Here is a 56,709-nt window from a genome sequence, read left to right as displayed (position 1 = left end):
CCAGTACGTGAAGAGCAACGCCATCCAGTCGGCCACCAAAAACCTGCAGAACAACGACTGGACCCGACGCAAGTTGCTCGAACAGCACGCCCTCGGTGGGCGCTACATCACCCTGGTGGGCTCGCCTGAGCAGGTGGCAGATGAGCTGGAGTCCTGGATCAGTGAAACCGGGCTGGATGGTTTCAACCTCACACGCATTGTCACGCCGGAGAGCTACGTGGATTTCATCGACCTGGTGGTACCGGAGCTGCAGCGGCGTGGTTCCTACAAGACTGCGTATGAGGACGGGACACTCAGGGAAAAAGTATTCCAGGGCACTGCCCGCTTACCCGAACAACACACCGGCTCCGCCTACCGCCACTGAACCAAAAATGTGGGAGGGGGCTTGCCCCCGATAGCTGTGGGTCAGACACAGCTGCATTCCCTGACACTGCCTCATCGGGGGCAAGCCCCCTCCCACATTGGATCTTTATTGTTTCTTATGACTGGAAAATACTTATGAAAAAAATACTGCTCACCCACCCAGTCAAAGCACTGGCCCTGGCCTTCGGCCTGTTCAGTTCGGCCGTAATGGCCAACGACGCGCCGTTGAAAGTCGGCACCACCGCCGCCTTCGCCATTCCCCTGGAAGCCGCTGTAGCCGAAGCTGGCAAACAGGGCCTTAAAGTCGAACTGGTGGAATTCACCGACTGGATCGCACCGAACGTCAGCCTTGCCGCCGGCGATATCGACGTGAACTACTTCCAACACATTCCCTTCCTGGAAAACGCCAAGGCCGCCGCCGGGTTTGACCTGGTGCCTTACGCACCGGGCATCATCAACAACGTCGGCCTGTATTCGAAGAAGTACAAAAGCTTCAACGACCTGCCCAAAGGCGCCAGCGTGGCCATCGCCAACGACCCGATCAACAGCGGACGCGGCCTGCAACTGCTGGCCAAGGCCGGGCTGATCACGCTCAAGCCGGGCGTGGGCTACAAGGCCACCGAAGACGACATCGTCAGCAACCCGAAAAAGATCAAGATCCTGCAGGTGGAAGCCGTGCAACTGGTGCGCGCCTATGACGACGCCGACCTGGTGCAGGGCTACCCGGCGTATATTCGCCTGTCCAAGACCTTCGATGCAGAATCGGCGCTACTGTTCGATGGCCTCGACCACCCGGAATACGTGATTCAGTTCGTGGTCCAGCCCAAGAGCAAAACCGACCCGAGGGTGATCAAGTTCGTCGATATCTACCAACACTCGCCGGTGGTGCGCGCCGCCCTGGATAAATCCCTCGGCAAGCTCTACCAAGTCGGCTGGGACGATAAAAAATGACCGCCGCCAACGCCCAACTGCGCGACCTGGGCACATTGCCCAGGGACGCCGAGCAGACCGAACTGCATCCAGACTTGAACAGCGCCCATGTGCGTTTCATCAACCTGGGCAAAACCTATGACGGCACGGTGCACGCCCTGCAAGGCATCGACCTGGCGATCAAGCGTGGCGAAGTGTTCGGTATCATTGGGCGCAGCGGCGCCGGCAAGTCGTCACTGATCCGCACCATCAATCGCCTGGAACAACCCAGCAGCGGGCGCGTGCTGATCGATCAGGTGGACATCGGCGGCTTCGACGAAGACCGCCTGGTTGCACTGCGCCGGCGCATCGGCATGATTTTCCAGCACTTCAACCTGATGTCGGCCAAGACCGTGTGGCAGAACGTGGAACTGCCGCTCAAGGTCGCCGGGGTGCCCAAGCCGCAGCGTGAGCAAAAGGTGCGTGAACTGCTGGAACTGGTGGGTTTGCAGGACAAGCACACGGCCTATCCGGCGCAGCTCTCGGGCGGGCAGAAACAGCGTGTAGGCATCGCCCGTTCGCTGGTGCACGACCCCGAGATTCTGCTGTGCGACGAGGCCACTTCGGCGCTGGACCCGGAGACCACCCAATCGATCCTCGGACTGTTGCGCGAGATCAACCAGCGCCTGGGCTTGACCATCGTGCTGATCACCCATGAGATGGCGGTGATCCGCGAAATCTGCGACCGCGTGGTCGTGCTGGAACACGGACGTATCGTCGAGCAGGGCCCGGTGTGGCAAGTGTTTGGCAACCCACAGCATGACGTCAGCAAAACCCTGCTCGCACCGTTGCAACATGGGTTGCCACCCGAGCTGCAAAGCCGCCTGCAAGCCACACCCGCCTCGGCCGAGGCCGCGGTGGTGCTGCGCTTGCAGTTCACCGGCAGCGACACAGACGAACCGGACCTGGCCGCACTGTTCAGCGCCCTCGGCGGCCGCGTGCGCTTGCTGCAAGGCGGCGTGGAACGCATCCAGGGGCATGCCTTGGGGCAATTTTTGCTGGCGGTGAATGGTTCGCCGCACAACGCCGAACAACTGCGCACCCGCGCCGGGCGCTGGGCGCAACAGGTGGAGGTACTCGGCTATGTGGTTTGATCGTTTGCTGCAGGGCGCCATCGACACCTTGTTGATGGTGGGCGTGTCTTCGTTGATCGCCTTGCTGGTGGGGATTCCGCTGGCGGTGTTTCTGGTGACCAGCGACAAAGGCGGCATCTACCAGGCGCCCGCGCTTAACCGGGTGCTGGGCGCCTTCGTCAATCTGTTCCGCTCCATTCCGTTCCTGATCCTGATGGTGGCACTGATCCCGTTCACCCGCCTGATCGTAGGCACCACCTACGGCGTATGGGCGGCTGTCGTACCACTGACCATCGCCGCCACGCCGTTCTTTGCGCGCATCGCCGAAGTCAGCCTGCGCGAGGTTGACCATGGGTTGATCGAAGCCGCACAGGCCATGGGGTGCCGCCGCTGGCACATCATCTGGCACGTGCTGTTGCCCGAAGCGCTGCCGGGGATCGTCGGCGGGTTCACCATTACCCTGGTGACCATGATCAACTCATCGGCCATGGCCGGGGCGATTGGCGCCGGTGGCTTGGGCGACATTGCCTATCGCTACGGCTACCAGCGCTTCGATACGCAGATCATGCTCACCGTGATCGTGCTGTTGGTGGTGCTGGTGGCGGTGATTCAGTTGGGTGGCGATCGGTTGGCGCGCGTACTGAACAAGCGCTGAGTTCAGGGACACTCGTCCAGTTGCGCGACATTGGCGTGGGGCACGAAGGTGATGGTCTTCTCCTTGGCCTGTGACGGTCGCACGATATAGCTGCCGTCCGAATCCGCCAGTATTCGCAGTTTCACGCTGCGTTGCGGGCTTTGGGCGTCGGCAAGCGCCACAGGTACCTTGGCCTCGGCTGACCAGACCATCACAGTGCAGGCGCGCCCTCCCGATGCCGAAGCCTGCAAAGGCATACCACCCAACTTCGCCCCTGTGGCGGGAATCAGGCCCAGAACGATAAGCAGCGTAAAGACCGCCAGTGACGCGCTCGCCACCGGGTTCTTGTGGTCGTTCATGCTCACGACAAGACAGGCGCCACTGCCCTGAATCAAGAACAGCACCAGCAACTCGGCAGCCATGAAGGGCGCAAATAGCACCACGCTGTCGGAGTACTCGCTGAATGCGCGGGAAACCGGCACGGTCACGATCAGGATAACCAGCATCTGGATGACACCGGCGCCGGCACTGGCCATCCAGAACTCGCCGGATATATCACGCAATGCAACGTGGGCAGGACGCGCGCGAACGATGATCCAGACGTAAGCCAGCACCACCAGCACAATCGCCACGATCCAACTGGCGGTCAGCAAAGGCCCACTTTCCACATTGGCGGACAAGTACACGGCGCAGTACCAAAAGATCCCCAGTATTCCCACACTGGCAATCCAGTGCAGCAACAGGCGGCGATGTCGGGCCGTCACTTGCGGCGACTCCGCGCTCAGATTGAGTTGGTCGCTAAGCCTTATGCCTGCGCTGTTGAGGCGCTTGAACAGGATAAACGTAGGGATCAGGATCGACGCACCCATCATGCCGATCACAAAAACCAGCATGGCGAACATCGCCGGCAATGCGGTAAATGCCGCCCCCGACAGAATGCTCAACGGTACCTTTTCAACCTGGATGTATTGATACAAGTACAGGCCCGCCACCGACAGGATGCCCACCGTCAGCGGCCATGCGCGCTCATTGAGCCATAACAGCCCATTGCTGAATTGGGTGGCGTATCGGTCTACTTTGTTCGGGGTGCTTTTTTCCGGTTCCATGGATTTACCAGCCTCTTGAAGTAAGGGCCGGAATGTTACCCAGAATCCACCAGCGGGGTATGTCAGAAACCTCGCCACGAAACAGCGAAGCGTCCTACGCCTGATAAACGTCTTTCACCTGGCTAGGACGCAGCCTGAGGTATAGTCCAACCACCTTAGCCGCTGCAGTGCGCCACGCCATGAAACTCGCCCCTGACGACCTCCAGAAAATCACCACAACCACCCTCGGCCATTACAACAAGGTGGCCGAAGACTTCCGTGAAGGCACCCGCGATCACGATGTGAGCCAGAACATCGACGCGCTGCTACGGCATATTCAGGGCACGCCGCCGTTTACCGTGCTGGATTTCGGTTGCGGGCCGGGCCGCGATTTGCAGACCTTTACGCGCATGGGCCATATCGCCGTGGGGCTCGATGGTTCCGAGCGGTTCGCGCAAATGGCGCGCGACGACAGTGGCTGCGAGGTGCTGCAGCAGGATTTTCTCCAGCTGGACTTGCCTGCAGAGCGCTTCGACGGGGTGTTTGCCAATGCGGTGCTGTTTCATATTCCCAAGCAGGAATTGCCCCGGGTCCTCAAGCAACTGCATGGCACGTTGAAGCCTGGTGGCGTGTTGTTCAGCTCCAACCCTCGCGGTAATAACCAGGAAGGCTGGAACGGGCCGCGATATGGGTCTTATCACGACCTGGAGGCGTGGCGAAGCTTGCTGACTAAGGCCGGCTTTGTAGAGCTGGAGCATTATTACCGGCCGGCGGGTTTGCCTCGGGAGCAGCAGCCTTGGTTGGCCAGTGTGTGGCGGCGGGTTTGAGGGGTGTATTGGCTGGGCTGATGCTATCGGGGGCAAGCCCCCTCCCACAGGGGATGCATTCCAAATGAGGGAGGGAGATGGACTCAATTTCCCTGCTGACCCACCTGATACACCACCGGCTTTTCCCCCTCCACCAGCGCGGTCACACTGCGCCCGGCATAGCCTTGCTGTTCTCCCGCCGAGAAATTCGCCACCAGCCGAGTGCCATCGGCAAACGTGGTTTGCTGCACCTGTCTATCTGCGGTCAGCCAGCGAAAATCCGTCATCGCCTGGGTCGCCAGGCGCTGATGCAACGGGCGGAAAAACCGGTCCTGACGCTGCATGACCGGCAGCCGCTCCCTGAGCGTCGCCGCACTGAGGTGATACAGCGGCGGTACGTTGTAAAGCAGTTGGGCCAGCTCGTTTTCAACCCGCACATTGCTCAGCTTCAGGCTGTCGAACAACCAGTGATGGGTGGTGATCACGGAGCCATGAAACACCGCCTGATACAGCGGCAAGCGCATCGTCGGGTCGAAATACACCGTGCGCAACGACGCTTTCAGGGGCACCGGCTTGAAGAACACGGTCGGTTGCTCCGGCGGGTACCAGTTGCCCGCGTAGTAAGGTGATTGAGCGTCCCGAGTCATCTCGCGATCGCCCCAACCCATCACCGGGGTTTGCATGCCATGGGCAAACAGGATGCCCTGGGCGGTGATGGCGTTGCCGTCTTCAGAGCCCGTCGCCAACTTGGGCACGGTGTTGATCCAGCGTGAGGCGTCGATATTGGCGTCGGCGTTTTGCGCCTGGGTCATGCTGGCGCCGCTGCGATAATTGTCGAACAGCATGCCGGCTGCGTAGACATCCAGGAACCAGGCATTGAAGCCCGCTTTGGCTTGCACGGCCTGCACCCGCGCCTCCAGCAATGGCCGCACACAGCGCGGGTCAGTGTAATAGCCAGATTGTTGGAAGCCGACCTTGAGCGTGCCGTCCTTCAACACCACCGCGCATTCCCGGTACGCCTTGCCGCCCAGATGGGCGGTGGTCCAGTCAGGGTTTTCAGTCGCCGACAGCGCCGTTTCATAAGAGTCGTAGGGCGCCATCAAGTAACCGGCATCCACCCCGGCGCGAATGGCTTCGGGGTGCCACAGACCGCCTTCCCAGCCTTCGCTCAGCGTCACCAGCAGACGCTCCAGACCGGCGTCGCGCAAAGCCTGGACAGTCGACCCCCCCCAGGCTTCGGGGCGATCACTCAAGGCCCCGGCAAAATCCGCTGCCAGCTCGCTGCGCAACTCACCGTAGCGCGCGGCGAGGCGCGTCATGTCGGGCTCTTCCACTTGCCACGCCTGGCGGGCCTTGGTGTTGATGGCCGCGTTGAGGCCGCGCAACAGCACGGTCTGCTCATAGGGATTCAATGGGTTGGTCTTCGCGAGTACGGTCGCGGTCTCTTTGTCCATCAGCCCCTTGAGCGCGTGCGTGCGCAGCCGTTTGATCAACCTTGGCCAGTCACGCACATCCTCCAGCGCCAGCAAGCCGTTGCCCCACAGATAAGCGTGACTGGCGCCGAGCAATTTCTCCGCCTCGGGGGTTTGCCGCAGCTTGTCCGCCAGTGGCTCGTAACGGCCCTGCTCGACCAGCCACTGACGATAGCGCTTGGCGCCGGCCAACGGGTCGGCCTCGCCCAGGTACAGGCGCAGCGTCATCGGCGCGTGCGGCTCAAGCGAGGTGAATTCATGGGACGCTGACAGCGCCAGGCCCTGGCCATCCGCGCGCCATGCGAGTCGGTTGTTATAGGGGTTGGTCAGCAGCCAGTTGAGCGTAAAGCGGCCGTGATCCACTCCCCACAGCGGCAGGCTGAGGTCCTGGGTGGTATTGAACGCGCCTTGTTCCAGCAGGAAATCCTTCCACACGGCGTTACCGGCAGGCACGTAATGCCCCTCGGCCAACGGCCAGATCAGCCCCTGGCCCATGGCGTTGGCCGGCTGGCGCAGCAGGGCCAGTTCACCCGCCTCGCGGGCCTGGATTGTCAGGGACAGTTCGCGCTGTTCCAGCCGGGCCGTGAGGCGATAGGCGCCGTTGTCCCATTGCCAGGCGGCCTGCTCAGCGCCGGCTTGCAGCGCGTTGACCGCATGCGCGGTGACACCGCTGGAGGCTTGTACCGGGGCCTCGCCCGCCGGAGTGACTCGCAAGGCCAGCGTGGCGGGCTCAAGCTCGACGCGCCACAGCTTATTTTCCAGAACCGTGCCGGCGAAGGTCAGCGGCGACAGCAGGAGACAACACATCAGCAAGGTATGACGCACAGGGTTCATGGCGGGCGACCGTCGACAGTGGAAGCCGCAGAGTAAAACACCCGGCGGTTGGCCGGAGCGCCAAGCGTCAATTCAGGAAGTTTCCCACTGTGCAAAAGTCCTGTGGACTTTCAATTGAGGGCGGGGGCTTGCGCTAATGCCGATCCGTTAAGGCGACACCGTACCCGTGGCGAGGGAGCTTGCTCCCGCTGGACTGCGCAGCAGTCCCATTGTTTGGGTCCGCTTCGCGGCCCAGCGGGAGCAAGCTCCCTCGCCACAGGTTACTGCTCGCCCCCCTCCCACATGTTTAACCGCGTTCTTCCTGTTTTGGCTCGCGGATCTTATACCAGGCCACATACAGCGCCGGCAGGAACAGCAAAGTGAGCAGCGTCGCAATGATGATCCCGCCGATCATCGCGTACGCCATCGGTCCCCAGAACACTTCCCGCGCAATCGGGATCATGCCCAGGCTCGCCGCCGCCGCTGTGAGCAGAATCGGCCGGCGTCGGTGCTCGGTCGCTTCCACCACCGCATCCCATGGCGAATAGCCCGCCACTTCATACTCGTGAATTTGCGTGACCAGAATCACCGAGTTGCGGATGATGATGCCGATCAGCGCCAGGATGCCCAGGATCGCCACAAAGCCCATGGGCGTGCCCGTAGGAATCAGCGCCAGCACCACGCCAATCAGCCCCAGCGGCGCGACACTCGCCACCAGGAACATCTTCTGCACGCTGTGCAGCTGGATCATCAGGAACGTCGCCATCAAAAACAGCATCAGCGGCACCACGCTGGCAATCGGGCCCTGGGCCTTGCCGCTTTCTTCCACGGTACCGCCGGTGGCGACCTTGTAACCCACCGGCAGGCCGTCGCTGAACTTCTGGATAGTCGGCGCCAGCTGCTTGACCAGGTCGGTGGGCTGCATCTCATCGCGTACCGCGGCCTTGATGGTGATGGTCGGCTTGCGGTCGCGACGCCATACCAGCGGCTGCTCCAGCTCGTAGCGCACGGTCGCGAACGCCAGCAACGGGATCGAGGTGCCGTTGGGCGTGACGATCTGCAGGTTCTGCAAGGTTTCCGGCGTACCGCGCTCGGCGTCTTCGGCGCGGCCGACCACGTTGATCAGGTAGATATCGTCGTGCACCTGGGTCACCGAGGCGCCGCTGACCACGCTGTTCATCAACTGCGCCACGTCTTCGGACGACAGCCCCAGTTGCCGCGCCTTGTCCTGAGCGATATCCACGCGCAGCACTTTGCCCGGCTCGTTCCAGTCGTAGATGATTTCCCCCAGGTGGGTGTTCTGGTCGAGCAAGGTCGCCAGTTCGATGGCGTGCTTGCGCACCTGGTCGGTGTCTTTGCCCGACACGCGATACTGGATCGGCCGCCCGACCGGCGGGCCCATTTCCAGCGGCTGCACGAAGCTGCCGATGCCGACAAAATCATCGCGCAGGCGTTTCTGCAGGCGCGTGATCAACTCGCCGCGCTCCTCCAGGCCCTTGCTCACGATCACCAGCTGCGCGTAGTACGGGTTCTCCAGCTGCTGGTCCAGCGGCAGGTAGAAACGGATCGCGCCCTGGCCGATGTAGGTGCTCCAGCGCGCGATGTCCGGGTCGTCCTTGATGATGGCTTCAAGGCGGTCGACGGCTTTGCGCGTTTCATTGATCGAGGCGTTCTGCGGCAGGTTCAGGTCCACCAGGATTTCCGGGCGATCCGAGGACGGGAAGAACTGGTTCTGCACGAACTGCATGGAAAATACCGAGGCCACGAACAACCCCACGGTAATGCCGATGGCCCACCAGCGGTTGCGCATGGCCCAGAGCATGCCGCCATTGAAGGCACGGCCGATGCGCCCAGGCTCGGCGCTGTGCGGTTTAACATTGGCGCTGAGGATATGCATGCCGATAACCGGTGCAAACAGCACCGCTACCACCCACGACACCAGCATCGCCACGGCGATCACCGCGAACAAGGTGAAGGTGTACTCGCCCGCCGAGCTTGCGTTGAGGCCAATCGGCACGAAACCGGCCACGGTCACCAGCGTACCGGTGAGCATCGGGAATGCCGTGGAGGTGTAGGCGTAAGTCGCCGCCTGCTCCTTGGTTTCGCCTTTTTCCAGGCGTGTGATCATCATCTCCACGGTGATCATCGCATCGTCCACCAGCAGGCCGAGGGCGATGATCAAGGCGCCCAACGACACCCGCTGCATGGTGATGCCGCTGTATTCCATAAACACAAACACCAGTGCCAGCACCAGCGGAATCGAGCACGCCACCACCAGCCCGGCACGCATGCCCAGGCTGATAAAGCTCACCACCAGCACGATGATCACGGCTTCGAACAACGCACTGGTAAAGCCGCCGACGGCCTCCTCCACCACTTCGGCCTGGTCCGAGACCTTGTGCACGCCCACGCCCACCGGCAAGTCGGCGGTCAGCTCATCCATGCGCCCGTGCAGCGCCTTGCCGAACGACTGGATATTGCCGCCCTTCTGCATCGCAATGGCCAGGCCGATCGCCGGCTTGCCATTGAAACGGAACATCGGCCGCGCCGGGTCGACGTAGCCACGGCTGATGTCGGCAATGTCGGCCAGGCGATAGAAGCGGTCGTTGAGGCGCAGGTTGACGTTGGCCAGATCCTTCTCGGAGGCGAACTGCCCCGAGGTGCGCACGGAAATCCGCTCCGGCCCGGCCTCGATCACACCGGCGGGCGTCACCGCGTTCTGCGATTGCAGGCTTTGCACCACCTGGCGCTGGTCGATACCCAGGGCCGCCAGTTTGCGCGTGGAAAAATTCAGGTAAATCACTTCGTCCTGCTGGCCGATCATCTCGACCTTGCCCAGCCCCGGCACCGAACGGATTTCGGCGCGCACCTGCTCTACGTAGTCGCGCAACTGGCGCATCGACAGGCCGTCGCCGGTAAAGGCGTACACCGAGCCGAACACATCACCGAACTCATCGTTGAACGACGGCCCCTGCAGGCCCTGGGGGAAGGTGCCGCGAATATCGTCGATCTTCTTGCGAACCTGGTACCAGATCTCGGGGATGGCCTTGGCGCTGGTGGTGTCCTTGAGGAACACGAACACCGTGGACTCGCCCGGTCGGGTGTAGCTTTTGACGTAATCGAGGGAGTCGAGCTCTTCGAGTTTTTTCTCGATGCGGTCGGTGACCTGCTTGAGGGTTTCTTCCTGGGTCGCGCCCGGCCAGCGGGTCTGGATCACCATGGTCTTGATGGTGAACGAAGGGTCTTCCTCGCGGCCCAGGTTCATGTACGAGAACACGCCCATCAGCAGCGCGACGAACATCAGGTACCAGACGAAGGACTGATGCTTGAGGGCCCAGTCGGATAAGTTGAAGCTGCCTTTCATCGCGGGCTGTCCTCGTCGATTTTGACTTTTTGCCCGGCTTTCAGGCTGTTCACACCGGCGGTGACGATGCGCTCACCGGGCTTGATACCCGCGCTCAGCAGTGCGCTTTTGGTGTCACGGCTGACGACTGTGACGTCACGCGGCTGCACCGTCTGGCTCTGGGTGTCGAGCAGCCAGATGCGGGTCTTGCCGTCGACTTCCTGCAACGCGCTCAGGGGCAACTCGATACGCGGCGCAATGGCGCTGCTCAAGGTCACGCTGATGGCCGTGCCCAGGCGAAACGCGGCGGGCGTCTCGGTCAGGGTCAAGCGCGCGCGACGGGTGCGCGTGGCGCTTTGGGCCTGGGGCTCGATCTCGCGCACGATGGCGGTGGTCTGCACGCTGGGGTCCAGTTGCCCGGCCACCAGGAACACCACGTCCGCAGGCAGGCGCTCGGCCAGGCCGGCAGGCAGGTCGATCACCGCTTCCTTGATGTCCGGGCGGGCCAGGGTCACCACTTGCTGGCCGGCGCTGACCACCTGGCCGGCCTCGGCATTCCAGGCGGTAACGATGCCGGCGTGGTCGGTGCGCAGTTCGGCGTAGTTGAGCTGGTCCCGGGCCTGATTGACCGAGGCGCGGGCCTGATCGAGGCTCGCCTGGGTAGTTTTCAGGTCGGTCTGGGCCACGTCGAGCTGAGCCTGGGCGCCGACGCCACGGTTGAACAGCTCTTGCTGGCGGCGTGCATTGGCCTGGGCATTGATGAACTGCGCCTGCACGCGGGCCAGGTCGCTCTGGGCTGCGCGCAACTGGTTCTGCTGGTCGGTGGGGTCGAGGACGGCAAGCAAGGCGCCCTTCTCCACCTCGGCGCCCACGTCCACAGCGCGGCGAGCGATACGGCCAGGTACGCGGAAACCCAGGTTACTTTCGTAGCGCGCCTGAATGGTGCCGGCAAAGCGACCGAGGTTTTCCTGGTCTTCGGCCTTCACTTCCATAGACAGCACCGGGCGCACCGGTTCGGGTGGCGCTTCTTCCTTGGAGCAGGCCACCAGCAACAGGCCGGCGGCGAGGATAACCGTCAGTTGCTTCATGGCTGCGCTCCTTGCTGGGCAATCTCGACAAGCATGCCGGGGTGCAGCAACTGCCCGCCGGCCACCACGACTTTTTCGCCGCCTTTGAGGCCATCGCCGATAATCACCTTGCCGGTGAGGTAGCGTGCCACCGTCACCTTGTGCAGCTGCGCCTTGCCCTCGCCGTCCACCAGCCACACGGCCGGTTCGCTGAGGTCTTTGGTCAGGGCCGACCACGGCAACTCGATGCTGGCCTTGGCCGGGCCATTGGCGGTGGCGCTCACCACCGAGCCCAGCTCCATGCCTTTGGGCAGGCTTTGCAGGGCGATCTTCACTTGCACGGTGCCGGTATTGGCGGCCACGGCAGGGGTGACTTCACGCACCTTGCCCTGGGCCTTGATGCTTGGGTTGTCCAGCAGGCTGACGGTGATCGGCGCATCCGGCGGCGGTTCCACCAGCAGCGACTCGTAAACGTTGAACACCGCGTCGCGTTCGCCATCGCGGGCCAGACTGAAGATCGGCACGGTGGCCTGTACGACCTGGCCGACTTCCGCCTGGCGCGCCGTGATAATGCCCGGCGCATCGGCGATCAAGGCGGTGTAGCCAAGTTGTTCACGGGCATTGGCCAACTGGGCCTGGGCGGCGGCCAGCGCACTCTGGCTGCTGCGCAAGGCGGCCTGGGCGGCGTCGTATTCGCTGCGGCTGGTGTAGCCCTTGGGCAAAAGTTTTTCCTGGCGCACGAAGGCGGCAGCCGTTTGTTTGACCCGCGCCTGCTCGGCCACGACCTGGGCCTGGGCGGAGTCAACGTTGGTCTGCAGGTCCTTGGGGTCGAGCTTGGCCAGCACTTGCTTGGCCGTCACTCGATCACCGACGTCGACCATGCGCTGGATGATCTTGCCACCCACACGAAAGGACAAATCGGTTTGCACCCGCGCCTGGATATCCCCGGTGAGCGTGACCGCGGCAGCGAAATCCGCCGGCTGCACGGTTTGCACGAAGACTCGGGAATGGGCCTTGGGTTCGGCCTTTTCCTGACCACAGCCGCCAAGCAGTGTCAGTAGGCCAAGTCCGAACAAAACTGTGGAAATGCGACCGCCCATGCAGGCTCCTTTTGCGTGATGCTGACGTGCCAGTGTGTATGCGACTGTGAGCTTAGTTGAGGGTTCCTTATCTGCCTGCAGGATCCCATACTTCAAGGGTTCCCATACCGACTCAATTGCCATGCTCAAGACCCTCGCGGTGGCCAATTACCGCTCGATCAATAAATTGGTGGTGCCCCTGGACCGACTGAACCTGGTCACCGGCCCCAATGGCAGCGGCAAATCCAACCTGTATCGCGCCCTGCGCCTGTTGGCCGAGACTGCCCAGGGCGGGGTGATCAATGCGCTGGCCCGCGAAGGCGGGCTGGACTCGACTTTCTGGGCCGGGCCGCAAATCATCAGTCGGCGCATGCACAGCGGTGAAGTGCCAATCGAATCCAGCGTGCGCCAGGGTGTCAAGCGCCTGCGCCTGGGGTTCGCCGCCGAAGACTTCAGCTACGCGATCTCCCTGGGTTTGCCGGAACCCAGCGAATCGTTTTTCAGCCTCGACCCAGAGGTGAAGAAGGAATGCATCTGGGCCGGGCACGTCTACCGCCCCGCCAGCCTGCTGGTGCAGCGTTCCGGGCCGATGGTGCGCGCTCGCGAAGGCCGGTCGTGGGATGTGCTGGCCCAGCACACGCCGAATTATCACAGTCTGTTCGACCAGGTCGGCAATTTGCGTGGCTCGCCGGAAGTCCTGCTGCTACGCGAGAGCATTCGTGGCTGGCGCTTTTATGATCACTTTCGCAGCGACGTGGACGCGCCCGTGCGCCAGCCCCAGTTGGGCACGCGCACGCCGGTGCTGCATCACGACGGGCGTGATCTGGCGGCGGCGCTGCAGACCATTCGCGAGATCGGCGACCCAGATGCCTTGCACCGCGCCGTCAGCGATGCGTTCCCTGGCGCGCGCTTGAATATCCAGCCGTTGCAAGGCGCACGCTTTGCCATCGAGTTCTATCAGGAAGGCTTGCTGCGGCCTTTGTCGGCGGCAGAGTTGTCGGACGGCACCTTGCGCTACCTGCTGCTGATCGCCGCGCTGCTGACGCCACGACCGCCGACCATGATGGTGCTGAACGAACCTGAAACCAGCCTGCATCCGGACCTGTTGCCCGCCTTGGCGCGCTTGATTGTCCAAACGTCGAAGCACTGCCAGGTGTGGGTGGTGTCCCATGCCAGCCGCTTGATTGCGGCTTTGCAGCAGGATGAGGGGTGTCATTCGATTGTGCTGGAAAAGGTGCTGGGGGAAACGCGGATTGTGGGCCAGGGCATGCTGGATGCGCCGGCGTGGCATTGGCCGGAATAGGGGGTGACTGTACTGGCCTCATCGGGGGCAAGCCCCCTCCCACACTGGATTGGGTTCACAAGTCGTCCTGATATGTGAATGCATTCAAATGTGGGAGGGGGCTTGCCCCCGATAGCTTTATCAGCCCTGCCACTTGCCCCCTTCGACAATCACACTCTCAGGCTTGGTGTCATCGCTCAGTTCTTTGCGCACATACTGGTCGTACAGCTTGAGCAGAAACTTCTCCTCGCCCAACTTGGCCAATTCCGCATTCACCCAGTCGCGCAATTCGATGTTGCCCTTCTTCACCGCCGGGGCAATCGGTGCTTCATCGCCGAGTTTCTGCTCCAGCACGCGGTAGCCGGGGTTCTGCTTGGCCCAGCTGAACAGCACCAGGTTGTCCTGGGCGTAGGCATCGCCACGGCCGGCCGACAGCGCTTGCAGCGACTCGGAGTTTTTCTCGAACTTAAGCAGCTTCCAATCCGGGTGGTTCTTGGTCAGCCAGATGTCGGCGGTGGTGCCGGTGGTGACGATGGTGGTGCGGGTTGCCAGGTCATCCAGACTCTTGACCGGGCTGTTGTTCGGCACCAGCGCCTGTACCGCCACTTTCAGGTTGGGGTTGGTGAAGTCCACCGCTTCCTTGCGCTCAGGTGTCACGGTCATGTTCGCCAGGATCAGGTCGACTTTGTCGCTTTGCAGGAACGGAATGCGGCTGGCCGGCTCCACGGCAACGAACTCGACTTTGTTTTCATCGCCCAACAGGTCCTTGGCGAATTGGCGGCCGATGTCGGTATCGAAGCCGACGTAGCGGCCCGCCTCGTTGACGAAGCCGAACGGCGGCTTGTCGGTGAACACGCCGACGATCAGCTTGTCGCGTGCCTTGATCTTGTCGAGCGCGCTCACCGCGGCGGCGGCAGGTTTGGTGGGCTCTTCGGCCTTCTTGTCGCAGCCGGCCAGTAACGCGACGGCCAGCAGGGGCAGCAGTAACTTTTTCATATCAGCTCCAGTTCCTTGATCTTTTTGGGCAGTGTTGAAACAAAGGAGAACTTCTCCAGGAACTGCTGCGCGCGTGCGGTTTGCGGGTTCGTAAAGAATGCCTCGGGGGTGTTGTGTTCGAGGATGCGGCCGGCCTCCATAAACACCACGCGGTCGGCGACGGCGCGGGCGAAGGCCATTTCGTGGGTGACGATCAGCAGGGTCATGCCATCGCGGGCCAGGTCCTGGATGACTTCCAGCACTTCCTTGACCATCTCCGGGTCGAGGGCGGCGGTGACTTCATCGAACAGCATGACCTGCGGGTTCATGCACAACGAGCGGACGATGGCGATGCGCTGCTGCTGACCGCCGGAAAGCTGGCGGGGAAAGGCGTCGCGCTTGTCGGCCAGGCCGACGCGTTCGAGCAGTTTTTGCGCCTGCTCGCGGGCTTCACGCGGGTCTCGCTTCTGCACTTTCAACGGGCCGAGCAGAATGTTGTCGAGCACGCTCATGTGCGGGAACAGGTGGTAGCTCTGGAACACCATGCCGATGTCCTGGCGCACCTGGCGCCAGTCGGTGTGCTTGTCCAGCAGCTCTTTGCCGGCGAAGCGCAAGTGCCCGCTCTGAGCCACTTCCAAACCATTGAGGCAGCGCAGCAAAGTACTTTTGCCGCAACCGCTGGGGCCGAGTATCACCACCACTTCGCCGCTCTGCACACTCAGGTCGATGCCCTTGAGCACCTGGTGTTCGCCGAAGAATTTGTTGAAACCCTGAAACTCGATCAATGCGCTCATACTTGGGCCCAGCGCCGTTCCAGCACCTTGGAGGCGGCCGACAACGGGTAGCAGATAAAGAAGAAAAACAGGAACAGCGCGCCGTAGATCAATACGGACTCATAGGTGCGCTCGATGATTTGCTGGCCGACCTTGATCACATCCACCACGCCGATCAGCACGGCCAGCGAGCTGGTCTTGATCAGGCGCGTGTACACATTGATGGTCGGCGGCGTCATGCGCTTGAGCGCTTGTGGCAACAGCACATAGCCATACAACTGCGGAGCGGACAGCCCGATCGACAAGCCGGCTTCGCGCTGGCCACGCGGCAGCGAATGCAGCGCGCCACGCACCACTTCGCCGACTTCACTGGCTCCCCACAACGACAACACCAGCACCGCACACCAGAAACTGGGAAGGCTCAGGCCGAAGAAAATCGGCAGGCCGAAAAACAACAGGTACAGCCAGACCAACACCGGGATCGCGCGAAACAGCTCCAGATAGACCCGCAGTAACACGTTGACCAGCCGGTTGTTCAAGGTGCGCAATACGCCATACAACACGCCGCCGACGGTGCTGAAGGCGATGCTCAAGAAGGAGATCGACAGGGTTTGCGCAGCGCCCTTGCCCAGTTGCGGCAACGACACCCACAACAGCTCAAGACCCGAACTGGCCATGCTGGAGCCTCCTTTCCACGCGGCTGAGCAACAGCGACAACGGCAGGAACAGCAGCACGCAAATCAGCGTCAATACGGCGAGCATTTCGTAGGTCTTGTAGTAGAGCGCGATGTAGCTCTTGGTGGTGTAGAGAATCTCCGGCACCGCCACCGCGGAGACCACTGTGGTCTCCTTGAGCAGAAAGATGAAATTGGCGAACAGCGCCGGCAGGCTGAGGATGCCGGCCTGGGGCAGGATCACGTGGCGCAGCAGTTGCCAGTCGGACAGGCCGATGGATTTGCCCGACTCGATCTGCGCCAGCGGCACCGCCTCCACGCCCGCGCGCAGCACTTCGGTGAGGTAGGCGCCGCCGAGAAAGGTCATGGTGATAATCGCCGCCCAGAACCCGGAAATATTCAAGCCCAGGGCCGGCAGCGCGAAATACACGAAAAACAGTTGGATCAAAAGCGGCGTGTTGCGCGCCAGCTCCACATACAGCGCCACCAGACGCGACAGGTAGGGCGTGCGAAACACCAGCAGGGCCGCGTTGATCAGCGCCACCAGCAAGGAGGTAGCAATGGCGATCAGGCCCACTTGCAGCGTCACCCCGACCGCTTTGAAAAACGCCGGCAGGGTGCTAAGGATAAATGCGAAATCGAAGGTCATGTGCAGTCCAAATCGCCGCATGGATAATGCCGCGAGCGCAGTCCGTTCCGGCGTGGATAACGTCGGGTAGCGCGAACTTTAAAGGTATAAAAAGCAAAGTTTAAATACCGAAATAGCATATTGATATCACCCAAAAAGCTAACCTCTTCGGGCGAATGCTTAACCGAGCGCAAGGCAGGAACGCGTCGATAAAAAAGCCTCGCCGGCGGGCGAGGCTTCCAACACTATTTAGCCCCTCTTCAGCTTGTCGGCCTGGCCGCCACCAGCCATTGCCTTGGTAGCGCTGTTTTGTTGCTCTTCGGTCTCAAAATTGACGTAGTTGTCGGGGAATTTGAAATGGGAGTCCACGAGCTTCCAGTACTCTTCGTTTTGCGGCTTTGCTTTGTCCCATATCCGATCAGCCAGAGAGTGGGCGTCGTTGCGCACCAGATCCGGCCGCCCCTTCGCTTGCTGTATCACTTTGTCGACGTGCCCGCGTAATGCATTGGGGCCGGTGGTTTCAATCGTGCTCTTGTTCGGACGACTGAAGTAACGGTCACCGCTGTACTCATTGCCCTTCATGGAACGATACTTTTCTCCGATGTCCTCAATCAGGCTAGACAGCATTGCACTCTGGGCATGGCTGGAAAACAAGGCGTTGGCGAAATAGGGCGTGGCGCTGCCCTTTGCGTCATTCTTGCCTTCAGCCATCCCGACCAGCATCAAGTCGGGATGGGCATGCAACGCACCATCGAGTGGTTGCACGCTCTCCAGATCAATATCGGTATAGGTGCCCGCGTATCGATTGACAATTTCATAACGCGCCACGTCCGAGGCTGCGGCATAGCCGCCATTACGTCCGATAATCTCGTGTTGATAGACGTCTTGGTTCTGTAACCGGATATCCGAGGGATTGCTCAGGTCACGAATCTGCACGTTTTTTTGATCGGCATATCGCTCTTTCAAACTCCTCAGCGTACTTATGTCACGGGGAGGGTTACTCGCGTAACGGTCCCATGATTTTGTCGTCTGGTCCAAAATCACGGCTTCTGCTTGATAGAACTTGTCGTCGTTGCGCTGCACGTAACGCTCAAATCCGTCGAGTACCTGCCGAGCGTTAGCAGGCGTCACGTTTCCACCCTTGGGCAGAAGTAGCGCTTTCAACTGTGTGTTACCCGAAGCAGACAGTTCTTTGTTCAACTCGCTGATGACCTGTGACTGTTCTGCCGCTTTATGTTGCCTGGGATGTTCCGTCGTCACTTTGAGCTGGCTGAATAAACCGCGAATGGGGCGTTCTGATTGATAGCCTGGATAAATAGCTTCTGCTTTTGCCTGCGCGGACTTATTCATGGCGTAAGCATCAAACTGAGTGGAATCCACCCAAAGCATGACTTCATGGTTGGGATTCTTGGTTGCCCACTGACGCAAGTATTCATCCTGCTTGGCGCTTGGTTCCGAGCCCACCCATACCATATGGATATTGTTCGGGACGGGCTTGAATTCGCTTAGGGGATAGGTGGATTCAAAGCTCTTAGGGCTCTGGGGCTGGGCCGCTACCGGGCTCAGGCTTGGGGAGGTGGTGAGCGGTTGATGCGAAGAGACATGCTGAGTCATAACTATTGGCTCCAAAAAGCTGACAAAACTTGCCGGTGCCTCCATGCGTTAGTTCCTTCATCAACCCCAAGCGTGCGGGTAAAAAAACAAAAATACAAAAATACAAATGTAAGATTATTTAAGAAATATAAGCCGGCAAATAAAGAAGAAACTCAATGGAACTTATCCACAAACGAAACCAATAAACACCATTTAATGTAATGGGTATAAAGTTGCACTCCATCACTTAACACTTCACTTCGACGCACTGTATCTGCCACACAAAAAAACGCCGGCGCTGTATTAGCCACCGGCGTTGAAACCTTGAAGGGGGTTTTGACTTACATCAGAACGCTGGCACGACCGCGCCGTTGTACTTTTTCTCGATAAAGGCTTTGACTTCCGGACTGGTCAACGCTTTGGACAGTTTCTGAATAGCGTCGCTGTCCTTGTTGTCCGGGCGAGCAACCAGGAAGTTCACGTAAGGCGACTTGGCGTCCTCGATGATCAACGCATCCTTGGCCGGGTTCAGGCCCGCTTCCAGCGCGTAGTTGGTGTTGATCAGATCCAGGTCAACCTGGTCCAGCACGCGCGGCAGCAGGGCCGATTCCAGCTCCTTGAATTTCAGGTGCTTGGGGTTGCTGGCGATGTCTTTTGGCGTGGCCAGGGCATTGGTCGGGTCTTTCAGGGTGATCACACCGGCTTTCTGCAGCAGCAGCAGGGCACGGCCGCTGTTGGAGCCTTCGTTCGGGATAGCCACGGTGGCGCCATCCTTGAGCTCGGAGATATTTTTGATCTTTTTCGAGTAGCCACCGAAGGGTTCTACGTGCACACCGACAACCGTGACCAGGTTAGTGCCTTTGCCCTTGTTGAAGTTTTCCAGGTACGGCAGGGTCTGGAAGTAGTTGGCGTCCAGGCGCTTCTCGGCGACCTGCACGTTTGGTTGTACATAGTCGGTGAAGACTTTGATTTCCAGGTCCACGCCTTCCTTGGCCAGGGTTGGCTTGACCAGCTCAAGGATTTCGGCGTGCGGGATCGGGGTGGCGGCCACCACCAGTTTCTCGTTGGCCTGGGCGAAGCTGGCAGTCAGGGCAGCCGCCAGTGCGGTAAACAACAGAACCTTTTTCATGCAATGTCCTTCTAACGACCGTTTTTTATGTGGGGTGCCAGCGAAGTGCTATCGCGGCGTGGAGTGGACAATACCTAGATTTTTTATTCCCGAACAATATCTTTTATTCACGTTGATATTCCATTTTGCTCATACAGGAATTTACGCAGCGTCTCCTGCTCGGCGGGACTGGCGCTCGCGAAAATCCGCCGCACCTGCTCCAACGGCGAGCCGGCAACCGGCAGGTTCAGGTGCTCGGGCAGAATTTCGTCGCCGCTGCTCACCAGCAACGCAAAGTGAATGACGTTTTCCAGCTCGCGGGTATTGCCCGGCCAGCTATGGTGCTCCAGCACCCGCTGCGCAGCGTCGCTGATCAGCGGCACCGGCAGGTCCAGGCGCTGGCTGTAGATGCCAAGGAAGTATTCGGCCAGGGACAGGATATCGCCGACCCGCTCGCGCAGTGCCGGCAGGTCCAATTGACCTTCACTCAAATAATGAAACAGGCGCTCGTGGAACTTGCCCGCCGCCACAGCCTGGGCCAGGTCGATGCTGGTGGCCGCCACCAGGCGCACGTCCACCGGGCTTGGCTGCTGGGCGCCGACGCGGGTGACTTCGTGATTTTCCAGGGCGGCGAGCAATTTGACCTGGATCGGCAACGGCAGATCGCCGATTTCGTCCAGGTACAGGGTGCCGCCATTGGCCGAGCCGAACCACCCGGCCCGGCTGCTCGCCGCGCCGCTATGGCTGCCGGCGGCATAGCCGAACAATTCGGCATCGGCGTAGGTCGGGCTGATCGCGCCGCAGTTGACTGACACAAACAGGCCCGTGCGATCACTACCACGGTGGATATGCCGCGCCAGCAGCTCCTTGCCGCTGCCCGTCTCGCCACGAATCAACACGGGCAATGCGCGCGGTGCGAGGTTTTCCAGGTCTTCGCGCAGCTGCCGCGAACGCGGGTCGACGAACACCAACGCCTTGGCGCGGATGCTCAGCGGGCTTTTTTCGGCATCGGGAAAGGTCAGCAAAGGCTGGCCGTAGGTTTCATGCAGACTCATGGCAGACTCCCGCCCCATCCGCTCAGGGACGGGGCGTTGAAATGTTTTATGCAGTGCGCCGAGCGTGATGCTCGAGGCGATTTTGCAGGCGGTAGAGGTAGGCGAAACCCTGTTCCCAACGCTGGTGGCCGGACTTCACATTGATATGCCCGGCGCCCGACAAAAATCCGGCTTCGGCGCCCCACTGGCGCGCCAGCTCCAACGCACGCGGCGCGCTGACGGCGCTGTCGTTGTCAGAACTGACCACCTGGCTGGGAAACGGCAGCAGGTCGCGAGGAATCGGCGCGAAGTTGCGCAGGGCGGGCGCGCATGCCGGGCGTTCCACGTCCGCCGGGGCCACCAGCAAGGCACCGCGCACCTGACGCAGGAAATGCACAGGCGCGGTGGCCGCCCAATGCGCCACGGTGATGCAACCCAAGCTATGGGCGATCAGGATCACCGGCGTGCTGTCGGCGGCGATGGCCTCGGCCAGTGCGGCCACCCAGTCTTCGCGGCGCGGGGTGAGCCAGTCATCCTGCTCAACGCGCGCGCTGTTGGGCAGGCTGTTCTGCCAGTGACTTTGCCAATGATTTTCTGGCGATCCTTGCCAGCCCGGCACGATCAGGTAACGAATCGACTCGCTGTGCATGGGTGTGCCCTCCTGCAGCGTTTAACGTTGCTGACCAGTATAGGGATGAGGGTTATATTCGTTAAGGAATAAGAAGCTATTTATTAATAACCAAATATCAAAATCAATAATGATCAAATGTGGGAGGGGGCTTGCCCCCGATAGCAGTGTGTCAGGCAGCACATCTGACACTGACACACCGCCATCGGGGGCAAGCCCCCTCCCACATTTATCTCATCGGCGATCCAAAAAAAAAGGCCGCACCCTGCCAAGGAAACGGCCCAAAAATCGTCGAGGCTTTGTTGCGATCAGCGCGCGGTTATCACCGACAGCTTGGTAATCCCCGCACGCTCGATAGACGCCATGGCTCGCGCCACTTCGCCGTAGTTCACTCCATCGTCCGCCTGCAGTTGCACCCGCACATCGGGGTCCTTGGCCTTGGCCGCCTGCAGGTTGAATTCCAGCAGGTCCGGCTGGATCTCGTCCTTGTTGATAAACAGCTTGCCGGCACCGTCGATGCTCACCACCAACGGGTCTTTCTGCTCGACCGGGGCGACGGCCTCGGTCTTGGGCAAGTTGATGGGAATGGCGTTGGTGAGCAGCGGCGCGGTGACGATAAACACCACCAGCAGCACCAGCATCACGTCCACCAGCGGCGTGACGTTGATCTCGCTCAGCACCTCATCACTGTCTTGGGTGGAAAAGGCCATCTCAGGACGCCTCCTTCACTTTTTGCGGGCTGCCAGCGCCGGCTTTGTTCAGCGCCGGGTGCAGCAGCACACGGAAGGCGTTCTTTTGCGCCAGGCTGTAGAAGTCGTGGGCAAAGTCATCCAGATCGGCAGCCGTCAGCTTCAGACGGCGCAGGAAATAGTTGTAGACCAGCACCGCCGGCACCGCGACGGCGATCCCGACACCCGTCGCGACCAGTGCCGCGCCGATGGGCCCCGCCACCGTTTCCAGGCTGGCCGAACCGGCGGCGCTGATGCCCTTGAGCGCTTCCATGATGCCCCACACGGTGCCGAACAAGCCGATAAACGGCGAAGTGCTGCCGATACTGGCGACTACGGCAAGCCCGGTCTCCAGAGAACGGCGCTCACGCACGATCTGCTGGCGCAGGGCACGCTCGAGGCGGTCCTGATGATTGATGGCCTGGCTCAGGTCAGCCGCGTGCTGGGTGTCGCCGACCTGGATCGCGGCATAGCCGGCGTGGGCCACTCGGGCAGCTGCGCCTGGTTGGGTTTCGGCCAATTCGGCGGCAGCGTCGAGGCTCGAGGCGGCCCAGAACTGTTTATGAAACCTGCGATCCTGGGCCTTGAGGCGCCCGAACTGCACGCCCTTCAACAACGCCAAGCCCCAGGTGGCGACCGAAAAGGCCACCAGCAGCCAGATCACCGCGCTTTCGATGGATTCAAGTGGAGATGCCAAAGCCATGATGTCTTCCCTCTGTGCAGCTGAATAATTAATGAATCTTGAAATCGATCGGTACGCTGACCCAGCCGTCCTGTGCCACTTCACCCTGCTTGGCCGGTACGAAGCTCCAGCGCTTCACGGCGGCCAGTGCGGCGTCGTCGAGTTGCTGGCGACCGCTGCTTTTCTGGATCTGGATCTCTCCCGGCTTGCCGCTGGCCAGTACGTGCACCCGCAACAACACGGTGCCTTCCCAACCGCGACGCTGGGCCAGTGACGGGTATTCCGGCGCCGGGTTCTTCAGGTACGCGGCGTTCGCCGAAGCGGGCGTTACCGGGGCCGGCGCCGGTGGTGCAACCGGTGCCGGGGGCGCGGGCACAGGCGGCGCGGGCGGCTGTTCAATCGCCTTGGGTACGGGCTTGGGCTCAGGTTTGGGCACAGGCTTGGGTTTGGGCTTGGGAATTGGTTTTGGTGGTGCCGGCTTGGCGGCCAGTTCGTCCACCACCGGCGGCGGCGGCTCGACCACCGGAGGTGGTGGCGGCACGGGCGGTGGTGGCTCGACCACGGGCGGCGCGGGCCGCGAAAATTCGATGGTCATCGGCGGAATTTCCGGTGGCACCACTGGCAGCACCGGGGTGGGCTTCTGGCTCACCCAATAGATCACCGCGCCGTGCAAGGCCAACACCAGCAAGCCCAACAGCACGCCCTCGCGCCGGCTGGAAAAGCGCTTGGGGGTCTGCTGCAGGCGCAATTGCCCCAACGGCGCCCGATGTGGCCGGCCAAGGTCGACCAACTCACCGCTCGGTGCCTGGCGCCCTTGCGCCTCGGGTGCACGAGCAGCGGTCTGGACATTGCCCATTGATTCACTCCCTACGGTGTTCAAATCCAAAAAAACCGACAGGCCTGCTTGAAAAGCCGTCGAGGACTGAATCATCAGGGCCGCACACTTATCCCTTAAAGCAATATTTAAAGTTATATATAGATCAAAATAGAATAAAGAAACCCGACGAATCGCTCAAAGCCACGTCATTCAAGGCCTGCCGGCAAGACTTAATTTTTCTATGCTTTTCAAGCATGAAAAATATTCAGCGAAGGCATCATTGCGTAGACGTTGAACGTCCATGAGCACGATGGGATCCTGCGGTTGCAGCGAGCAGATCGCGCATGTCGAGCGCGGATTTCATGAAACCCGAGACCCAGTCACAAAAAATCAATTCGTTTAAAACCCTCTTCGGCATCAGGCTACACAGCCTCAACTCACCCAGTTCATCCAAGGCCAACCAGCAACCAGTGTGCGCGGCCCGTGGAAAATTCATCTCCAGAATCTGCCGCCAAGCCTGCGGCCCAGTGCACGCTCGCTCCATCCTGCAATGCAATAGCACACTGCCATCGCCGACAGGCATTTCTATGACAACCGTTTCTTGGTGTTGAGCATTGCCTAATACGCAAACACCTTCTTGCAAGGAAAACGCCCCTCTATATCGTTGGCTCAAAGCCGCCATCAACACTTCATCCCCGGCCATGGCCCCCCCTCTCAATCCATCTATTTCAGCGCGAAATACCGTCGACGAAGAGAGTGGCCGACAACGCGCAGAAGTTCCCTCGACGAGCTCAAGGTGCAGGACAGCTGTTATGAAAAAATCGTGAGCAAAGGAACCGCCTGTTTGGAACGGGACACTGATAAATGTCCCTATAACACAGGCGAAAAGTCATGCTCGTTAGTAACTCTCTGGATGTTTCGCGGCACAACAGCCATAGGCTGGAACGCGGCGCCGATATCACTACGCTCCACCAGATGCCAGCAGCGGAACGCCGCCTTGCGCCTCACAACGATTCATTGGTGGAAAGAGGCCGGCGCGGCACTGACCCTTCACCGGTCATGCAACTTTTTCCGGCGGCTACCGCATCCAGCGCGCCCGACAAGGATCAAGCGGCGGCGTTCGTCGACCCGGCCAGTCGTACGGAGGCAGGAGGGCACACTCGACAATTGGCGCTGCAACAGACAATTTCTGCCAGAGACCTTCTTTACCATCCAGGAGACACACTCCGCACTGAGCTGGGGCTGGCGGCGGGGAAGGCACACGAAATGCTCAGCCGGCTGGGGGATTTGCAAGCGCCGCTGGGCGGACACCTTTTCGGGGCTGAGGGGCTGATGCCTGGCGAAGGACCAAAAGCGCTGCTCGCCACACTCAAACGCCTAATGGATGACATACCTGCCGGCAGCAACAGCGCCACCGCGAAAGACCGCTCAATAATGATCGCGCTCATGGGTGACATTGGTGCAATTCTGGGCAGCACAACCACAGGCGTCGAGCGCACGCCAAAGCAGGATGAGGCCCTGCGGCTGGCTATTCCCGGCTTGCTGGGCCTGCCTTACCCGGCGGCCGAATCCCTTGCACCGACCAGCGCACTGGGAGGCTCGGCCAACATAGGGCCAGCCAAAAAACAGGAACGAATCAAACCACCGAATGCCCAGCCAGCTCGCACCGGCGTCCACAACTTGGGCAAACACGCGGACGATCTGCTGGGGATACAATCGAACAGGCTGCTCCCCAGCCGATGGGATGTGGCGCAGCTCAAGAAAGAGCGCGTGGACACTACTGTAGAGCCTCTGATAGCCCACATGTCCGGCACCCAGGCAGAAACCCTGGCGGTCTGGGACATGCTACGCGGGGAACAGAGGCCCTATACACGAGTGATGGACGGACTCAAGGAGCGTCCGTACCTTGCAAACGATCCCATGTCCCAGCTGCCCTCATCCGAGCGCGACGCCCGCTATGCGCGCGCCGCCGGCACTGCGGCGTTCCTGATCGGCAATGGTTATCACAGCGCCGTGGAAGTACTCGGGGGAACGCTGGCCTATACCGGTCAGGATGGACAATCGGTGGTCGGCCCCCGCCAGGACGCTGGTCATCTCTTCGGGCAAGGTGCCGCCACGCAACTCATCAGTGAGTTGCTCAATACGCAACGCGCCGCACAAGTCTGATCTTGAGTGCGTCCCCCCAATAAACGTTTTGCTGGGTGGTGACGCAGATATTGGAAAGCGTCAGATTGCATGATGTGCGCACAACGTCAGTAACTGACGCTGTAATGTCTGCCCTGCCGCGCCCAGGCCGCTGCGGCCATACAACGCCAATCGCACCCCCTGCACAGTCGGCAAACCACTGTAAGCGCCGAGGATGCGATGCCCGGATTGCACCACCCGCTCCGGTAACAGGCTGATGCCCAACCCCGCCGCTACCGCCGAACACACGCTGGCCAGGCTGGCGCTGGAGTAGCCGATGCGCCAGCGCCAGCCGCCCACCTCCAGGTGCTGCAGCATTTCATTGCGATACAGCCCGCCCACGGGGAAAGCCACCAGCGGCAAGGGGTCGCGACCCGCTACTGGCGTGCTCAGGCTGTCGACCCAACACAAAGGCTCCGGCCACGACGCTATGCAGTCGTCGCTGTCGCCCATCTGCTTGACCAGCAAAATGTCGAATTCACCGCCCCGGTACTGACGCTGCAATTCAGGGCCCAGGCCGCTGGTAACTTCCAGGCGCACCCGGGGGTAGGCGACCACGAATGCCGAAAGCAGCGGCATCAGGCGCTCGGCGGCAAAATCCTCCGGAACCCCGAGGCGTAACACACCGTCGCTTTGCTGGTTAACTAACACGTCGGCGGCCTCTTCATGCAACGCCAGAATGCGTCGCGCGTAGGCGAGCAAACGCTCCCCCTCGGCGGTAGCCATCACGCGGCGCTGGCCGCGATCGAGCAACTGGCACGCCAGCGTTTCTTCAAGGCGCCGGATCTGCTGGCTGACGGTGGACTGGGTCAAATGTAGGCGCTCGGCGGCGCGGGTGAAATTGCCGCAATCCACCACGGCGACGAAGCTGCGCAACAACACGGGATCGAACAAGGTCATGGCCATTCCGATTGCCACTGATTGGCATGGTTATATTTAATTTCAGAATACCCCAGCGGCTCGCCATACTCCCCGCCTCTTTTTTGCACATCCGGCAGGTCCTGCATGACGCTTAACCATTCGTTCGCGGGCAAGCTCGCAGGTTGGGGCCTCTTGGTTGTCCTCGGCCTCAACCTGCGGCCGATCCTCAGTTCCATCAGCCCGCTGCTCGGCGAGATTCGCCAGGCCACCGGCCTGAGTTTTCAGAGCAGCGCCCTGCTCACCAGCCTGCCGGTGGTGTGCATGGGCCTTGTGGCGCTGGTGGGCGTGCGTGTGGAAGCGCGGCTGGGCGAGCTGCGCGGGATTGCCCTGGGCCTGATGATGATTCTGCTGGCGTGCCTGGCGCGCTGGCTGCTGGGCCAGGCGTCGGCGCTGCTGGTGACCGCGTTGCTCGGCGGCGCGGGCGTGGCGCTGATCCAGGCGCTGGTGCCGGCGATGATCAAGCGCGAATTTCATCACCGCGTACCGGTGGCGATGGGCGTTTATTCGGCCTCGCTGATGGCCGGCGGCGGGCTGGCGGCGCTGCTCAGCCCGGTGGTGGCGACGCATTTCCAGCAGTGGCAGGCAGGGTTGGGGGTGTGGCTGTTGCCGGCGCTGGGGGCCTTGTTGCTGTGGGCATGGTTGCCCCTGGGCGCCGCCCGCAACACACAGGTCACACCCGCCTTCAAAGGCCTGCGCAATCGCCGCGCGTGGTTACTGGCGCTGTATTTCGGTCTGGTCAATTGCGGCTACATGAGCATGGTGGCGTGGCTGCCTGCCTACTATCAGCAACTGGGTTGGGGCGTGCTGCCCAGCGGCTCGCTGCTGGCGTTCATGACCATCTTCCAGGTGCTCGCCGCGCTGCTGATGCCGGTGCTGGCACAGCGCGGGATCGACCGTCGCCCGCTGCTGGGCATCAGCCTGTTGGCGCAGACCATCGGCTACCTCGGCCTGATCATCGCGCCACAGGAATTGCCCCATGTGTGGGTGGCCTTGTGCGGCTTCGGCCTGGGCGCGTGCTTCGCCCTGAGCCTGCTGCTGACCCTCGATCATCACCGCGACCCACGCCAGGCCGGCCAACTGGCCGCCTTCGTACAAGGCGTGGGCTTTTTGATCAACGCGGTTTCGCCGTGGCTGACCGGCTGGCTGCGCGAACTCACCGGCCACTTCGTCAGCGCCTGGATCGTACTGACCGTGACCGTGGTGGCGATGCTGCTGGTGACGCGGGTGTTCAGCCCGGCCACCTACCGCACCGGGCTAGAAGTCGTAGCGCCCGGTCACGCCTAGGGTGCGCGGGGCACCCAGCAGGCCTTCGTAACCGCCGTTGCCGCCGGTCCACAGGGTGGTGTAGTAGGTTTTGTCGAAGGCGTTTTTCAGCCACAACGACACATCCCACTGGCCCTGCTCGTAGTTGCCGCGCAGGCCGGTGGAGAGGTTGACCAACGCATAGGCGGGGATCTGCCCGAAGTCGGAATCTTCCACGGTACCCACCGCCTTGGAACGGAAGGCATAGCTGGCGGTGACGTAGGGTTCAAAGCCGTTATCCAGGTTCCATTTGTACTCGCCGTTGGCGTTGGCAATCCACTTCGACGCGCCCACCACCTGGTGCCCGGTGAGGTCGCAGGAGGCCGGTGCACCGGGGCGCAGGCTGACTTCCGGCGGGCATGGCGCGTCCTTGTACGACAGGTAGCTCACATCGTTGAACGAGCCGTTGAGATTCAGCGTCAGGCCTTTGATCGGCACCAGCGTACTTTCCACTTCCACACCCCGCGAGCGCACGGAGCCGGCGTTGGTGAGGTACTGCACGCGGTTGTCCTGGTCGTAGGCGTTGGTCTGGTAGCCGTTGACCTGGGTCCAGAACAGGTTGGCATTGAGCTGCAGGCGTCGGTCCCACAGCGTGCTCTTGAAACCCAGCTCGGCGTTGTTGGCGCGCTCGGTGCCGATCAACAGCGAGTCGGCCCCCGCCGTCGGCGCCGAGCCCACCGCCAGGTTGACGCCACCGGACTTCTCGCCGTGGGACAGCGTCGCGTAGCCCAGCAGGTTGTCGTTGAAATGATAACTGAGGTTGAGCAGCCCCGACGGCGTGGCGCTGTACTGCGTCAGGTCACCCGAGTCATACGCGCCGGTACGCCCGCGCCGCGCCGTGGCAGCAGCGCCAGTGACCGCAGCGCCACCCAGTGGTGCATTGCGGGTCACCCAGGCGCTTTTTTCTTCGTAGGTGCCGCGCAGGCCGGCGGTGAAATCCAGGCGCTCAGTCAAGTGCCAGGTGCCTTGGGCGAACAGCGCAAAACTGTCGGTGCGGATATGCCCGTTGCCCACGCTGCTGACATTGTTCAACGCGCCGGTCGGCGTGCCGTTCCAGATGTCCGCCTTGGGACCGTAATAGGCGAAGGACTTGTTATCCAGGTCGGAGCCGAAATAGTAAGCGCCGAGCACGTAGTCGAAGAACCCACCCTGGGGTGAGGCCAGGCGCAATTCCTGGGACCACTGTTTATCTTCCACCGAGACCCCGGCGTTATACGAGGCCGGCACGTTAAGCCCGTCATCGTTGCGCGGGGTGAAGTTCCACCAGCGGTAAGAGCTGACCGACGTCAGGGTGAAGTCGCTGGGCAAGGTCCAGTTGGCTTCCAGCGACGTTCCGCCCTGGAACACCGTGACGTGTTGATCGTTGTCCAGATTGACCTTGCGGTGGGTGCCGTCGACCAGCGTCGCGCCCGCGGCATTGGCCCTGGATTGGTAGAGGTTGGTGCCGTTGATGGTCGGCCCGGTGCTGTAGAGCACGCGGGTACCGGCGCTGGAGTCCTCCTCGTTGTAGTCACCGATCCAGCGCAGGTTGAATGCCTCGTTGGGCTTGTACAACAGTTGCCCGCGAAAGCCCTGGCGCGAACCGCCATTGAGGTCATGGCCGTCGTGCTCGTTTTTGATGTCGCCGTCATTGCGCGTGCGATAGGCCGAAAAGCGCCCGGCCAGTTCATCAGTCAGCGGCCCGGAAATCGTGCCCTTGGTCTGGAAATAACCGTCCTCGCCCAGCGAGGTTTCGATGCTGCGCTCCGGGGTGAAACTCGGCGCGCGGGTGCTGATATTGATCACCCCCGCCGTGGTGTTCTTGCCAAACAAGGTGCCCTGCGGGCCGCGCAGCACTTCAAGCTGTTCGATGTCCATGAGGTCGAACACCGCCATGCCGGGACGACCCAGGTAGACGTTGTCGATGTACAGCCCCACGCTGCCTTCCAGGCCATCGCTGGCCGGGTTGTTACCCAGGCCGCGAATCGACACGCTGGACTGGCGCGCATGCATATAGGCGACGTTGACGCTGGGCACCAGCTGCTGCAAATCCTGAATCTTGTACACCCGCTGACTCTCCAGCGCCTGGCCGCCGACCACACTCATGGGCGTCGGCACCGCCTGGGCGCTTTCGGTGCGCCGCCGTGCGGTAACCGTGACGGTTTCCAGCTGACCACTGGCGCTTTCGCCCGCAGGTGCCGGTTCGGCCGCATGGCTGGGCGTCCAACTGGCGCTGCCGGCAAGCAACACGGCCAGGGGCAGGCGCTTCAGCGTCCAGCGAGAGCAAGGTACAGCGGGCGTGAACAGACTCATAAGCGGCTCCGGAACCCCGGAATATCTAATTACCGATATTCCTTTAGGTTATTTATTTATGTTTTTACGAACATTTACTGCATAAGTGATAGCCTTTATAAGGAGTCGACCTAATGCATAGCCAATGCATTTCCCGGATATTTTTGATGTGAAAAATGCATATCGATCTGCGCCAACTTCGACACTTCATCGCCCTCGCCGAACAACGCAGCTTTGTCGCGGCGGCGTTGACGGTGAACCTGTCGCAATCGGCCTTCAGCCGCAGTATCCAGGCCCTGGAACACAGCGCCGGATGCCAGTTGGTGGACCGCGGCCGCAAAGACTTGGCGCCGACCAAACAAGGCCTGGTGCTGCTCGAACATGCGCGGCGCCTGGTCAGCGGCGCGCAGCAACTGGCGAACGAAATCAGCCAGTTCAACGGCCTTGAGGCAGGAGAACTGCGCTTTGGCTGCGGCCCGGCGCCGGCGGGCGGCTTGATCCCCCGCGCCATCGGCAGTTTTATCGGGCGCTACCCCAAGGCCCGCGTGCAGTTCCAGGTAGACGACTGGGAAAGCCTGAGCAAACGCCTGCTCAGCGAAGAGTTCGAATTCTTCGTCGCCGACACCCGCCACTTCGAAGCCAACCCCGACTATCACACCCATCGCCTGCGCCCGCGCCGCTGGTACTTCTGCTGCCGCATCGGCCACCCCCTCGCCGCCCGCGACAGCGTCAGCGCCGCCGAACTGATGAGCTATCCCCTGGCCGTCACCATCCGTCCGCCGAACCTGCGCAAAGTCATCGTCGACCTCAGCGGCCGACCGGATTACCTGCCCAATGTCGAATGCGAAAACGGCTACGGCCTGCTAGGAGTAGTACTGCGCTCGAACGCCATCGGCATCGTCAGCGCCAACAGCGACGTACTGCAAATGGCCCGGGGCGAATTGGTGTGCTTGAAGATCGACGGCCTGGATGAAAACCTGGAGGAGCGTTACACCCGCTACGGCATCGTCAGCCGAGCGGGGTATCGATTGTCGCCGCTGGCGGAGGCGATGATTGAGCAGATCAAGGAAATTGATGAGCAGGATGAAGACATGTGTACGCTGGAGAATGTCGCTGTGTGAACCGACGCCATCGGGGGCAAGCCCCCTCCCACATTTGAAATGCATTTCAAGTGTGGGAGGGGGCTTGCCCCCGATGGCGTCGGTATCAACACCCATGCATTTGCTGCATCAACCCCAGTCCCCAAATGCACTTGCCAGTGCCCCTCCCAAACAGCGAAAAAACCTCACCTGTCCTCCATTCGGTGAGCCTTCATGTCCCAGCCCCAACCCGTGCACAATGTGCTGTACATCATGTGCGATCAACTACGCCGCGATTACCTGTCGTGCTATGGCCATGCGCATTTGCACACCCCAAATATCGACCGCCTCGCCGCAGCAGGCGTGCGTTTCAGCCGTGCCTATACCCAAGGCACCATCTGCGGGCCGTCGCGGATGTCGGCGTATACCGGACGTTATGTCAGTAGCCATCAGGTGGCGTGGAATGCCGTGCCGCTGCCGCTGGAAGAGCTGACCATCGGCGACTACCTGCGCCCCCACGGCATCCGCACCGCGCTGGTGGGCAAGACCCACGCCACGCCGAATCTGGATGCCCTGCAACGCTTGAACATCGACCCTGACAGCGCCCAGGCCGAACCGCTGAATGAAGTGGGCTTCGACACCTATTTCCGTCACGACGGTATCTACCCCGACAGCCCGCTGTTCGAGGATAAACGCGAGTCGGCGCCCTACACTCACTACCTGCGCGAGCAGGGCTACGGCGGTAGCAACCCGTGGCATGAATGGGCCAACGCCGCACAGGGTGAAAACGGTGAAGTGCTCAGCGGCTGGCACATGCGCAACGCCGGGTTGCCGGCGCGGGTAGCCGAGCAGCATTCGGAGACGGTCTACACCACCGACCGCGCCATCGACTTTATCCAGGAGCAGGCCGAGCAACCCTGGTGCCTGCACCTGTCCTACATCAAGCCGCACTGGCCCTACATCGCACCGGCGCCGTATCACGCGTTGTATGGCGCCGAACATATACAGGCGCCGATTCAACCGGGGCAGACCAGCGATCACCCGGTGTACCAGGCGTTTCGTCAGCACCAGGAGAGCGTGAATTTCTCTCGCGACGAGGTGCGGCTCACGGTAGTTCCCACCTACATGGGGCTGATCAAACAGATCGACGACCAGCTCGGGCGGCTGTTCGATTTCCTGCAAAGCAACGGGCGCTGGGATGACACGCTGATCGTGTTCACCAGCGACCACGGCGACTTCCTGGGTGATCACTTCCTCGGTGAAAAAGAGTTTTTGCTGGAGCCGGCGGTGGGCATTCCGTTGATCGTGCGTGACCCGCGCCCCAGTGCCGATATCAGCCGCGGCACGGTGGACGAACGTCTGGTGGAAACCATCGATGCGCTGCCGACCTTTCTCGACGCCCTGGGCCTGCCCGCTGCCGATCACCGCCTGGAAGGCCGCTCGCTGATTCCGCTGCTGCAGGGTGAGCAGATACCTTGGCGTGACTATGCAATTGCCGAATACGACTACGCCTTCCAGGCCCCGGCCCGCGAGCGCCTGGGCCAGCCGATCGACCGTTGCCGCATGACCATGGTGCGCAGCGAGCGCTGGAAATACCTGGCGTACGACGGCTTCCGCCCGCAGCTGTTCGACCTGCAAAACGACCCACAGGAACTGCACGACCTCGGCGCCGACCCGGCCTATGCCGAGGTGCGCGAGACACACTTGGATTATCTGTTCGACTGGCTGCGCGGCTTGAAGCGGCGCACGACCATCAGCCACACGGAGATTGAAGTGCGTGGCCAATGGTTTCGCTATGGGGAGCCTGAGGCGGAGAAGGTCGTGCAGATCGGCGTCTGGTAGAACGACACAGGTCTAAATGTGGGAGGGGGCTTGCCCCCGATTGCAGTGGGTCAGTCACAGGTGCAGTGGCTGACACTCCGCTATCGGGGGCAAGCCCCCTCCCACATTTGGATCTCTGTGAATTCAAAGGCCTTTGGTGGTCTGGCTGCGCTGCCCTTGTACACCCACCGGCACATCGCCTTTGAGGGTCACCCGGCGCACGATACGTTCCTGGGTGCCGTAGTCGTCCACCGCGTAATGCTGGGTGGCGCGGTTGTCCCAGATCGCCACGTCACCGCTGTTCCAGCGCCAGCGCACGGTGTTTTCCAGGCGGGTGACGTGGCTTTGCAGCAGGTTGAACAGTTGCGTCGAGTCGGCCTGGGAGTAGCCCTTGAGGCGTTTGACAAAATGCCCCAGCAGCAAGGTTTTCTCGCCGCTGACCGGATGCACGCGCACCACCGGATGCTCGGTTTCATACACCGTCGAGGTGAACACCTTGCGGTATTCCTCAAGCCTTTCCACCGCCACATCCGGCTTGCGCGCGGCGTAGTCGTATTCGTTGCTGTGGACGGCCCACAGGTTGTCCGCCAGGGCGCGCAGTTCGACGCTGAGGTCGTTGTAGGCCGTCGCCGTGTTGGCCCAGACGGTATCGCCACCGGAGGTCGGCGCCAGCACCGAACGCAGGATCGAGGCCTTGGGGTAGGCATCGACGAAGGTCACGTCGGTGTGCCACGAATTGGCGCGCTGGCCGCGGGTGCCGTCCAGCTCCATCAGAAAGCGCGTGCCATCGCGTACCGGCACGGTCGGGTGCGCAATCGGCTCGCCGAGCAGGTGGGCGAAGGCTTCCTGGCTCTGGTCATCGAGGTGGGTCTGCTCGCGAAAGAAGATTACTTTGTACTGCACCAGCGCCTGCTGGATGGCGTCGACCGTGGCGGCATCGAGGTGACCGGACAGTTTGATGCCACGAATCTCGGCGCCAATGCGGCCGGCGACCGGGTGAATCTCCAGTGCCTGGGCGATGGGTTGAACAGCTAATGCGGCGTTGCTCATTGTGATGACCCTCGTGTGCCTGCGGATGGTGGAACGCTCGCCGGCAACGCTCTATCCATATGCATTTTAGATCTAGCAAATGAACAAGTGCTTCGTTGACGGAATAAGAGCTTGCATTTAAAACCTCAGCTGCGTCGCTCGCAAATGCCTTCGACCTATTTTTCAAATGCCGGGAATGCATATGGATCTTCGTCAACTGCGCTACTTCATTGCCCTTAACGAACACCGCAGCTTTGTGCGCGCGGCGGACGCCATGGGCATCACGCAACCGGCGTTCAGCCGCAGCATCCAGGGGTTGGAACAGGAGTTCGGCTGTGTGCTGGTGGACCGTGGCCACAAGGACCTGCGCCCGACGCCGGAAGGCCAGGTGGTGCTGCAACATGCCCTGAGCCTGGTGCATGGCGCCGCCTTGCTGAGCAGTGAAGTCACGCGCATGACCAAGCTCGATGCCGGCGACCTGCGCTTCGGCTGCGGCCCCGCGCCGGCGGTAAAGCTGGTGCCGGATGCGGTGGCGCGGTTTATCGGTGCGCACCCGAAAATCCGCACCCGCTTCCAGGTGGATAACTGGGAAACACTCAGCCGCGCATTGAGCCGCGAGGAGATCGAATTCTTCATTGCCGACATCCGTCAGTTCGAAGCCGACCCGAACTTCCAGACCCGAGCGCTGACGCCCAAGCGCGGCGTGTTTTTCTGCCGCCCCGGGCACCCGTTGCTGGCCAAGGACAGCCTGTCGACCAATGACATGTTCGACTACCCGCTGGCCGCGCCGCTGATCTCCCAGGGCATTCGCAAACTGCTGGCGAACCTGAGCGGGCGCATGGACTTTTCACCGAGCATCCAGACCGAGCATTTCCCGGCGCTGGTAAAGATTGTGCTGCAGTCCAATGCCATCGGCGTGGGCACCGAGGAAGCCTTTGCCGAGGACATCGCCCGAGGGGCGCTGGTGCTGCTGCACTGGCGCAACTTGCCGCAGAACCTGGAGACCTTGAGTGCGCGCTGCGGGATTGTCAGCCGTACCGGGTCGCGCTTGTCGCCGGCGGCCAAGGCGATGATTGAGACGTTGCTTGAGGTGGACAGGCAGGAGGTGAGTGTGGCGGTTTGAAGGGCCTCATCGGGGGCAAGCCCCCTCCCACATTGGAACTGCGAATACATTCAAAGTGTGGGAGGGGGCTTGCCCCCGATAGCTATAGCCCAGGCACCACCCAGCTTAAAGCCCCGCCGCCACCAACCCAGGCGCCACCCAGTCACTCACCTGAAACGACCGGCGAATCAGCTTCTCCTGGGAGGCCAGGTCCACCGCATCCTGCAATTTGCCAAGAAACGCCGGATCAAGGGTCGCCGGGAAAATCGCGCTGAGCTGCTGGTCTTTCAAATCATTGGTCAGGATCACCGGCGGGTAACTGGCCAGCCCCGACACCAGCTCGATGTAGGCCTGCTTGTTGTTGTCATCGGTCAACCACTGCACCGCCTGCTGCTGGGCCTTGAGCAGCTTGGCCACCGCGTCGGGATGCTCGTCGACAAACTGTTTGCTGCCTACCAGTACCGCCTGGATGCTGCCGGCGCCGCCAAGGTCCTTGGTGGTGAGGGCTATTTCGGCCAGCCCCTTGGCTTGCAGCGCGGTCAGGTTCGAGCCGCCCCACGTCGCGTCGATCTGCTTGGCGGCCAGCGCCGCACCGGCCGCGTTGAAGTCCAGGTTGATGACTTTCAGGTCTTTCTCGTTCAAGCCCTGGCTCGCCAGTGCGCTGTCGAACGACAACTGGCTGGCCGTGCCGCGAAACACCGCGACGCGCTTGCCCTTGAGGTCTTGCAGGGTCTTGATGCCCGAACCCGGCACCACGCCGAGGTACTGCTTGATGTCTCGCGCCGTTGCGCTGAGCAAGCGGGTGTCCAGGCCATTGGAACGGCCGATGATGGCCGCCAGGTCGCCCAGGTAGGCGAGGTCCACCTGGCCATTGGCGAAGGCTTCGTTGATCACCGGGCCTGCGCCCTTGAAGTAATTCCACTGGATCTTGATGCCTTGGTCGGCGAAGGCCTTTTCGAAGATCTGCTGCTCGCGCAACACATCGGTGATGCCACCGCCACTGTGTTGGGTTCCGGCGCTGAGGTCAGGCACGGCAATGCGTATCTCCTTGAGCTCGGCGGCGTGCACCAGGCCCGCCAGCGCGGTGCCTGCGAACAGCGTGATCAGACGTTTGAAGGGCAGTTTCATAAGCGCAGCTCCTGGTGGGCGACGGTCGCCTGGGGAGCTGAAAGTAGGCATAGCCTGATGAAAACTTTAAATACTATAAATTCACAATTTAATAGCTTTTGGAACTATGCGAGCCAAACCGCAGGCTGCAGCGGACTATGCATAAACAACATCGAAAATATTCTTCGAATGCATTGGATGCGTGCCGGGCGCGGGCTTTAAATGGCTTCTCTTATCCCCCAATCATCTTGATTACGCTTTTATAAGATCGAAATCACATAACGAAACGGAGGTCGTCAATGGCCCGAACCGCACGGTTGAGCCTGCCTCTTGCCACGCCCATGCTGCGCTGGCCGTCGCTCAGCCCCTGGCTGTTGCCGCTGACGCTGTTCGCCCTGTGGTGGCTGGCCAGCCGCAATCACTGGATGAGCGAGCAGATCCTGCCGCCGCCGTCACTGGTGTGGAGCAGCGCGGTGGAACTGGCGGGCGGCGAGTTATGGAGCCATTTGGCAATCAGCCTGCAACGCTTGTGCTGGGGCTTGCTGGCGGGCATCAGCGCCGGGGCCTTGCTCGGCGCCTGGCTGGGCTTCAGCGCGCGCGCCGAGCGCCTGGTGTTTCCCACCTTCAGCGCGTTGTCGCAGGTGCCGACCCTGGCGTGGATCCCGCTGTTCATGGTGTTTTTCGGCATCGGCGAGACGCTGAAACTGGTGGTGCTGGTCAAGGCGATTGTGGTGCCGGTGACCCTGCATACGCTGGTCGGCGTGCGCGACGCCCAGCCCCAATTGCGTGAAGCCGCACGTGTGCTGCGCCTGCCCACCCATCTATTGATCCGCCGGCTGATTCTGCCGGCGGCGCTGCCGGCGTTCATGGCCGGTGTACGCCTGGCCCTGGCGGCCGGTTGGACGTCGCTGCTGGCGGTGGAGTTGCTGGCCTCCAGCGAAGGCATCGGCTACCTGATGGTGTGGGCACGCCAGTTGTTCATGCTCGACATCGTCTTCGTGTGCATCGTGGTCATCGGTGTGCTGGGCGTGCTGATGGACCGGGGCGTTGGCTGGCTGGACCGCCACTGGGTGCACTGGCCGCATCCAGCCACGGCGCAGATCCGGCGCGGCCCGCGTTACCAGGGCTGGCAACGCCTGCAGCCGTGGCTGCTGCCGCTGTTGTTGCTGGCGCTGTGGCAGGTGACGACACAGCAGGGCTGGGTCGACGCGAATATTCTGGTAAGCCCATGGACCGTGCTGCACACCACCGTCAGCGGTGTGGTGGATGGCACGTTGTCCGGCGCGCTCGGCAAAAGCCTGGGGCGCACGCTGGGCGGCTTGATCCTGGGCGGCAGCCTGGGGTTTGCGGTGGGCTTGTGGCTGGGCTTGTCAGCGCGCAGTGAGCGAGTGCTCGGCCCTACCCTCGCCGCGTTGCGCCAGATCGCCATCTTCGCCTGGGTGCCGCTGCTCACGGCCTGGTTTGGCCTGGGAGAACTGGCCAAGTGGGTGTTTATCGGCCTGGCGGCGTTCTTCCCCTTGTTTATCGCCACCCAGCGCAGCGTGTTGAACCTGTCAGCGCAACTGAGCGAAGCCGCGCAGGTGCTGCGCCTGAACCTGTTCCAACGGCTGCGCCGGCTGATTCTGCCCGGCGCGGCAGCAGGGATTTTCGCCGGCCTGCGCCTGAGCCTGATCTACGCCTGGCTGGGCACCATCGGCGCGGAATACTTCATGCCGTCCAACGGCGGTATCGGCAGCCTGATGATCGGCGCCCAACAGCTGTTGCGCATGGACCTGATCATGAGCGGCATGCTGCTGGTGGGCCTCACCGGCGCCACCCTCAACCTTATCGGCCAACGCCTTGAAAACCGCGCCACACGCTGGAGACACGCATGAACGCACCGATTGTCAGCTTCAACCATGTGGGCAAGTCTTTCGATGTGGACGGCTTCGAATTGGAGGCCATCCGCGAGTTCAACCTGGCGATTGCCGAGGGCGAGTTCGTGGCGATTGTCGGCGCCAGCGGTTGCGGCAAATCCACCCTGCTGCGTTTGCTGGTGGGCCTGGACACGCAGTTTCGCGGCGAGATCCAGGTTGACGGTAAACCCGTGGACGGCATCGGTGGCGAACGCGGCATTGTGTTCCAGGAACACCGCTTGTTTCCCTGGCTGACGGTGGCGCAGAACATCGGCCTGGGCCTGGTCAATGAGCCGTTGAGCGAGGCCGAGCGCAACCGACGCATCAGCGACTTCATCGACCTGGTGGGCCTGTCCGACTTCACCCGCGCCTATCCCCACCAACTGTCCGGCGGCATGGCGCAACGGGTGGCGATTGCCCGCGGCTTGGTGGCCAGCCCACGGATTCTGCTGCTGGACGAACCCTTCGGCGCGCTGGATGCGTTGACTCGCCAGCAGATGCAGGACGAACTGCTGGCGATTCGCGCCCGTGCCAGCATCACCACGGTGCTGGTGACTCACGATGTGGAAGAGGCGATTTTCCTCGCCGACCGCGTGGTGGTCATGGAGCCGCGGCCAGGGCGGATCAAGCAGGTCGTGCATATTGACCTGGCGCATCCGCGCCAGCGCAGCAGCTTTGAATTCCACCAACTGCGCGAAGAACTGCTGCATGAGCTGACCAGCGACGATCACTACCAGCCGCCGCCGCGCGAACAGATCCGCGACCTGCCGCTGGCGTTTATCGCTTGCTGAACGCGAGTTCGCTGCGTGGCTGATCCTGGGGTTCCAACCGATTGGCCCGGGCAAACGTGCCCAAGTCATTGAAGCGCACACCCATCTCGGCCATGACCTTGTGCGCCACCTTGGCGGTCATCTGGCGGATGTAGAACGGTTCCTTCACCACGAAATGGTGAATGCCGTGGGTGCTGCCGAAATTGAAACAGAACGCCTGCAACGGCCACATCCACCAGGGGTTGAGCACCTGGGTCTGCTGGATCACATTGCCCAGCTCCACGTCGCCGTAGTAATGCATGTTGGAGCTGACAAAGTGCAGGCAGAAGGTGCGCAGCACGTTGGGGCCGATGATCACCACGGCAGCGATGTCGATGACCTGCATCACCTGCAGCGTGCCGGCTGACCAGGCGATGGGCGCGCCCATCAGGCTGGCGATGCCGTTGGCGGCATGAAAGCCCAGGAACACATACCAGGCGCCCCAATGCAGCAGCGCCAGCGGTGCGTACACCCGCAGCACACGCTTGAAGATACTGAACCGGTGCGGCCAGGTCTTGGCGCGCAGCAGGCGGATCAGCGCCGACATCATGTTGTCGCCCACCATCAGCAACCGCGCGATGCCCCACGGCTCGCCGTTGGTGATAGCGCGCTCTTCCATATCGGCCTCGGTGCCGGACACCTTGTGGTGGTTGAGGTGCAGGTGGCGGCGAATCCACGGGTTGATGGTGCTCGGCCGCGCCAGCCACACCAGGCCCATCATCAGGTTGTGCGGCACGCGCTGCTTGCGAAAGTACATGCTGTGGATCAGGTCGTGTTCCAGCTCATGGGTGAGTGAAGCGAAGAAGGCATTGAGCAACAGGCACACCCACCAAGCCATCTGACCATTGATATAGAGCGCCGCCGAACCCAGCATGCCGGCCAGCGCAAACGCCAGGATGCCGGCGCCCAGGGCGTCCTGGTGCAGCAGCCAGGGGTGCCGCTGGCGCAAGCGCGCGCCCTCGGCCAGCACGACATCACGAATATGCGCCGAACGCTGTTGCGCGTTCATCTGCTGGGGGCTTGCAGAAATACCGTCCATGCTTTCATTCTCTTGTGCAGTGATGCCTGCATCTTGCGCCCAACCCTGGCGCAGCACGCTAGCTCCGCACGCCAACCTGTTGACCGCAAGCGCCAATCGCCATGACCGAACCCACGTCTCTCGCCAGCTGGACCCGCGCCCTGCGCAAGCAACTCGATGCCCTGGGCCTCGACAGCGCCGCGCTATGCCGTGAGGCGGGGCTCGACCCGCTGTTGATGGACGACCCGAATGCGCGCTACCCGTTGTCGGCCACCACGCGTCTGTGGGAACTGGCGGTGCAGGCCAGTGGCGATCCGGCGATTGGCTTGCGGGTGTCGAGGTTTGTCAGCCCCACCACCTTTCATGCGCTGGGTTACGCCCTGGTGGCCAGCGGCAGCCTGCGCGAGGTGTTCGAGCGGATCGTGCGCTATCACCAGGTGGTCAGTGATGCCCTGAGCCTGGAGCTGAGCCGTCATGGCGACTGCTACCGGTTTCGCCTGCTGCAACCGCAAGGCAGCCCGGCGCCGGCGCTGGAAGCCATCGATGCGTTTGCAGCGATCTACGTGCGCACTTGCCGCAATCGCCTCGGGCGCGACTACGCGCCGCTGGCGGTCTACCTGCGGCGCCCGGAACCGGCCGACCCCGCGCCCTGGCACACGGTGTTTCGCTCGCCGGTATTCTTCGGCGCCGAGGAAGACCGCCTGGAGTTCGCCGCCCACGACTTCGACAGCCACCTGGACGACGCCAACCCTGAGTTGGCCGAACACAATGAAACCGTACTCAAGCGCACCCTGGCCCAACTGCAGCCGCTGACCTGGGAGCGCAAGGTGCGCGCCACCATCGAGGCGCAACTGCCCGACGGCGAACCCAGCGCGGAGCGCATCGCCCAGGCCTTGCATCTGAGTCTGCGCAGCTTGCAGCGGCACCTGGCGGACGAAGGCTGCCGGTTTGATGCGCTGCTCAATGAATGTCGGCAGAACCTGGCGTTGTTGCACCTGCGCGATGCGCAGTGCTCACTGGCCGAGATCAGCCATTTGCTGGGCTTTGCCGATACCAGCAGCTTCAACCGGGCGTTCAAGCGCTGGACGGGGATGACGCCGGGGCAGTTCAGGGATGGGTTGCGGTAGGCAGGTGTGGGGTGACTGTAATGGCCTCATCGGGGGCAAGCCCCCTCCCACATTTGGAATGCCTTCACCTGTGGGAGGGGGCTTGCCCCCGATAGCGATCGCCCAGACCCTCACCGCCCCCGATCACGCCGCAACACCTTCCTCACCCGCGCCACCAGTTCCTTGGCGTCGAACGGTTTGAGCAAGTAATCGTCTTCATGCAGTTCCAGCCCGCGCAGACGATCTTCAATGCCATTGGGCGTGGTCAGAAACAACAACGGCGTTTCACCGCGCTGGCGAATTTCCTGCTGCAACTTCCAGGCATTCAGGCCCGGCAGCATCACATCCAGGATCACCAGGTCGTACACGGTGCTTTCCACAAAGCGCAGCGCCGCCATGCCGTTGGCCGCGACTTCCACCGTAAAACCGGCCTCGCTCAAGCCCTGGGCCATACGTTGCGCCAGTTGCGGCTGGTCTTCCACTAACAACACGTGCATGCCTTTCCTCTGGGTTTGATTACAAACCTGTCATCAAATTGTGCGGCTTTTGACCACGTCCACTGGCTACCTTGACGGCCTGCCTTCTGGAGCTTTCACCATGTATCGCACTGCTGTGTTTCTAAGCCTCGCCGTGGCGACTGCCGCCCAGGCGACGCCCCAACTGCCACGCCACGCCGAGCTGGACTTACGTACCGCGCGTCAATTGGCCGATGCCAGCCTGGCGCACTGCAACGCCGCGCTGACCGTGCTCGACCGCGGCGGCAATCTGTTGCTGAGCCTGCGCGCCGACGGCGTGGGCCCCCACAACAGCCTCGCCAGCCAGCGCAAGGCGTACACGGCGTTGTCGACCAGAACCCCGACCCGGCTGTTCGCCGAGCGTGCGCGCAACAACCCCGAGGCCGCCAACCTTAACAGCTTGCCCGAATTGCTGTTGCTCGGCGGTGGCGTGCCGCTGTTTGCCGACGCCGAACTGGTCGGCGCGCTGGGCATCGCCGGTGCCGGTGGCGCGCCGCAGGATGAAGCCTGCGCCGTACAAGCCGCCGAGCAATTGGGCTTGAAAATCACCCCTTGAACCGTGTCAAAAAGGACTTCTCGATGAAAACCCTAAGCATGACCCTCGCCGCCTTGAGCCTCAGCGGCCTGTGCAATCTGGCCCTGGCCGCCGGCAACCCGCTGAGCGTGCACGTGCTCAACCTGGAAAACGGCCTGCCGAGCGCCGGCGTCAACGTCACCCTGGAAGAACACGTGGGCGACCAGTGGAAGTCGCTGTCCCAGGGCGTCACCAACCAGCAGGGGCGCATCGCCGAGCTGTTTCCCGCTGACCGCAGCATGAAGCCGGGCGAGTACCGCGTGGTGTTCAAGACCGGTGACTATTACAAAAAAGCCAACCGCGAAACCTTCTTCCCCGAAGTGCCGGTGATTTTCCAGGTCAAGCAGGCCGACCAGCATTACCACATCCCGCTGTTGCTCAGCCCTTACGGCTTCTCCACCTATCGCGGTTCATAGGCCCGCCGCCCGCCGCAGGCCATTGAGGTCGAGGATCTCAATGGCGCCGTAGCTCAGGCCGAGGATGGCCTGCTGTTCCAGCGCCTTGAGCAGGCTGTTGATGGTCTGGCGCGACAGGCCCAGCATCGCCGCCAGGTCTTCCTGGGGCAGCTGCAACACCCGCCGGGCCTGCTCGACCTCGCCGTAACCCTCAGCGATCAGCAGCAGTCGATGGGCCAGTCGCGCCGACGCGGGCATCAGGCTCATCTGCTCAATGTTGATCAGCGACAGGCGCAGTTTGTGGCTCATCAACAAGGCCACCTCGCGCCAGTACGCCGGATGCTGCTCAAGCATGCCGAGCATCGCCGCCTGCGGTACCTGCAACAGTGTGCAAGGCCCCATGGCGAGGGCGTCGTGGGTGCGGGGCAGGTTGTCGAACAGGCAGATCTCGCCGAACCAGTAAGGCGTTTCAACCAGGCTCAACACCGCTTCCTTGCCCTGTGCATTCACCGCGCTGATGCGCACCGCCCCCTCCAGCACCGCATACAGCCCACACGGCGGATCGCCGCGCTTGAACAGCAGCTGCCCCGCCGTCAGCGAGCGCAACCGCGCCGCCGCCAGCAGGCGACGCTGCAGGTGTGCGGGCAGGTGGCGGAACCAGTGGCCGCTGGCTAGCTGCGCGTGCCATTTCGCTGTGTCCATGGGAACTCCGTAGATTGTCGCCCAGTTGACAGTTCAGCACCGACTGACAGGGCATGATCAAACATCCTACAGGAGGAACAAGAATGAAAAGCCTCGTCGATCACCTCAGTCAATACGCCGCCTACCACCGCGACCCGCGCAATATCGCCAGCCATTTCATCGGCATTCCGCTGATCGTGGTGGCGGTCGCCGTGTTGCTGTCGCGCCCCGAATGGTCGGTGGGTGGGCTGTGGCTATCACCGGCGGTGGCGCTGGCGCTGTTTTCGGCGTGGTTTTACCTGCGCCTGGAACTGGCGCTGGGTGGGTTGATGACGCTGCTGATGGGGTTGTCGGTGTGGGCCGGGCACGCGCTGGCGGCGCAGAGCACAACGGTGTGGCTGAGCAGCGGCGTGGGCCTGTTCGTGGTGGGCTGGGTGATCCAGTTTGTCGGGCATTACTACGAGGGCCGCAAGCCAGCGTTTGTGGATGATGTGTCTGGGCTGATCGTGGGGCCGTTGTTTGTGGTGGCGGAGTTGGCGTTTCTGCTGGGGTTGCGGCAGGGCCTGAAACAGCAGATCGAACAGCGCTCGGGGCCTGTGGCCCGCCGAGACCTTAAGCCAAGCGAGGTCTAAATGTGGGAGGGGGCTTGCCCCCGATAGCGGTGTGTCAGTCACTGATGCTCTGGCTGATCCACTGCTATCGGGGGCAAGCCCCCTCCCACATTGTCCCCGTTTTCACATTTGGTTCCGGGGGTGTGCTCAGGCCTTTTGCCAGACCTTGGGTTTGAAGAACAGGGTTTCGCCGCGGGCCAGGCCGGTGAGGCTGTCGTGGTCTTTTACCACTTCGGCTTCGATCAGCTCGGGTTGGCCTTCGACTTTCAAGGTCACCCGCGTGGTGGCGCCCAGCGGCCGGATGTCCCGCACTTCAGCGGCGTGGTGGTCCTCAAGCTCATGCCGCGACAGCGACACTTCATGGGGGCGGAACAGCAGGTGTTTGTCTTCGCCCAGGTGCAGACGGTTCGAGTCGCCCAGGAAGTGGTACACAAAATCGCTGGCCGGGTTTTCGTAGACGTCGCCCGGTGAGCCGATCTGCTCGATCACGCCCTTGTTCATCACCACGATGCGGTCAGCGACTTCCATGGCCTCTTCCTGGTCGTGGGTCACGAACACCGAGGTCAGGTTGATGTCTTCGTGCAAGCGCGCCAGCCAGCGGCGCAGTTCCTTGCGCACCTTGGCATCAAGGGCGCCGAAGGGTTCGTCCAGCAGCAGCACTTTAGGCTCCACCGCCAAAGCGCGGGCCAGGGCGATACGCTGGCGCTGGCCGCCGGAAAGTTGTTCCGGGTAGCGATCAGACAGCCAATCGAGTTGCACCATGTTCAGCAGTTCGTGAACCTTGCTCGCGATCTGGCTTTCGGTGGGGCGTTGATTCTTGGGCTTCATGCGCAGGCCGAAAGCCACGTTGTCGAACACGGTCATGTGGCGGAACAGTGCGTAGTGCTGGAACACAAAGCCGACGTTGCGATCGCGCACGTCGTGGCCGGACACGTCTTCACCGTGGAACACGATGCTGCCGTCATCCGGGGTTTCGAGCCCTGCGATGATACGCAGCAAGGTGGTCTTGCCGCAGCCGGACGGGCCCAGCAACGCCACCAGCTCGCCACTCTGGATATCCAGGTTGATGCTGTCCAGGGCCTTGAAGGCGTTGAAGTTCTTGCTGACATTACGGACTTCGATCGACATGACTTATTCCTCACCGGCGCTGTTGCGCAGGCGGTTGATTCGGTTCTCGCTCCACTGCTTGAGCAGCAGGATGAAGAGCGCCAGGATCAGCAACAGGCTGGCCACCGCGAAGGCGGCGACGTGGTTGTATTCGTTGTAGAGAATCTCGACGTGTAGCGGCAGCGTGTTGGTCACGCCACGGATGTGGCCGGACACCACCGACACCGCGCCGAACTCACCCATGGCCCGTGCGGTACACAGCACCACGCCGTAGATCAGGCCCCACTTGATGTTCGGCACGGTGACATGCCAGAACATCTGCCAGCCGTTGGCACCGAGCAGGCGCGCCGCTTCTTCTTCCTGGGTGCCCTGCTCCTGCATCAGCGGGATCAGCTCACGGGCCACGAAGGGCACGGTGACGAAGATGGTCGCCAGCACGATACCGGGCAAGGCGAACACGATCTGGATGTCATGCGCCTGCAACCACGGCCCGAAAAAGCCCTGGGCGCCAAACATCAGCACGTACACCAGGCCGGCAATCACCGGCGAGACCGAGAACGGCAGGTCGATCAGCGTCACCAGGATGCTTTTGCCACGGAACGAGTACTTGCTCACGCACCACGCGGCGCTGACGCCGAACACCAGGTTGAGCGGCACCGAAATCACCACGGCGATCACCGTGAGTTTCAGCGCCGACAGGGCGTCCGGTTCAAGGATCGCGGTGAAAAACGCGCCGAGGCCGTTCTTCAAGCCCTGGGACACCACGATCAACAGCGGCAGCAGCAGGAACAGCGCGAACACCAGCCAGCCAAGGCCGATCAGGATGCGTCGCGAGGTGGCACTGCCACGCCGAGCGGCGTTGGCCGAGGACGCGGCGGAAATAGACGATTGGGACATGTTCCGCGCCTCCTTATGGACGTTCGATGCGCCGCTGCAACAAGTTGATCAGCAGCAGCAGGACAAAGGAAACCACCAGCATCAGCACACCAATGGAGGTGGCGCCGCGGTAGTCGTACTGGTCGAGCTTGACCATGATCAGCAACGGCAGAATCTCGGTTTTCATCGGCATGTTGCCGGCGATGAAAATCACCGAACCGTACTCACCCACGCCACGGGCGAAGGCCAGCGCGAAACCGGTCAGCCAGGCGGGCAGCAGCGCCGGCACCAGGATATGGCGGAACACCTGCAGCGGCTTGGCGCCCAGGCAGGCGGCGGCTTCTTCGACTTCGCGGGGAATGTCGGCAAGCACCGGCTGCACCGTGCGCACGACGAAGGGCAAGGTGACGAAGGTCAGCGCCAGCGTGATACCCAGCGGGGTGTAGGCGATCTTGAAACCCAGGTCGGCGGCGAACTGGCCAACCAGCCCATTGGGCGCATACAGCGCGGTCAAGGCGATACCGGCCACGGCGGTGGGCAAGGCGAACGGCAGGTCGATCATCGCATCGATGATCTTGCGTCCGGGGAAGGTGTAGCGCACCAACACCCAAGCCAGCAGGGTGCCGATCACGCCGTTGATCAGCGCGGCGTACAACGCGGTGCTGAAGCTGAGCTTCAACGCGGCCAGCACGCGGGGGGCGGAAATGATGTTCCAGAACTGATCCCAGGTGAGTTGAGCGGCGTGTACGAACATCGCCGCCAGCGGGATGAGTACGATCAGGCTGAGGTACACCACGGTGTAGCCCAGCGTCAGCCCGAAGCCGGGTATGACGGGGGAGATACGACGCGACATAAGAGTCCTTGGTTAGCGGAACGGATATGCAAAACCCGCAAATGAATGCGGGCTCTCCTGACCACTGTAGGAGCGAGCTTGCTCGCGAAGATCGTCAACGATAACGCGGGCGGTCTGTTTGCACGCGGTGCCTTGAAGTTTTTCGCGAGCAAGCTCGCTCCTACAGTGATCGGTGTTGTTACTGCGCCGTGTAGATCTGGTCGAACACGCCACCGTCGTTGAAGAATTTCGGTTGGGCAGTTTTCCAGCCGCCGAAGTCTTTGTCGATAGTCACCAGGTCCAGTTTAGGGAACTGTTGGGCGTATTTGGCGGCGACTTTCTCATCGCGTGGGCGGTAGAAGTTTTTCGCCGCAATCTCCTGGCCAGCCGGGCTGTACAGGTGCTTGAGGTATTCGGTGGCGATCTCGGTATTGCCCTTTTTCTCAGCGTTCTTGTCAACCACGGCCACCGGCGGCTCCGCGAGGATCGACAGGGAAGGCACGACGATGTCGAACTTGTCGGCGCCGCCGTCTTCCTTGAGCGCCAGGAACGCTTCGTTTTCCCAGGCCAGCAGGACGTCGCCCTGACCGTTGTTGACGAAGGTAATAGTGGAACCGCGTGCGCCGGTATCGAGAATTGGCACGTGTTTGAACAGCTCCTTGACGTATTCCTGGGCCTTGGCTTCGCTGCCGCCGGTCTTCAGGCCGTAGGCCCAGGCGGCGAGGAAGTTCCAGCGTGCACCGCCGGAGGTTTTCGGATTCGGCGTGATCACCGAAACGTCTTTCTTGATCAGGTCGCCCCAGTCCTTGATGCCTTTGGGGTTGCCCTTGCGCACCAGGAACACGATGGTCGAGGTGTACGGAGTGCTGGCGTCCGGCAGGCGGGTTTGCCAGTTTTCCGGCAGGGTCTTGCCCAGCTTGGCGATTTCGTCGATGTCGCCGGCCAGGGCCAGGGTCACCACGTCGGCACGCAGGCCGTCGATCACGGCGCGGCCCTGCTTGCCCGAACCACCGTGGGATTGCTGGATCTTGACGTTGTCGCCCGGGTGGGACTGTTTCCAGAAGCTGGTGAATTCAGCGTTGTAGTCCTGGTACAGCTCACGGGTCGGGTCGTACGAGACGTTGAGCAACTCGTAGTCCTTGGCAACGGCGGAACCGGCAAACACGGCACTGGCCAATGCGGCCAAGGCATAACGGCGAATCGACGACATAGAAGCTCCTGAAATTTTTAGTGTTGGCTTTTCTTATAGTTGCGGGTCTATCGCCGTTCCTGCTCAGTTCGGTTTGTTACCCGGGTTCTGCAGACGGAATTTTTCCTTGCGTTCGATCTGTACCACTTGAGCGTTGTGCACAGTGATTTCCACCGCGCCAAACCGCAGATCGCGCAAGGCGCTCTGGATCTCACGCAAAATGGCTGCTTCGTCCTGGCCGTCGACGCTACGTAGAGATGCGCTCATGGTCTCGCTCCTGAAATGAATAGTGCCTGGCAGTGGCGGCACTGCTTGCGGCGTGAGGGCGATAGTAGATAAGCGCGGATATTCTTAAAAATACTATTTAAGAATGTTTATATAACCAGAAAGAATTTTCTGATGGGACGAGGGGTTGCGAGCGGATTTTGCGTTCAATCAGTGAAATTGAGGCGTGACGCAATCCAAATGTGGGAGGGGGCTTGCCCCCGATGGCTGTGGGTCAGGCAAAGCTTATCTAACCTGATGCACCGCTATCGGGGGCAAGCCCCCTCCCACACCCGATCGCATTTTCAAGTTCGAATAGAAGGCGCCCGTGACCAATCGATCTGATGGGCCGGCACCGGCTTGCCAAACCAATACCCCTGGCCCATGTCGCATTCCTGGTCCAGCAGGAAGCGCGCCTGCTCCACTTGCTCGATGCCTTCGGCGTGCACCTGCATGCCCATGCTTTTGGCCAGGGCGATGACCACGCGCACGATGGCGGCGTCGTCTTCGTCCCAGGGCAAGCCGGCGACGAAGCCCTGATCGATCTTGAGTTTCTGCACCGGCAGGCGCTTGAGGCGCAACAGTGAGGAATAGCCGGTGCCGAAGTCGTCAATGGCCAGGCGCAGGCCCAGCTCGCGCAGGCGGTGCAATTGTTCGAGGGCCACTTCCGGGTCGTCCATCACTGCGCTTTCGGTGACTTCCAGCTCAAGGAATGCCGGGTCCAGGCCCGTGTCGTGGAGCACCTGGCCGACTTGTTCATAGAGTTCACGCCGGGCAAACAGGCGGCTGGAGACGTTGATTGCGATAAACCCCAACGGCGCGCCGTCCGCCAGCCATTGGCACATCTGGCGGCAGGCCTGGTCCATCACCCACGCATCGATGTCGGCGATCAAGCCGGTGCGCTCGGCGATGGGGATAAACTCACCCGGCGGCACCAGGCCGCGCTCCGGGTGCTGCCAGCGCACCAGCGCTTCGACGCCCACCAAACGGCTGTCATTGAGGTCGTGCACCGGCTGGTAATGGACGCGCAGTTCCTGCTGGTCGAGGGCACGGCGCAACTCATTGGCAATTTCCACACGGTTTTGCGCGTGAGCGGTCAGTTCCTCGGTGTACAAGGCGTAGCCTTCACGCCCCGCGCTCTTGGCCTTGAACAAGGCAGAATCGGCGTTGCGCAACAATTGCTCGGCGCTCAGCGCATCGCTCGGGAACAGGCTGATGCCGATACTGGCGCTGATGAACAGCTGGTTGCCGTCAAAAATGAACGGTTCTTTCATGGCATCGAGCATGCGCTGCGCCAGGGCCGCAGCCTGCATCACCTGTGGACAACTTTCCGCCAATACGGCGAACTCGTCGCCGCCCAGGCGCGCCAAAGTCACCCCAGGCCCGAACAGCCCCTTGAGGCGCTCGGCCACCAGCTTGAGCAGTTGATCACCCACGTTGTGGCCCAGGCTGTCGTTGATGATCTTGAAGTGGTCCAGGTCCATCAACAGCAACGCACAGCCACGCTTGTGCGCTTGCGCCGAGGCCAGCGCCTGCTCGGCGCGGTCGGTGAACAGCAGGCGGTTGGGCAGGTCGGTCAGCGGGTCGTGGTGGGCCAGGTGGGCCAGTTCGTGTTCGGAGTCCTTGATGGCACTGATGTCCGAAAACACCGCGACATAGTGGCTGATATGGCCCTGGTCATCACGGATTACGCGGATGGTCTGCCACTGCGGGTAGATCTCTCCGCTTTTGCGTCGATTCCAGATTTCGCCGCTCCATTCGCCGTCGTGTTCGAGGGTCTGGAACATCTGTTGATAAAAACTCGACGAATGGCGGCCGGACTTGAACAGGCTGGGTGGCTGGCCCATGACGTCTTCGCGCCGGTAGCCGGTGATCTCTATAAACGCCCGATTGACATGCACGATCAGGCCCCGGGCGTCGGTGACCAACACGCCTTCGCGGGTGCAGTCGAAGACAGCGGCGGCCTGTTGCAGGCGTTCACGGTTTTCTTTCAGAGGTTGTTGCAGCTGGTGGGCGCGGGCAAAACGCACACCCATCAGGTAAATAGCCAAAGCGCTCAGGCCTGCCCAGGCATAGCCGCGCAGTTGCAGCCAATGCGCCAGGGCCTGTGGTTCATCGATAAAGTTGATTAATAGTTGGCGGCTAAGCTGGAGCCATAGAATGGAAATCAGCAGGTATACCAGCCCCGCACGTAGGGCTCCACGGTATGAAAACAGCATATGCTCAGTAATCCTTACCAAAAAAACAGAATCGCCCTACGAAGGCTGGGGATTATAGAATAAGAAACATCCAGTCACTCCTATCTGAAAGGGCGGCTGGTTTTCTCTGTAGGCTTAGTGATAATGCGTGAGCTGTTCTTTACTTTATCTGAGGGCCATACAGCCTATGTGGTACAACGGTTTTCTTGACCTGTCAGCCTGGCAACTGGTGGCAGTCACGTTGTTGATGACCCATGTGACCATTATCGGGGTCACGGTCTATCTGCACCGTTATTCAGCCCATCGCTCGCTCGAGCTCAATGCCGGCCTGAAACACTTCTTCCGCTTCTGGCTGTGGCTGACCACGGCGCAGAACACCCGCGAGTGGACCGCTATCCACCGTAAGCACCATGCCAAATGCGAAACCGTCGATGACCCGCACAGCCCGGTGATCAAGGGCCTGTCCACGGTGCTGCGCAAAGGCGCCGAGCTGTACCGCGCCGAGGCGGAAAACCCCGAGACCCTGCGCATCTACGGCAAGAACTGCCCGGACGACTGGATCGAACGCAACCTCTACACGCCCTACCCGCTGCTGGGCGTGGCGATCATGGGCGTGGTCGACGTACTGCTGTTCGGCACCATCGGCATCACCATCTGGGCGATCCAGATGATGTGGATTCCGTTCTGGGCCGCCGGCGTGATCAACGGCCTGGGCCATGCCGTGGGCTATCGCAATTTCGAATGCCGCGACGCGGCGACCAACCTGGTGCCGTGGGGCATCATCGTGGGTGGCGAAGAGCTGCACAACAACCACCACACCTACCCCAACTCGGCCAAGTTGTCGGTGAAGAAGTGGGAGTTCGACCTGGGCTGGGCCTGGATCAAGGTGTTCAGCTTCCTGCGCCTGGCCAAGGTGCAGCGCGTCGCGCCCATCGCCCACCGCGTCGAAGGCAAGGGTCACCTGGACATGGACACCGCCATGGCGATCCTCAACAACCGCTTCCAGATCATGGCCCAATACCGCAAATTGGTGATCGGCCCGCTGGTCAAGCAGGAGCTGGAGAAGGTCGATCATTCGGTCCGCCACCAGTTCCACCGCGCCAAGCGCCTGCTGTCGCGGGAAACCAGCCTGCTGAGCGATCGCCACCACGTGCGTATCCAAAGCATGCTGGAACACAGCCAGGCGCTGAGCGTGATCTACGAGAAGCGCCTGGCGCTGCAGCAGATCTGGCTCAAGACCAGCTCCAACGGCCACGACATGCTGGCGGCGATCAAGGAATGGGTACACGAAGCCGAGGCCAGCGGTATCCAATCCCTGCGCGATTTTGCGCATCAACTGAAGACCTACTCACTGCGCCCCGCAGCGGTCTGACGCGACTGCGGGAGGGCTCGCCCTCCCGCATACTGGCTTTCTGGCGCCATTTTCCGGGCGCCGCCAATCCAGCCCGTTCACGGAACTTCACCGCAATTCCCCTCTCTCAAAGAACACTTCGCCATCATGGTGACCCCTTGTAGTGACCGCTGTTACATCCTGCGGCGCGCCCAGAGAGAGTTGTTCCGATGGTTCACGAAAAGCCTTGCCCGCCCGATGTGTCCACTGCCCAGCCACCGCGCCCAGCCGCGGCGTCGACCCTGTTGGCGCTGATGCATGCCCAAGGCGAGGTCGAGCGGCTGAGTGAGCGTGAGCAGCTGCTCAGCTCGCTGCTGGTGAGCGTGAATGCCGTGCTGTGGGCCATCGACTGGGAAACCCGCCGCGTGCTGTACGTGAGCCCGGCCTACGAGCGGATATTCGGCCGCAGCGCCGGTTTGCTGTTAGCCGATCATCGGGAATGGCGCAACAGCATCCACCCCGAAGACCTCGATTACGCCGAACACAGCCTGGCCCGCGTGCTGGAACAAGGCGCCGTGGAAGACCGCGAATACCGCATCGTCACGGCCGACGGGCAGATCCGCTGGCTTAGCGACAAGTGCTATATCAACCAGCAGGCCGAGCCGGGCAAGCCGATGATCGTCGTGGGCATGGCGGAGGACATCACCGAAAAGAAGCACCTGGAGCTGGAACTGCATCGCCTGGCCACCACCGATGTACTGACCCAGAGCAGCAACCGCCGGCACTTCTTCGAACTCGCCAACCAGGCCTTTGACAACGCCTGCCTGCAGGGCACGCCGCTGGCGTTTCTGTTGCTGGACATCGATGACTTCAAAGACATCAACGACACTTATGGCCACCTGGAAGGCGACCAGGTATTGCGCCGCATCGCCGAGAGCGGCAGAAGCGTGTTGCGCCGTGGCGACCTGTTCGGGCGCATCGGTGGCGAAGAATTCGCAGCCGTGCTGCCCGGCTGCGCCCCGGAGATGGCCCTGCAGGTGGCCGAGCGCCTGGGCAAGGAAATCCAGGGGCTGAGCTTCAGCGTCGAAGGCCACGCGTTTACCGTGACCGTCAGCCAGGGCCTTGCCAGCCTGCGCGAAGAAGACTCGACGCTGGACAGCCTGTTCGGCCGCGCCGATGCGGCGATGTATGAGGCAAAGCGCCAGGGCAAAAACCGGGTGATCGCCGGTTAGTGCCGATCAAACACAGGAGCGGGGCCACCGTCGAAAGATTGCATGCCCGCGCTACATCTGACGCCAGTCTCCCCACAACGATGTACCACCCTGGCCCCTCCTCGTGTCACTAAATTCACCCTCCATTGCCGCCGGTCATTGCTCACGACCGGCCAGACACTGGAGCGTGAACCATGACCATCGGATCCACCTACGATTACCCCGCCTTAGTCGCCACGCATCTGCCAGCCCACGCGCCCTCCTCATGGCGAGGCCGTTTCCCGAGCCCTCCGGACTTGTGCTTCAACTATCGGAAATTGGTCGAACACGACTTTGGCATCGCCCAGGCAACCCAACCCGATTACAAAATCTGCATCGTCGGCGCGGGCATCACCGGTTTGACCGCCGCGCGGGAATTGCTCCGGTGCGGATTCAAAAACGTCACATTGCTGGAACAGTCTCACCGCATTGGAGGGCGTCACCTATCGGCGCTCAACTCCAGCCAATCGCCACTGCTGGGTCAGACCCCCTTCGAAATGGGCGCCATGCGCATGCCGATGTTCAACCAGGCCGGTGAGTCGCCTTTGGACGGTCAATCGCTGTTGGCCTACTACTGCAAACGCTTCGAACTGCAGCTATCGGACTTCCCTAACCCGGGCACACCCCATGTGCGCAGCACCGGCATTTACCTGCATGAAGGGCTACTTGAGGGGCAGCCAGAGCCGCAAATGCTTATCTGGAAAAACCCGCAGGGTCACACACCGCCGCCAACAGAAAAATTGCAAAAGGTGTATGCCAAGTGGCGCCATTTTGCAGATCAGATGACGCGCCAAGTCGCGCAGATCTATGGCACGCCGCAGTGGGAATCCGTATGGGCCGCCATCGTGGCGCGTTACCAGCGCCTGTCCTTCCGTGATTTGGCAACGTTGGCAAGTGTTACGTGGAACGCCCATATTCCTGAGGACTTTGGCGGGCTCGGCATGACCCGGGAGGAGTCCACCCTGTTCTATTCCATCGGTATCGGCGATGGCAGTTGGGGGGCGTTTTATGACGTGTGCTGCCTTTACCCTTTACGCACGGCGATCTTCGGCTTCAGCAGTCAATTACAACTGGTGCATGGGCGCGTCGGCATTAACGGCAATCCCGCTCCGTCACCGTACTTGGGGCAAACCAGCCTCAAAGACTGCAATGACTTGTCATTCGACGCGCCGCGTTATCTGGGGCTGGCAGCGCTGGATGAGTGCCTGCTGTTTATGGAAACCAAAGTCAACGGCCAGTCCTTTTACGACCACTGCCGAGAACGCGGGAAGGGCTTTCTCACCGATACCTCAGTGACTCGCTTGACCAAGCTTGAAAACGGCCAAACCCGCGTGACCTATGACTGGCACGCCAGCAGCCCTACTGGTAAAGCCGAACGCCATGAAGACTTCGATGCAGTGATCATGACCCTGCCGTCCTGGATTATCGAAACACACATTCAGTTGGAAAATTTCAGCCAGGCCATGCTGCCGTATTCCATCATCAATGCCTACAAAACCGCCCACTGGGAAACCAGCTGCAAGGTCTACGCGCCGCTCAAGAAAAGCTTCCTGTCGAACAACAGAAAAATTCCCCAGATCATGGTCACCGACAGTTTTATCCACGATGTGTACACCTATCGCTACCACGACGCCTATCCCTATGACTGCATCTTGCTCAGTTACACCTGGGAGGATGACGCGACCAAACTGGCCTCTTTTGACGACCAAACACTGGTCAACAAGTGCGTCACGGAACTGGACCGCATCCTGTTACGCAGCGCCAATATCAAAGCGCCGATATCGCCCTACATCGATACACAAAACGCCATTGTCCAACGCTGGATGACCGACAAGAGCGCGCTAGGGTGCGCCAAGCTCTATCGCGCGGGGACTTACTACGACGCTGTCAGCTTGATGCAATACAACCGCGACTATGCCCATATTTGCGGTCTGTATTTGGCCGGCGAATCGTTTTCCGTGGATTCAGGGTGGACCGAGCCGTGCCTGCGCGGCGCCATCGACGCCGTGATCAACCTTTGCAATACCACCCAAGCCGCGTTCAACGGGGGGTTTACCCTGGATGAGTACCCGCAGTACCAGGGGCAGCCGTCAATACAGCAGCTGCCTACGACTCAAGCGGAAACAGCCTACTGACGCATAAACAAAAAAGACTTCCTATTAAACGCCCACCTATTCCGGTGGGCTCATAACAATAAGAGGTCTGCACCATGAACGAGTCCACGAGTCCCGTACGCGTCGCCGTTGTGCAATTTGATCCGCAAGTCGGCACCCACAATCGCCCCTCCAACCTGGAAACCAGCCTGAGCCTTGCCCTGCAAGCGGTGAACAATGGCGCCAATCTGATTGTGCTGCCGGAGTTGGCCAACACCGGTTATCTATTCAACAATCGCCAGGATGCCTATCTGCATGCCGAACCCGTTCCAGACGGTCCGAGCGTACGGGCCTGGATGGATTTCGCCCAGTCTCACCAGGTGCATCTCGTGGCAGGCCTGGCTGAACGTGACGGCATGCAACTGTTCGACACCGCCGTGCTGCTGGGCCCCGACGGCCTGATTGGCAAATACCGCAAAGCCCACCTCTGGAACAAGGAAAAGCTCTGGTTCAGCCCTGGCAACCTTGGATTCCCAGTGTTTGAAACACCCATAGGCCGCATAGGCCTACTGATCTGCTGGGACATCTGGTTCCCCGAAGTCCCACGCATCCTGACCCAGCAGGGCGCCGATATCATTTGCAGCCTGAATAACTGGGTGTGGACCCCGCCACCGCTGTTCGACGAAGCCGGCAAATGCATGGCCTCGTACCTGACCATGACGGCTGCCCACGTCAACAACGTGTTCATTGCTGCCGCCAACCGCATCGGCGAAGAACAGGACGCGCGCTACCTTGGGTGTTCATTGATTGCCGGCACCAACGGCTGGCCTATCGGCAAGGTCGCCTCACCCAATGAGCAGGCGATTATTTACGCCGACATCGACCTCTCCAGCGCCCGCAGCGCGCCGATCTGGAACAGCCTCAATGACCTGCAACGGGATCGTCGCAGCGACCTGTATGACGGGATGCTCGGTTACCGCCTTCACCCGTGCCTGCCACGCTGATGGGGGGTGCGACCATGGATTTCCTACCGACAAAAAAACTGTCATCAGACTCATCTGTTCGCCACCTTGTCATCCTGGTCCTGGCCTCGCTCACCCTGGCGGTGTCGCTCACCGGACTGTCAGTGGCTCACTCCACCTCGGCGCCGGAGCTCTGGCCAAGCTACGACGACATGATGGCCAGCCTGCCCAGCCCGACAGCGTGGTTGCGTTGGGTGGTCGGCGATATCAGCGAAGTAGCCTTCTACAAACACGAGTTCGCGTCACTCGGCCTGCTGCTCGGTGGCGCTTTCGGTTACTGGACCAGCCGTTACGCTCAAGCCTGGCAAGGCTTCAGCATCGCCTACGGCACGGGGCTCTGGCCGTGGCTGGTGACCAGTTCATTGCTCGGCCTGCTGCTGAGCAACGCGATGTGGGGCTGGACCCTGACGGCGGACGCCTGGCAGCCCACGTTTGCCGCCTTTGTTTCGCTGCCGGCGGCCATGGTGCTGCTGTTTGGCGGGGGATGGAAGGTCACGCTCAA

General features: G+C 61.5%; 52 protein-coding genes (2 of these 52 running past the window's edge). 22 read left to right on the top strand and 30 right to left on the bottom strand.

What is annotated here, in order from left to right; genetic code table 11:
• From C4J94_RS01220 to C4J94_RS01205, 4 genes are all read left to right on the top strand, one after another.
• Positions 1-364: the final stretch of an LLM class flavin-dependent oxidoreductase gene (locus C4J94_RS01220; RefSeq protein WP_124384632.1), read on the top strand. Its footprint begins 989 nt before the window's first position; 364 of the gene's 1,353 nt are visible here — the last part of the coding sequence; its start codon lies beyond the left edge, outside the window; its stop codon occupies positions 362-364.
• Between the two features lie 134 nt (positions 365-498).
• A complete protein-coding gene (locus tag C4J94_RS01215; protein WP_124384631.1) occupies positions 499-1,314 on the top strand; it encodes a MetQ/NlpA family ABC transporter substrate-binding protein in 816 nt (271 codons plus the stop codon).
• The gene (locus C4J94_RS01210; RefSeq protein WP_124384630.1) at positions 1,311-2,426 is read left to right on the top strand and encodes a methionine ABC transporter ATP-binding protein; all 1,116 of its coding nucleotides are present in this window, start codon (positions 1,311-1,313) and stop codon (positions 2,424-2,426) included. Before C4J94_RS01215 ends, C4J94_RS01210 begins: the two co-directional genes overlap by 4 nt.
• Entirely contained in the window at positions 2,416-3,060 is a 645-nt protein-coding gene (locus C4J94_RS01205; protein WP_056858169.1) for a methionine ABC transporter permease, read from the top strand. The genes C4J94_RS01210 and C4J94_RS01205 overlap by 11 nt, the downstream gene beginning before the upstream one ends.
• 2 nt (positions 3,061-3,062) lie before the next feature.
• Here the strand turns inward: C4J94_RS01205 and C4J94_RS01200 are convergent, their stop codons facing one another.
• Positions 3,063-4,145, bottom strand: coding sequence for a hypothetical protein (locus C4J94_RS01200; RefSeq protein WP_124384629.1), 1,083 nt, complete (start codon positions 4,143-4,145; stop codon positions 3,063-3,065).
• Positions 4,146-4,324: 179 nt separating this feature from the next.
• Here C4J94_RS01200 and C4J94_RS01195 point away from each other — a divergent pair, with 179 nt between their 5' ends.
• On the top strand, positions 4,325-4,951 hold the full coding sequence (locus C4J94_RS01195) for a bifunctional 2-polyprenyl-6-hydroxyphenol methylase/3-demethylubiquinol 3-O-methyltransferase UbiG (protein WP_124384628.1): 627 nt from the start codon (positions 4,325-4,327) through the stop codon (positions 4,949-4,951).
• 83 nt (positions 4,952-5,034) lie between these two features.
• Here C4J94_RS01195 and C4J94_RS01190 read toward each other — a convergent pair whose 3' ends face one another.
• The 4 genes from C4J94_RS01190 to C4J94_RS01175 form a co-directional block, all read right to left on the bottom strand.
• Positions 5,035-7,236, bottom strand: coding sequence for a glycoside hydrolase (locus C4J94_RS01190; protein WP_124384627.1), 2,202 nt, complete (start codon positions 7,234-7,236; stop codon positions 5,035-5,037).
• Between the two features lie 286 nt (positions 7,237-7,522).
• Complete coding sequence (locus C4J94_RS01185; protein WP_124384626.1) at positions 7,523-10,579, bottom strand: efflux RND transporter permease subunit; 3,057 nt, start codon at positions 10,577-10,579, stop codon at positions 7,523-7,525.
• Positions 10,576-11,646, bottom strand: a complete 1,071-nt coding sequence (locus C4J94_RS01180; RefSeq protein WP_124384625.1) for an efflux RND transporter periplasmic adaptor subunit — start codon at positions 11,644-11,646, stop codon at positions 10,576-10,578. Before C4J94_RS01180 ends, C4J94_RS01185 begins: the two co-directional genes overlap by 4 nt.
• Positions 11,643-12,725 carry an efflux RND transporter periplasmic adaptor subunit gene (locus C4J94_RS01175; protein ID WP_124384624.1) on the bottom strand — a complete coding sequence of 361 codons (1,083 nt, stop codon included), beginning with the start codon at positions 12,723-12,725 and terminating at the stop codon, positions 11,643-11,645. Before C4J94_RS01175 ends, C4J94_RS01180 begins: the two co-directional genes overlap by 4 nt.
• Positions 12,726-12,846: 121 nt before the next feature.
• Here C4J94_RS01175 and C4J94_RS01170 point away from each other — a divergent pair, with 121 nt between their 5' ends.
• Positions 12,847-14,007, top strand: coding sequence for an AAA family ATPase (locus C4J94_RS01170; RefSeq protein ID WP_124384623.1), 1,161 nt, complete (start codon positions 12,847-12,849; stop codon positions 14,005-14,007).
• Between the two features lie 120 nt (positions 14,008-14,127).
• Here C4J94_RS01170 and C4J94_RS01165 read toward each other — a convergent pair whose 3' ends face one another.
• From C4J94_RS01165 to C4J94_RS01110, 12 genes are all read right to left on the bottom strand, one after another.
• A complete protein-coding gene (locus tag C4J94_RS01165; protein ID WP_124384622.1) occupies positions 14,128-14,982 on the bottom strand; it encodes a transporter substrate-binding domain-containing protein in 855 nt (284 codons plus the stop codon).
• Entirely contained in the window at positions 14,979-15,755 is a 777-nt protein-coding gene (locus C4J94_RS01160) for an amino acid ABC transporter ATP-binding protein (RefSeq protein WP_124384621.1), read from the bottom strand. Before C4J94_RS01160 ends, C4J94_RS01165 begins: the two co-directional genes overlap by 4 nt.
• The gene (locus C4J94_RS01155) at positions 15,752-16,411 is read right to left on the bottom strand and encodes an amino acid ABC transporter permease (protein WP_124384620.1); all 660 of its coding nucleotides are present in this window, start codon (positions 16,409-16,411) and stop codon (positions 15,752-15,754) included. Before C4J94_RS01155 ends, C4J94_RS01160 begins: the two co-directional genes overlap by 4 nt.
• The gene (locus C4J94_RS01150; protein WP_124384619.1) at positions 16,392-17,057 is read right to left on the bottom strand and encodes an amino acid ABC transporter permease; all 666 of its coding nucleotides are present in this window, start codon (positions 17,055-17,057) and stop codon (positions 16,392-16,394) included. The genes C4J94_RS01155 and C4J94_RS01150 overlap by 20 nt, the downstream gene beginning before the upstream one ends.
• Positions 17,058-17,285: 228 nt before the next feature.
• Positions 17,286-18,695 carry a TcdA/TcdB catalytic glycosyltransferase domain-containing protein gene (locus C4J94_RS01145; protein ID WP_124384618.1) on the bottom strand — a complete coding sequence of 470 codons (1,410 nt, stop codon included), beginning with the start codon at positions 18,693-18,695 and terminating at the stop codon, positions 17,286-17,288.
• A 280-nt stretch (positions 18,696-18,975) separates the two neighbouring features.
• Positions 18,976-19,758, bottom strand: coding sequence for a MetQ/NlpA family ABC transporter substrate-binding protein (locus C4J94_RS01140; protein ID WP_124384617.1), 783 nt, complete (start codon positions 19,756-19,758; stop codon positions 18,976-18,978).
• 107 nt (positions 19,759-19,865) lie between these two features.
• Positions 19,866-20,792, bottom strand: coding sequence for a sigma 54-interacting transcriptional regulator (locus tag C4J94_RS01135; RefSeq protein WP_124384616.1), 927 nt, complete (start codon positions 20,790-20,792; stop codon positions 19,866-19,868).
• 46 nt (positions 20,793-20,838) lie between these two features.
• Complete coding sequence (locus C4J94_RS01130) at positions 20,839-21,420, bottom strand: alpha/beta hydrolase (protein WP_124384615.1); 582 nt, start codon at positions 21,418-21,420, stop codon at positions 20,839-20,841.
• A 287-nt stretch (positions 21,421-21,707) separates the two neighbouring features.
• A complete protein-coding gene (locus tag C4J94_RS01125; RefSeq protein WP_010565408.1) occupies positions 21,708-22,109 on the bottom strand; it encodes a biopolymer transporter ExbD in 402 nt (133 codons plus the stop codon).
• 1 nt (position 22,110) lies between these two features.
• Positions 22,111-22,833, bottom strand: coding sequence for a MotA/TolQ/ExbB proton channel family protein (locus C4J94_RS01120; protein ID WP_124388903.1), 723 nt, complete (start codon positions 22,831-22,833; stop codon positions 22,111-22,113).
• 25 nt (positions 22,834-22,858) lie between these two features.
• Positions 22,859-23,665 (bottom strand): energy transducer TonB, encoded by an 807-nt coding sequence (locus C4J94_RS01115; RefSeq protein ID WP_124384614.1) that lies wholly within the window; start codon positions 23,663-23,665, stop codon positions 22,859-22,861.
• 238 nt (positions 23,666-23,903) lie between these two features.
• Complete coding sequence (locus tag C4J94_RS01110; RefSeq protein WP_124384613.1) at positions 23,904-24,329, bottom strand: CesT family type III secretion system chaperone; 426 nt, start codon at positions 24,327-24,329, stop codon at positions 23,904-23,906.
• 188 nt (positions 24,330-24,517) lie between these two features.
• Between C4J94_RS01110 and C4J94_RS01105 the strand changes: the two genes are divergently transcribed.
• Positions 24,518-25,792 carry a hypothetical protein gene (locus C4J94_RS01105; RefSeq protein ID WP_124384612.1) on the top strand — a complete coding sequence of 425 codons (1,275 nt, stop codon included), beginning with the start codon at positions 24,518-24,520 and terminating at the stop codon, positions 25,790-25,792.
• Positions 25,793-25,852: 60 nt separating this feature from the next.
• On the opposite strand, the gene C4J94_RS01100 is transcribed toward C4J94_RS01105, so the two are convergent.
• Positions 25,853-26,704, bottom strand: a complete 852-nt coding sequence (locus C4J94_RS01100) for a LysR family transcriptional regulator (RefSeq protein ID WP_124388902.1) — start codon at positions 26,702-26,704, stop codon at positions 25,853-25,855.
• Between the two features lie 111 nt (positions 26,705-26,815).
• On the opposite strand from C4J94_RS01100, the gene C4J94_RS01095 reads away from it, so the two are divergent.
• Positions 26,816-28,015: a CynX/NimT family MFS transporter gene (locus tag C4J94_RS01095; protein ID WP_124384611.1), complete on the top strand. Its 1,200-nt coding sequence runs from the start codon at positions 26,816-26,818 to the stop codon at positions 28,013-28,015.
• Here the strand turns inward: C4J94_RS01095 and C4J94_RS01090 are convergent.
• Positions 27,986-30,325, bottom strand: coding sequence for a TonB-dependent receptor (locus tag C4J94_RS01090; protein ID WP_124384610.1), 2,340 nt, complete (start codon positions 30,323-30,325; stop codon positions 27,986-27,988). The two genes, C4J94_RS01095 and C4J94_RS01090, sit on opposite strands and share 30 nt — an antisense overlap.
• Positions 30,326-30,480: 155 nt before the next feature.
• On the opposite strand from C4J94_RS01090, the gene C4J94_RS01085 reads away from it, so the two are divergent.
• Together C4J94_RS01085 and C4J94_RS01080 are read left to right on the top strand one after the other, a co-directional pair.
• On the top strand, positions 30,481-31,425 hold the full coding sequence (locus tag C4J94_RS01085) for a LysR family transcriptional regulator (RefSeq protein WP_124384609.1): 945 nt from the start codon (positions 30,481-30,483) through the stop codon (positions 31,423-31,425).
• 192 nt (positions 31,426-31,617) lie between these two features.
• Positions 31,618-33,225 carry an alkaline phosphatase family protein gene (locus tag C4J94_RS01080; RefSeq protein ID WP_124384608.1) on the top strand — a complete coding sequence of 536 codons (1,608 nt, stop codon included), beginning with the start codon at positions 31,618-31,620 and terminating at the stop codon, positions 33,223-33,225.
• Between the two features lie 123 nt (positions 33,226-33,348).
• Here the strand turns inward: C4J94_RS01080 and C4J94_RS01075 are convergent, their stop codons facing one another.
• Entirely contained in the window at positions 33,349-34,254 is a 906-nt protein-coding gene (locus C4J94_RS01075; protein ID WP_124384607.1) for a TauD/TfdA family dioxygenase, read from the bottom strand.
• 181 nt (positions 34,255-34,435) lie between these two features.
• Between C4J94_RS01075 and C4J94_RS01070 the strand changes: the two genes are divergently transcribed.
• Complete coding sequence (locus C4J94_RS01070; RefSeq protein ID WP_124384606.1) at positions 34,436-35,356, top strand: LysR family transcriptional regulator; 921 nt, start codon at positions 34,436-34,438, stop codon at positions 35,354-35,356.
• 105 nt (positions 35,357-35,461) lie between these two features.
• Here the strand turns inward: C4J94_RS01070 and C4J94_RS01065 are convergent, their stop codons facing one another.
• Positions 35,462-36,463 (bottom strand): ABC transporter substrate-binding protein, encoded by a 1,002-nt coding sequence (locus C4J94_RS01065; RefSeq protein WP_124384605.1) that lies wholly within the window; start codon positions 36,461-36,463, stop codon positions 35,462-35,464.
• A gap of 278 nt (positions 36,464-36,741) precedes the next feature.
• Here C4J94_RS01065 and C4J94_RS01060 point away from each other — a divergent pair, with 278 nt between their 5' ends.
• Positions 36,742-38,316 (top strand): ABC transporter permease, encoded by a 1,575-nt coding sequence (locus tag C4J94_RS01060; protein WP_124384604.1) that lies wholly within the window; start codon positions 36,742-36,744, stop codon positions 38,314-38,316.
• Positions 38,313-39,128 (top strand): ABC transporter ATP-binding protein, encoded by an 816-nt coding sequence (locus C4J94_RS01055; RefSeq protein ID WP_124384603.1) that lies wholly within the window; start codon positions 38,313-38,315, stop codon positions 39,126-39,128. Before C4J94_RS01060 ends, C4J94_RS01055 begins: the two co-directional genes overlap by 4 nt.
• On the opposite strand, the gene C4J94_RS01050 is transcribed toward C4J94_RS01055, so the two are convergent.
• The gene (locus tag C4J94_RS01050; protein WP_124384602.1) at positions 39,115-40,185 is read right to left on the bottom strand and encodes a fatty acid desaturase; all 1,071 of its coding nucleotides are present in this window, start codon (positions 40,183-40,185) and stop codon (positions 39,115-39,117) included. The genes C4J94_RS01055 and C4J94_RS01050 overlap by 14 nt on opposite strands.
• A 101-nt stretch (positions 40,186-40,286) precedes the next feature.
• On the opposite strand from C4J94_RS01050, the gene C4J94_RS01045 reads away from it, so the two are divergent.
• A complete protein-coding gene (locus C4J94_RS01045) occupies positions 40,287-41,291 on the top strand; it encodes an AraC family transcriptional regulator (protein ID WP_124384601.1) in 1,005 nt (334 codons plus the stop codon).
• A gap of 110 nt (positions 41,292-41,401) precedes the next feature.
• Here C4J94_RS01045 and C4J94_RS01040 read toward each other — a convergent pair whose 3' ends face one another.
• Positions 41,402-41,767, bottom strand: coding sequence for a response regulator transcription factor (locus C4J94_RS01040; RefSeq protein WP_124384600.1), 366 nt, complete (start codon positions 41,765-41,767; stop codon positions 41,402-41,404).
• 100 nt (positions 41,768-41,867) lie between these two features.
• Between C4J94_RS01040 and C4J94_RS01035 the strand changes: the two genes are divergently transcribed.
• The gene (locus C4J94_RS01035) at positions 41,868-42,341 is read left to right on the top strand and encodes a heme-binding protein (protein ID WP_124384599.1); all 474 of its coding nucleotides are present in this window, start codon (positions 41,868-41,870) and stop codon (positions 42,339-42,341) included.
• A gap of 23 nt (positions 42,342-42,364) precedes the next feature.
• The gene (uraH, locus tag C4J94_RS01030; protein ID WP_124384598.1) at positions 42,365-42,775 is read left to right on the top strand and encodes a hydroxyisourate hydrolase; all 411 of its coding nucleotides are present in this window, start codon (positions 42,365-42,367) and stop codon (positions 42,773-42,775) included.
• Here uraH and C4J94_RS01025 read toward each other — a convergent pair.
• Entirely contained in the window at positions 42,770-43,456 is a 687-nt protein-coding gene (locus C4J94_RS01025; RefSeq protein WP_124384597.1) for a Crp/Fnr family transcriptional regulator, read from the bottom strand. The two genes, uraH and C4J94_RS01025, sit on opposite strands and share 6 nt — an antisense overlap.
• An 83-nt stretch (positions 43,457-43,539) precedes the next feature.
• Here C4J94_RS01025 and C4J94_RS01020 point away from each other — a divergent pair, with 83 nt between their 5' ends.
• The gene (locus C4J94_RS01020; RefSeq protein ID WP_124384596.1) at positions 43,540-44,067 is read left to right on the top strand and encodes a DUF962 domain-containing protein; all 528 of its coding nucleotides are present in this window, start codon (positions 43,540-43,542) and stop codon (positions 44,065-44,067) included.
• 126 nt (positions 44,068-44,193) lie between these two features.
• Here C4J94_RS01020 and C4J94_RS01015 read toward each other — a convergent pair whose 3' ends face one another.
• The 6 genes from C4J94_RS01015 to dibA all read right to left on the bottom strand — a co-directional run bounded on the left by C4J94_RS01015 (position 44,194) and on the right by dibA (position 50,533).
• Positions 44,194-45,174: a sulfate/molybdate ABC transporter ATP-binding protein gene (locus tag C4J94_RS01015; RefSeq protein ID WP_124384595.1), complete on the bottom strand. Its 981-nt coding sequence runs from the start codon at positions 45,172-45,174 to the stop codon at positions 44,194-44,196.
• A 3-nt stretch (positions 45,175-45,177) separates the two neighbouring features.
• Complete coding sequence (gene cysW, locus C4J94_RS01010) at positions 45,178-46,050, bottom strand: sulfate ABC transporter permease subunit CysW (RefSeq protein ID WP_124365381.1); 873 nt, start codon at positions 46,048-46,050, stop codon at positions 45,178-45,180.
• A gap of 13 nt (positions 46,051-46,063) precedes the next feature.
• Positions 46,064-46,882 carry a sulfate ABC transporter permease subunit CysT gene (cysT, locus tag C4J94_RS01005; protein ID WP_065949976.1) on the bottom strand — a complete coding sequence of 273 codons (819 nt, stop codon included), beginning with the start codon at positions 46,880-46,882 and terminating at the stop codon, positions 46,064-46,066.
• Positions 46,883-47,060: 178 nt separating this feature from the next.
• The gene (locus C4J94_RS01000; protein WP_124384594.1) at positions 47,061-48,071 is read right to left on the bottom strand and encodes a sulfate ABC transporter substrate-binding protein; all 1,011 of its coding nucleotides are present in this window, start codon (positions 48,069-48,071) and stop codon (positions 47,061-47,063) included.
• 63 nt (positions 48,072-48,134) lie between these two features.
• Positions 48,135-48,317 carry a sulfur starvation response protein OscA gene (gene oscA / locus C4J94_RS00995; RefSeq protein ID WP_060755534.1) on the bottom strand — a complete coding sequence of 61 codons (183 nt, stop codon included), beginning with the start codon at positions 48,315-48,317 and terminating at the stop codon, positions 48,135-48,137.
• A gap of 302 nt (positions 48,318-48,619) precedes the next feature.
• Positions 48,620-50,533, bottom strand: a complete 1,914-nt coding sequence (dibA, locus tag C4J94_RS00990) for a phosphodiesterase DibA (RefSeq protein WP_124384593.1) — start codon at positions 50,531-50,533, stop codon at positions 48,620-48,622.
• Positions 50,534-50,699: 166 nt separating this feature from the next.
• Between dibA and desA the strand changes: the two genes are divergently transcribed.
• The 5 genes from desA to C4J94_RS00965 all read left to right on the top strand — a co-directional run.
• Positions 50,700-51,884: a delta-9 fatty acid desaturase DesA gene (desA, locus tag C4J94_RS00985; RefSeq protein WP_124384592.1), complete on the top strand. Its 1,185-nt coding sequence runs from the start codon at positions 50,700-50,702 to the stop codon at positions 51,882-51,884.
• Between the two features lie 188 nt (positions 51,885-52,072).
• The gene (locus C4J94_RS00980; RefSeq protein ID WP_124384591.1) at positions 52,073-53,074 is read left to right on the top strand and encodes a sensor domain-containing diguanylate cyclase; all 1,002 of its coding nucleotides are present in this window, start codon (positions 52,073-52,075) and stop codon (positions 53,072-53,074) included.
• A 173-nt stretch (positions 53,075-53,247) separates the two neighbouring features.
• A complete protein-coding gene (locus C4J94_RS00975) occupies positions 53,248-55,227 on the top strand; it encodes an FAD-dependent oxidoreductase (RefSeq protein ID WP_124384590.1) in 1,980 nt (659 codons plus the stop codon).
• Positions 55,228-55,301: 74 nt separating this feature from the next.
• Complete coding sequence (locus tag C4J94_RS00970) at positions 55,302-56,189, top strand: nitrilase family protein (protein ID WP_124384589.1); 888 nt, start codon at positions 55,302-55,304, stop codon at positions 56,187-56,189.
• A 14-nt stretch (positions 56,190-56,203) separates the two neighbouring features.
• On the top strand, positions 56,204-56,709 hold the 5' end (the start) of the coding sequence (locus C4J94_RS00965; protein ID WP_164485545.1) for a hypothetical protein. The gene runs 694 nt beyond the window's last position; only the first 506 of its 1,200 coding nucleotides appear in the window; it begins with the start codon at positions 56,204-56,206; the stop codon falls past the right edge of the window.

Source organism: Pseudomonas sp. R5-89-07, assembly GCF_003851685.1.
GTDB lineage: Bacteria > Pseudomonadota > Gammaproteobacteria > Pseudomonadales > Pseudomonadaceae > Aquipseudomonas.
This window is presented reverse-complemented; position numbering and strand designations above follow the sequence as displayed.

Excerpts from the sequence above, each read along its gene's own strand:
- C4J94_RS01215 (WP_124384631.1), top strand. The coding sequence starts at position 499 with ATGAAAAAAATACTGCTCACCCACCCAGTCAAAGCACTGGCCCTGGCC.
- C4J94_RS01210 (WP_124384630.1), top strand. The coding sequence starts at position 1,311 with ATGACCGCCGCCAACGCCCAACTGCGCGACCTGGGCACATTGCCCAGG.
- C4J94_RS01205 (WP_056858169.1), top strand. The coding sequence starts at position 2,416 with ATGTGGTTTGATCGTTTGCTGCAGGGCGCCATCGACACCTTGTTGATG.
- C4J94_RS01200 (WP_124384629.1), bottom strand. The coding sequence starts at position 4,145 with ATGGAACCGGAAAAAAGCACCCCGAACAAAGTAGACCGATACGCCACC.
- C4J94_RS01195 (WP_124384628.1), top strand. The coding sequence starts at position 4,325 with ATGAAACTCGCCCCTGACGACCTCCAGAAAATCACCACAACCACCCTC.
- C4J94_RS01190 (WP_124384627.1), bottom strand. The coding sequence starts at position 7,236 with ATGAACCCTGTGCGTCATACCTTGCTGATGTGTTGTCTCCTGCTGTCG.
- C4J94_RS01185 (WP_124384626.1), bottom strand. The coding sequence starts at position 10,579 with ATGAAAGGCAGCTTCAACTTATCCGACTGGGCCCTCAAGCATCAGTCC.
- C4J94_RS01180 (WP_124384625.1), bottom strand. The coding sequence starts at position 11,646 with ATGAAGCAACTGACGGTTATCCTCGCCGCCGGCCTGTTGCTGGTGGCC.
- C4J94_RS01175 (WP_124384624.1), bottom strand. The coding sequence starts at position 12,725 with ATGGGCGGTCGCATTTCCACAGTTTTGTTCGGACTTGGCCTACTGACA.
- C4J94_RS01170 (WP_124384623.1), top strand. The coding sequence starts at position 12,847 with ATGCTCAAGACCCTCGCGGTGGCCAATTACCGCTCGATCAATAAATTG.
- C4J94_RS01165 (WP_124384622.1), bottom strand. The coding sequence starts at position 14,982 with ATGAAAAAGTTACTGCTGCCCCTGCTGGCCGTCGCGTTACTGGCCGGC.
- C4J94_RS01160 (WP_124384621.1), bottom strand. The coding sequence starts at position 15,755 with ATGAGCGCATTGATCGAGTTTCAGGGTTTCAACAAATTCTTCGGCGAA.
- C4J94_RS01155 (WP_124384620.1), bottom strand. The coding sequence starts at position 16,411 with ATGGCCAGTTCGGGTCTTGAGCTGTTGTGGGTGTCGTTGCCGCAACTG.
- C4J94_RS01150 (WP_124384619.1), bottom strand. The coding sequence starts at position 17,057 with ATGACCTTCGATTTCGCATTTATCCTTAGCACCCTGCCGGCGTTTTTC.
- C4J94_RS01145 (WP_124384618.1), bottom strand. The coding sequence starts at position 18,695 with ATGGAGGCACCGGCAAGTTTTGTCAGCTTTTTGGAGCCAATAGTTATG.
- C4J94_RS01140 (WP_124384617.1), bottom strand. The coding sequence starts at position 19,758 with ATGAAAAAGGTTCTGTTGTTTACCGCACTGGCGGCTGCCCTGACTGCC.
- C4J94_RS01135 (WP_124384616.1), bottom strand. The coding sequence starts at position 20,792 with ATGAGTCTGCATGAAACCTACGGCCAGCCTTTGCTGACCTTTCCCGAT.
- C4J94_RS01130 (WP_124384615.1), bottom strand. The coding sequence starts at position 21,420 with ATGCACAGCGAGTCGATTCGTTACCTGATCGTGCCGGGCTGGCAAGGA.
- C4J94_RS01125 (WP_010565408.1), bottom strand. The coding sequence starts at position 22,109 with ATGGCCTTTTCCACCCAAGACAGTGATGAGGTGCTGAGCGAGATCAAC.
- C4J94_RS01115 (WP_124384614.1), bottom strand. The coding sequence starts at position 23,665 with ATGGGCAATGTCCAGACCGCTGCTCGTGCACCCGAGGCGCAAGGGCGC.
- C4J94_RS01110 (WP_124384613.1), bottom strand. The coding sequence starts at position 24,329 with ATGGCCGGGGATGAAGTGTTGATGGCGGCTTTGAGCCAACGATATAGA.
- C4J94_RS01105 (WP_124384612.1), top strand. The coding sequence starts at position 24,518 with ATGCTCGTTAGTAACTCTCTGGATGTTTCGCGGCACAACAGCCATAGG.
- C4J94_RS01095 (WP_124384611.1), top strand. The coding sequence starts at position 26,816 with ATGACGCTTAACCATTCGTTCGCGGGCAAGCTCGCAGGTTGGGGCCTC.
- C4J94_RS01090 (WP_124384610.1), bottom strand. The coding sequence starts at position 30,325 with ATGAGTCTGTTCACGCCCGCTGTACCTTGCTCTCGCTGGACGCTGAAG.
- C4J94_RS01085 (WP_124384609.1), top strand. The coding sequence starts at position 30,481 with ATGCATATCGATCTGCGCCAACTTCGACACTTCATCGCCCTCGCCGAA.
- C4J94_RS01080 (WP_124384608.1), top strand. The coding sequence starts at position 31,618 with ATGTCCCAGCCCCAACCCGTGCACAATGTGCTGTACATCATGTGCGAT.
- C4J94_RS01075 (WP_124384607.1), bottom strand. The coding sequence starts at position 34,254 with ATGAGCAACGCCGCATTAGCTGTTCAACCCATCGCCCAGGCACTGGAG.
- C4J94_RS01070 (WP_124384606.1), top strand. The coding sequence starts at position 34,436 with ATGGATCTTCGTCAACTGCGCTACTTCATTGCCCTTAACGAACACCGC.
- C4J94_RS01065 (WP_124384605.1), bottom strand. The coding sequence starts at position 36,463 with ATGAAACTGCCCTTCAAACGTCTGATCACGCTGTTCGCAGGCACCGCG.
- C4J94_RS01060 (WP_124384604.1), top strand. The coding sequence starts at position 36,742 with ATGGCCCGAACCGCACGGTTGAGCCTGCCTCTTGCCACGCCCATGCTG.
- C4J94_RS01055 (WP_124384603.1), top strand. The coding sequence starts at position 38,313 with ATGAACGCACCGATTGTCAGCTTCAACCATGTGGGCAAGTCTTTCGAT.
- C4J94_RS01050 (WP_124384602.1), bottom strand. The coding sequence starts at position 40,185 with ATGGACGGTATTTCTGCAAGCCCCCAGCAGATGAACGCGCAACAGCGT.
- C4J94_RS01045 (WP_124384601.1), top strand. The coding sequence starts at position 40,287 with ATGACCGAACCCACGTCTCTCGCCAGCTGGACCCGCGCCCTGCGCAAG.
- C4J94_RS01040 (WP_124384600.1), bottom strand. The coding sequence starts at position 41,767 with ATGCACGTGTTGTTAGTGGAAGACCAGCCGCAACTGGCGCAACGTATG.
- C4J94_RS01035 (WP_124384599.1), top strand. The coding sequence starts at position 41,868 with ATGTATCGCACTGCTGTGTTTCTAAGCCTCGCCGTGGCGACTGCCGCC.
- uraH (WP_124384598.1), top strand. The coding sequence starts at position 42,365 with ATGAAAACCCTAAGCATGACCCTCGCCGCCTTGAGCCTCAGCGGCCTG.
- C4J94_RS01025 (WP_124384597.1), bottom strand. The coding sequence starts at position 43,456 with ATGGACACAGCGAAATGGCACGCGCAGCTAGCCAGCGGCCACTGGTTC.
- C4J94_RS01020 (WP_124384596.1), top strand. The coding sequence starts at position 43,540 with ATGAAAAGCCTCGTCGATCACCTCAGTCAATACGCCGCCTACCACCGC.
- C4J94_RS01015 (WP_124384595.1), bottom strand. The coding sequence starts at position 45,174 with ATGTCGATCGAAGTCCGTAATGTCAGCAAGAACTTCAACGCCTTCAAG.
- cysW (WP_124365381.1), bottom strand. The coding sequence starts at position 46,050 with ATGTCCCAATCGTCTATTTCCGCCGCGTCCTCGGCCAACGCCGCTCGG.
- cysT (WP_065949976.1), bottom strand. The coding sequence starts at position 46,882 with ATGTCGCGTCGTATCTCCCCCGTCATACCCGGCTTCGGGCTGACGCTG.
- C4J94_RS01000 (WP_124384594.1), bottom strand. The coding sequence starts at position 48,071 with ATGTCGTCGATTCGCCGTTATGCCTTGGCCGCATTGGCCAGTGCCGTG.
- oscA (WP_060755534.1), bottom strand. The coding sequence starts at position 48,317 with ATGAGCGCATCTCTACGTAGCGTCGACGGCCAGGACGAAGCAGCCATT.
- dibA (WP_124384593.1), bottom strand. The coding sequence starts at position 50,533 with ATGCTGTTTTCATACCGTGGAGCCCTACGTGCGGGGCTGGTATACCTG.
- desA (WP_124384592.1), top strand. The coding sequence starts at position 50,700 with ATGTGGTACAACGGTTTTCTTGACCTGTCAGCCTGGCAACTGGTGGCA.
- C4J94_RS00980 (WP_124384591.1), top strand. The coding sequence starts at position 52,073 with ATGGTTCACGAAAAGCCTTGCCCGCCCGATGTGTCCACTGCCCAGCCA.
- C4J94_RS00975 (WP_124384590.1), top strand. The coding sequence starts at position 53,248 with ATGACCATCGGATCCACCTACGATTACCCCGCCTTAGTCGCCACGCAT.
- C4J94_RS00970 (WP_124384589.1), top strand. The coding sequence starts at position 55,302 with ATGAACGAGTCCACGAGTCCCGTACGCGTCGCCGTTGTGCAATTTGAT.